General features: G+C 58.7%; 50 protein-coding genes and 1 pseudogene (2 of these 51 only partly in view). 25 read left to right on the top strand and 26 right to left on the bottom strand.

All coding sequences use genetic code 11. The features are described from left to right. From lnt to ACP7AJ_RS00610, 3 genes are all read right to left on the bottom strand, one after another. Positions 1-1,559: the 5' portion of an apolipoprotein N-acyltransferase gene (lnt, locus tag ACP7AJ_RS00620; RefSeq protein ID WP_426058247.1), read on the bottom strand. The gene continues 196 nt to the left of window position 1, outside the view; only the first 1,559 of its 1,755 coding nucleotides appear in the window; it begins with the start codon at positions 1,557-1,559; the stop codon falls past the left edge of the window. Then, positions 1,480-2,235, bottom strand: a complete 756-nt coding sequence (rsmI, locus tag ACP7AJ_RS00615; RefSeq protein ID WP_426058246.1) for a 16S rRNA (cytidine(1402)-2'-O)-methyltransferase — start codon at positions 2,233-2,235, stop codon at positions 1,480-1,482. The genes lnt and rsmI overlap by 80 nt, the downstream gene beginning before the upstream one ends. 105 nt (positions 2,236-2,340) lie before the next feature. Beyond that, positions 2,341-2,592, bottom strand: coding sequence for a 4a-hydroxytetrahydrobiopterin dehydratase (locus ACP7AJ_RS00610; protein WP_426058891.1), 252 nt, complete (start codon positions 2,590-2,592; stop codon positions 2,341-2,343). A gap of 119 nt (positions 2,593-2,711) precedes the next feature. Here ACP7AJ_RS00610 and ACP7AJ_RS00605 point away from each other — a divergent pair, with 119 nt between their 5' ends. From ACP7AJ_RS00605 to ACP7AJ_RS00590, 4 genes are all read left to right on the top strand, one after another. Beyond that, entirely contained in the window at positions 2,712-3,209 is a 498-nt protein-coding gene (locus tag ACP7AJ_RS00605; protein WP_426058245.1) for a hypothetical protein, read from the top strand. 72 nt (positions 3,210-3,281) lie between these two features. After that, complete coding sequence (locus ACP7AJ_RS00600) at positions 3,282-3,506, top strand: hypothetical protein (RefSeq protein WP_426058244.1); 225 nt, start codon at positions 3,282-3,284, stop codon at positions 3,504-3,506. Between the two features lie 84 nt (positions 3,507-3,590). After that, on the top strand, positions 3,591-4,289 hold the full coding sequence (locus tag ACP7AJ_RS00595) for a metallophosphoesterase family protein (RefSeq protein WP_426058243.1): 699 nt from the start codon (positions 3,591-3,593) through the stop codon (positions 4,287-4,289). 546 nt (positions 4,290-4,835) lie between these two features. Next, positions 4,836-7,370: a hypothetical protein gene (locus tag ACP7AJ_RS00590; protein ID WP_426058242.1), complete on the top strand. Its 2,535-nt coding sequence runs from the start codon at positions 4,836-4,838 to the stop codon at positions 7,368-7,370. 135 nt (positions 7,371-7,505) lie between these two features. Here ACP7AJ_RS00590 and ACP7AJ_RS00585 read toward each other — a convergent pair whose 3' ends face one another. Beyond that, complete coding sequence (locus ACP7AJ_RS00585) at positions 7,506-8,321, bottom strand: hypothetical protein (RefSeq protein ID WP_426058241.1); 816 nt, start codon at positions 8,319-8,321, stop codon at positions 7,506-7,508. Continuing rightward, entirely contained in the window at positions 8,318-8,806 is a 489-nt protein-coding gene (locus tag ACP7AJ_RS00580; RefSeq protein ID WP_426058240.1) for an RNA polymerase sigma factor, read from the bottom strand. The genes ACP7AJ_RS00585 and ACP7AJ_RS00580 overlap by 4 nt, the downstream gene beginning before the upstream one ends. A gap of 171 nt (positions 8,807-8,977) precedes the next feature. Between ACP7AJ_RS00580 and glyA the strand changes: the two genes are divergently transcribed. From glyA to ACP7AJ_RS00560, 4 genes are all read left to right on the top strand, one after another. Then, positions 8,978-10,270 (top strand): serine hydroxymethyltransferase, encoded by a 1,293-nt coding sequence (glyA, locus tag ACP7AJ_RS00575; RefSeq protein ID WP_426058239.1) that lies wholly within the window; start codon positions 8,978-8,980, stop codon positions 10,268-10,270. A gap of 144 nt (positions 10,271-10,414) precedes the next feature. Then, complete coding sequence (gene tatC, locus ACP7AJ_RS00570; protein ID WP_426058238.1) at positions 10,415-11,266, top strand: twin-arginine translocase subunit TatC; 852 nt, start codon at positions 10,415-10,417, stop codon at positions 11,264-11,266. 125 nt (positions 11,267-11,391) lie between these two features. Next, positions 11,392-11,820, top strand: a complete 429-nt coding sequence (gene rpiB / locus ACP7AJ_RS00565) for a ribose 5-phosphate isomerase B (RefSeq protein ID WP_426058237.1) — start codon at positions 11,392-11,394, stop codon at positions 11,818-11,820. Between the two features lie 118 nt (positions 11,821-11,938). Continuing rightward, positions 11,939-13,951: an ATP-binding protein gene (locus ACP7AJ_RS00560; protein WP_426058236.1), complete on the top strand. Its 2,013-nt coding sequence runs from the start codon at positions 11,939-11,941 to the stop codon at positions 13,949-13,951. Between the two features lie 118 nt (positions 13,952-14,069). On the opposite strand, the gene ACP7AJ_RS00555 is transcribed toward ACP7AJ_RS00560, so the two are convergent. Beyond that, positions 14,070-15,704, bottom strand: a complete 1,635-nt coding sequence (locus tag ACP7AJ_RS00555) for an NADP-dependent glyceraldehyde-3-phosphate dehydrogenase (protein ID WP_426058235.1) — start codon at positions 15,702-15,704, stop codon at positions 14,070-14,072. Positions 15,705-15,862: 158 nt separating this feature from the next. Between ACP7AJ_RS00555 and ACP7AJ_RS00550 the strand changes: the two genes are divergently transcribed. The 3 genes from ACP7AJ_RS00550 (at position 15,863) to ACP7AJ_RS00540 (ending at position 17,807) form a co-directional block, all read left to right on the top strand. Next, positions 15,863-16,294: a hypothetical protein gene (locus ACP7AJ_RS00550; protein WP_426058234.1), complete on the top strand. Its 432-nt coding sequence runs from the start codon at positions 15,863-15,865 to the stop codon at positions 16,292-16,294. 52 nt (positions 16,295-16,346) lie between these two features. Next, the gene (locus ACP7AJ_RS00545; RefSeq protein ID WP_426058233.1) at positions 16,347-16,742 is read left to right on the top strand and encodes a hypothetical protein; all 396 of its coding nucleotides are present in this window, start codon (positions 16,347-16,349) and stop codon (positions 16,740-16,742) included. An 84-nt stretch (positions 16,743-16,826) separates the two neighbouring features. Next, positions 16,827-17,807, top strand: a complete 981-nt coding sequence (locus ACP7AJ_RS00540) for a hypothetical protein (RefSeq protein ID WP_426058232.1) — start codon at positions 16,827-16,829, stop codon at positions 17,805-17,807. Positions 17,808-17,880: 73 nt separating this feature from the next. Here ACP7AJ_RS00540 and ACP7AJ_RS00535 read toward each other — a convergent pair whose 3' ends face one another. Together ACP7AJ_RS00535 and ACP7AJ_RS00530 are read right to left on the bottom strand one after the other, a co-directional pair. Beyond that, positions 17,881-18,468: an HdeD family acid-resistance protein gene (locus ACP7AJ_RS00535; RefSeq protein WP_426058231.1), complete on the bottom strand. Its 588-nt coding sequence runs from the start codon at positions 18,466-18,468 to the stop codon at positions 17,881-17,883. A gap of 259 nt (positions 18,469-18,727) precedes the next feature. Beyond that, positions 18,728-20,446 carry a M28 family metallopeptidase gene (locus tag ACP7AJ_RS00530; protein WP_426058230.1) on the bottom strand — a complete coding sequence of 573 codons (1,719 nt, stop codon included), beginning with the start codon at positions 20,444-20,446 and terminating at the stop codon, positions 18,728-18,730. Positions 20,447-20,931: 485 nt separating this feature from the next. Between ACP7AJ_RS00530 and ACP7AJ_RS00525 the strand changes: the two genes are divergently transcribed. After that, on the top strand, positions 20,932-21,183 hold the full coding sequence (locus ACP7AJ_RS00525) for a hypothetical protein (RefSeq protein WP_426058229.1): 252 nt from the start codon (positions 20,932-20,934) through the stop codon (positions 21,181-21,183). Between the two features lie 105 nt (positions 21,184-21,288). Here the strand turns inward: ACP7AJ_RS00525 and ACP7AJ_RS00520 are convergent, their stop codons facing one another. From ACP7AJ_RS00520 to ACP7AJ_RS00495, 6 genes are all read right to left on the bottom strand, one after another. Then, the gene (locus ACP7AJ_RS00520; RefSeq protein WP_426058228.1) at positions 21,289-21,786 is read right to left on the bottom strand and encodes a ferritin-like domain-containing protein; all 498 of its coding nucleotides are present in this window, start codon (positions 21,784-21,786) and stop codon (positions 21,289-21,291) included. A 470-nt stretch (positions 21,787-22,256) separates the two neighbouring features. Further along, the gene (locus tag ACP7AJ_RS00515) at positions 22,257-22,871 is read right to left on the bottom strand and encodes a TetR/AcrR family transcriptional regulator (protein WP_426058227.1); all 615 of its coding nucleotides are present in this window, start codon (positions 22,869-22,871) and stop codon (positions 22,257-22,259) included. A 90-nt stretch (positions 22,872-22,961) separates the two neighbouring features. Next, entirely contained in the window at positions 22,962-23,624 is a 663-nt protein-coding gene (locus ACP7AJ_RS00510) for a carotenoid biosynthesis protein (protein WP_426058226.1), read from the bottom strand. Positions 23,625-23,691: 67 nt separating this feature from the next. Beyond that, positions 23,692-25,200, bottom strand: a complete 1,509-nt coding sequence (crtD, locus tag ACP7AJ_RS00505) for a 1-hydroxycarotenoid 3,4-desaturase CrtD (RefSeq protein WP_426058225.1) — start codon at positions 25,198-25,200, stop codon at positions 23,692-23,694. Between the two features lie 37 nt (positions 25,201-25,237). Further along, a complete protein-coding gene (locus ACP7AJ_RS00500) occupies positions 25,238-25,690 on the bottom strand; it encodes a hypothetical protein (RefSeq protein WP_426058224.1) in 453 nt (150 codons plus the stop codon). Positions 25,691-25,706: 16 nt separating this feature from the next. Then, positions 25,707-26,903: a class I SAM-dependent rRNA methyltransferase gene (locus tag ACP7AJ_RS00495; protein WP_426058890.1), complete on the bottom strand. Its 1,197-nt coding sequence runs from the start codon at positions 26,901-26,903 to the stop codon at positions 25,707-25,709. Positions 26,904-26,971: 68 nt separating this feature from the next. Between ACP7AJ_RS00495 and ACP7AJ_RS00490 the strand changes: the two genes are divergently transcribed. Beyond that, positions 26,972-27,436 (top strand): GNAT family N-acetyltransferase, encoded by a 465-nt coding sequence (locus ACP7AJ_RS00490; protein WP_426058223.1) that lies wholly within the window; start codon positions 26,972-26,974, stop codon positions 27,434-27,436. Positions 27,437-27,441: 5 nt separating this feature from the next. Here the strand turns inward: ACP7AJ_RS00490 and ACP7AJ_RS00485 are convergent, their stop codons facing one another. From ACP7AJ_RS00485 to ACP7AJ_RS00460, 6 genes are all read right to left on the bottom strand, one after another. Then, on the bottom strand, positions 27,442-27,882 hold the full coding sequence (locus tag ACP7AJ_RS00485; RefSeq protein ID WP_426058222.1) for an SRPBCC family protein: 441 nt from the start codon (positions 27,880-27,882) through the stop codon (positions 27,442-27,444). A 60-nt stretch (positions 27,883-27,942) separates the two neighbouring features. Continuing rightward, the gene (locus ACP7AJ_RS00480) at positions 27,943-29,919 is read right to left on the bottom strand and encodes an OmpA family protein (protein WP_426058889.1); all 1,977 of its coding nucleotides are present in this window, start codon (positions 29,917-29,919) and stop codon (positions 27,943-27,945) included. 171 nt (positions 29,920-30,090) lie between these two features. Continuing rightward, positions 30,091-33,069, bottom strand: coding sequence for a DEAD/DEAH box helicase (locus ACP7AJ_RS00475; protein WP_426058221.1), 2,979 nt, complete (start codon positions 33,067-33,069; stop codon positions 30,091-30,093). Positions 33,070-33,189: 120 nt separating this feature from the next. Then, positions 33,190-34,422 carry an ABC transporter permease gene (locus ACP7AJ_RS00470; RefSeq protein WP_426058220.1) on the bottom strand — a complete coding sequence of 411 codons (1,233 nt, stop codon included), beginning with the start codon at positions 34,420-34,422 and terminating at the stop codon, positions 33,190-33,192. A gap of 101 nt (positions 34,423-34,523) precedes the next feature. Then, on the bottom strand, positions 34,524-35,333 hold the full coding sequence (locus tag ACP7AJ_RS00465) for a class I SAM-dependent methyltransferase (RefSeq protein WP_426058219.1): 810 nt from the start codon (positions 35,331-35,333) through the stop codon (positions 34,524-34,526). 89 nt (positions 35,334-35,422) lie between these two features. Then, positions 35,423-35,845 carry a ribosome-binding factor A gene (locus tag ACP7AJ_RS00460; RefSeq protein ID WP_426058218.1) on the bottom strand — a complete coding sequence of 141 codons (423 nt, stop codon included), beginning with the start codon at positions 35,843-35,845 and terminating at the stop codon, positions 35,423-35,425. Positions 35,846-36,012: 167 nt separating this feature from the next. Here ACP7AJ_RS00460 and ACP7AJ_RS00455 point away from each other — a divergent pair, with 167 nt between their 5' ends. Beyond that, on the top strand, positions 36,013-37,431 hold the full coding sequence (locus ACP7AJ_RS00455) for a hypothetical protein (protein ID WP_426058217.1): 1,419 nt from the start codon (positions 36,013-36,015) through the stop codon (positions 37,429-37,431). A 19-nt stretch (positions 37,432-37,450) separates the two neighbouring features. Here ACP7AJ_RS00455 and ACP7AJ_RS00450 read toward each other — a convergent pair whose 3' ends face one another. The 3 genes from ACP7AJ_RS00450 to ACP7AJ_RS00440 all read right to left on the bottom strand — a co-directional run bounded on the left by ACP7AJ_RS00450 (position 37,451) and on the right by ACP7AJ_RS00440 (position 39,839). Continuing rightward, the gene (locus tag ACP7AJ_RS00450) at positions 37,451-38,044 is read right to left on the bottom strand and encodes a hypothetical protein (protein ID WP_426058216.1); all 594 of its coding nucleotides are present in this window, start codon (positions 38,042-38,044) and stop codon (positions 37,451-37,453) included. Positions 38,045-38,064: 20 nt separating this feature from the next. Further along, entirely contained in the window at positions 38,065-39,114 is a 1,050-nt protein-coding gene (gene selD, locus ACP7AJ_RS00445; RefSeq protein ID WP_426058215.1) for a selenide, water dikinase SelD, read from the bottom strand. 197 nt (positions 39,115-39,311) lie between these two features. Then, entirely contained in the window at positions 39,312-39,839 is a 528-nt protein-coding gene (locus ACP7AJ_RS00440) for a DUF2911 domain-containing protein (RefSeq protein ID WP_426058214.1), read from the bottom strand. A 287-nt stretch (positions 39,840-40,126) separates the two neighbouring features. Between ACP7AJ_RS00440 and rimP the strand changes: the two genes are divergently transcribed. The 3 genes and pseudogenes from rimP to infB all read left to right on the top strand — a co-directional run bounded on the left by rimP (position 40,127) and on the right by infB (position 45,393). Next, complete coding sequence (gene rimP / locus ACP7AJ_RS00435; RefSeq protein ID WP_426058213.1) at positions 40,127-40,597, top strand: ribosome maturation factor RimP; 471 nt, start codon at positions 40,127-40,129, stop codon at positions 40,595-40,597. Positions 40,598-40,690: 93 nt separating this feature from the next. After that, positions 40,691-41,923 (top strand): annotated as a pseudogene (gene nusA, locus ACP7AJ_RS00430) (transcription termination factor NusA); the annotation flags it as partial. 359 nt (positions 41,924-42,282) lie between these two features. Next, positions 42,283-45,393, top strand: coding sequence for a translation initiation factor IF-2 (gene infB, locus ACP7AJ_RS00425; protein ID WP_426058212.1), 3,111 nt, complete (start codon positions 42,283-42,285; stop codon positions 45,391-45,393). An 86-nt stretch (positions 45,394-45,479) separates the two neighbouring features. Here infB and ACP7AJ_RS00420 read toward each other — a convergent pair whose 3' ends face one another. Both ACP7AJ_RS00420 and mscL read right to left on the bottom strand, forming a co-directional pair. Then, the gene (locus ACP7AJ_RS00420) at positions 45,480-45,929 is read right to left on the bottom strand and encodes a hypothetical protein (protein WP_426058211.1); all 450 of its coding nucleotides are present in this window, start codon (positions 45,927-45,929) and stop codon (positions 45,480-45,482) included. 236 nt (positions 45,930-46,165) lie between these two features. Next, positions 46,166-46,594 carry a large conductance mechanosensitive channel protein MscL gene (mscL, locus tag ACP7AJ_RS00415; RefSeq protein WP_426058210.1) on the bottom strand — a complete coding sequence of 143 codons (429 nt, stop codon included), beginning with the start codon at positions 46,592-46,594 and terminating at the stop codon, positions 46,166-46,168. A 232-nt stretch (positions 46,595-46,826) separates the two neighbouring features. Between mscL and ACP7AJ_RS00410 the strand changes: the two genes are divergently transcribed. The 7 genes from ACP7AJ_RS00410 (at position 46,827) to ACP7AJ_RS00380 (ending at position 55,125) form a co-directional block, all read left to right on the top strand. Beyond that, complete coding sequence (locus ACP7AJ_RS00410) at positions 46,827-47,618, top strand: enoyl-CoA hydratase/isomerase family protein (RefSeq protein ID WP_426058209.1); 792 nt, start codon at positions 46,827-46,829, stop codon at positions 47,616-47,618. A gap of 100 nt (positions 47,619-47,718) precedes the next feature. Further along, entirely contained in the window at positions 47,719-49,227 is a 1,509-nt protein-coding gene (locus tag ACP7AJ_RS00405) for a polysaccharide biosynthesis C-terminal domain-containing protein (protein ID WP_426058208.1), read from the top strand. 62 nt (positions 49,228-49,289) lie between these two features. Next, positions 49,290-49,724 (top strand): dUTP diphosphatase, encoded by a 435-nt coding sequence (gene dut / locus ACP7AJ_RS00400; RefSeq protein WP_426058207.1) that lies wholly within the window; start codon positions 49,290-49,292, stop codon positions 49,722-49,724. A gap of 98 nt (positions 49,725-49,822) precedes the next feature. Continuing rightward, positions 49,823-50,833 carry a sugar phosphate nucleotidyltransferase gene (locus tag ACP7AJ_RS00395; protein WP_426058206.1) on the top strand — a complete coding sequence of 337 codons (1,011 nt, stop codon included), beginning with the start codon at positions 49,823-49,825 and terminating at the stop codon, positions 50,831-50,833. Positions 50,834-50,945: 112 nt separating this feature from the next. Beyond that, positions 50,946-52,766 (top strand): tetratricopeptide repeat protein, encoded by a 1,821-nt coding sequence (locus ACP7AJ_RS00390; protein WP_426058205.1) that lies wholly within the window; start codon positions 50,946-50,948, stop codon positions 52,764-52,766. Continuing rightward, on the top strand, positions 52,759-53,556 hold the full coding sequence (locus ACP7AJ_RS00385; RefSeq protein WP_426058204.1) for a DUF4292 domain-containing protein: 798 nt from the start codon (positions 52,759-52,761) through the stop codon (positions 53,554-53,556). Before ACP7AJ_RS00390 ends, ACP7AJ_RS00385 begins: the two co-directional genes overlap by 8 nt. Before the next feature lie 24 nt (positions 53,557-53,580). Continuing rightward, positions 53,581-55,125, top strand: coding sequence for a murein hydrolase activator EnvC family protein (locus ACP7AJ_RS00380; protein WP_426058203.1), 1,545 nt, complete (start codon positions 53,581-53,583; stop codon positions 55,123-55,125). Between the two features lie 239 nt (positions 55,126-55,364). Here the strand turns inward: ACP7AJ_RS00380 and ACP7AJ_RS00375 are convergent, their stop codons facing one another. Next, entirely contained in the window at positions 55,365-56,309 is a 945-nt protein-coding gene (locus ACP7AJ_RS00375; protein ID WP_426058202.1) for a LytTR family transcriptional regulator DNA-binding domain-containing protein, read from the bottom strand. A gap of 274 nt (positions 56,310-56,583) precedes the next feature. Between ACP7AJ_RS00375 and ACP7AJ_RS00370 the strand changes: the two genes are divergently transcribed. Continuing rightward, on the top strand, positions 56,584-56,812 hold the 5' portion of the coding sequence (locus tag ACP7AJ_RS00370; protein WP_426058201.1) for a Sec-independent protein translocase subunit TatA/TatB. It continues 32 nt past the right edge of the window; the window shows 229 of its 261 coding nt (coding positions 1-229); the start codon lies at positions 56,584-56,586; its stop codon lies off the right edge, out of view.

Below are 56,812 nucleotides of genomic sequence, written 5' to 3'. Positions count from 1 at the left end.
TTGATGAAACCGGTGAAGCCGGTATTGGCTGAGCGAGCCAGGTCGCGGCGGGTTTCGATGCAGCGCAGGGTGCCATAGCTAAAGAGCTGACGGTAGCCGGGTGAGTCGTGCCACCAGGCATCGTTGGTAATGACGCCGAGCAGCGTGGCGCCATTTTTAACGTATTCGGCCACAAAGTCGCCGTAGATAGATTCGTAGCAAATGATGGGGGCCACACGCAGGTCTGGGGCGTTGTCGGGCGCGGGGTACACGGTGCGGTCGGGCTGGCTGCCCACGCTGCCCACCGTGCCGCCAAGGTCGATGTGGGAAATAACGGAGGCAAGCACGGGCGGAATCTTCTCTACGCCAGGCACGAGGCGCGACTTGTGGTAGAAGGAAATGGGAGCCGTGGCGTTGGCGAAGTAAGCGCCAGTGTTAAAGATGTCGTAATAGCCAAGGTCGTCGCGGAAACGGGCCGTTTCGCTGGCTGCTTCCTTATTGGGGTAAGAGTCGATGGTGGTGATGCCCGTGAGCAGGGCCACGCCGGGGTGCCGCGCCAGCCACTCCCGAATGCGGCGAATCTTGGGGTTGCTCTCAATCGTGTTCTGCCAGTACGATTCTTCCAGCGCGGTTTCGGGCCACAGCACGAGGCGGGTTTGAGGTGTGAGCTTTTGCTCGGATAGGGCAAGCAGGCGGGTCAGCTGCTCCTCGTAGGGAACGAACTTGGCTCCGCCTTCGAACTTCTCCACGTAGGGGTCGAGGTTGGGCTGCACCACTACCACTTCTGCTGGGGGACCTTTCTCCTGGTAATTGGCACCAATCACATAAGAAAGAAGGACCGGCAGGAGGAGGGCCAGAAATGGAAGTGCCAAAGCAAGGCGCCCCGGTTTTGCCGGCTTGGCAATAATCGGATCAGCTGCTGAAGCGTATTCCATCGCTGACACGCTCAGCGATGGAATACGCTTCAGCAGCTCATTAAAAAACAACAAATTCACCACCCACACCCACACCGAGCCGCCCAGAAAACCCGTGTACTCGTACCACTGCACCCACTGGGGCGCGGCGGCAAAGCCATTGCCCAGCGTGAGCCAAGGCCAGGTAAGGTCCCAGCTTAGGTGCAGCTGCTCGAAGGCAATCCAGAATATGGGCAGCGACAGGTAGCCGACGCGGTTGCCCAGCCGCTTCTTGGTTTGGCGAAAGGCCATCAGCGGCAGACACATCAGCAGGGCATTGAGCACCACGGCAGCAATGCCAGCGCCGAGCTCCGCATAGCTTACCCACCAAGTAGTGAAGGCATTCCAGAGCACCAGAAACAGGTAGGTGTAAGCAAACACGCGCCGCTTGCGGGCACCTTGCAGCGTGAGCTGCCGCTCCAGCACCAAATACGGCACCCAGCCCACAAACAGCAGCAGCGACAGCGGCGCCGATGGGTGCGGCGCCCAGCCACCCCAAAGCAGCAGGGCGCCCAGCACCGCCTGCACTGCGGGCTGCTGTAGCAGGCTAGTCCTGGCCGTCGACGTCGTCGTCGTGGCGGTATCGGTCTTCGCGGCCGGGGCGGGGCTCGCGAGGGGGCGGGGCAAGGTTTCCTTCGACGACAACGACAATTTCTCCTTTGATAGTGGAACGAGCGGCAAAGTCAGCCTCCAGGCTGGCCAGCGTCCCGGTTACGGTTTCTTCAAACAATTTGGTCAATTCGCGGCTAACTGACGCCGGCCGCTCGGGGCCCAGCACCTCGGCCAACTGGCCCAGCGTCTTCACGATGCGGTGCGGGGACTCGTAAAAAATCATGGTCCGGGTTTCCGAGGCTAGCTCTTTCAAGCGGGTCTGCCGGCCTTTCTTCACTGGCAAAAACCCTTCAAATGTGAACCGCTCGGCTCCGAAACCGGACTTGAGCAGCGCCGGCACAAAGGCTGTGGGCCCAGGCAGGCACTCCACGCCCAGGCCCTGCGCCAGGCACTCCCGCACCAACAGAAACCCCGGGTCGGAAATTCCGGGCGTGCCAGCATCCGAAATCAGGGCCATGGTTTCGCCCTTGGCCAGCCGCTCGAGCAGGCGCGGCACTTGCTGGTGCTCGTTGTGCAGATGGTAGGAAAGGAGGGACTTTTTTAAGCCTAGGTGCTGCATGAGGCGGCCGCTGGTGCGGGTGTCCTCGCAGAGCACTGTGCCTACTTCGCCCAGAATGCGGATGGCCCGCAGGGTAATATCTTCCAGATTGCCAATGGGCGTGGGCACGAGGTAAAGGACCGTGTTGGGCATGGGGCAAAGGTAGACGCTGCGCTTGTTGAAGACGGGCGAGAAGGAACGCAATGCTAAACACAGCGTCATGCTTCGACTGCGCTCTGCATGACGCTCTGGTTCTCCTTACACTGCTGTCTCAAAGCGCGCTGCCACAGCATCTATTGCTTCGGCTAGTCGGTGGTCGCGTTTGGTTACGGTGTTGCCGGCGTCGTGGGTGCGCAGGCGAAATTCAACCACGTTGTACTCATTGCTGAACCACGGGTGGTGGTCGAGCCGTTCGGCTTCGGCGGCTACTGCGGTGAGGAAGGCGAAAGCGGTTTTGAAATCCGCAAAGCGAAAGCTGCGGCAGAGGCTGTTATCGGTTTCTATCCACATGGTTGTCATAAAGTTAGTGTAGTTAGGTGATTCGCAGGAAAGCCTTTGGGTACAACCTAAACGGCTAAACTAAAGTACACCTTACTCCCAATCGCATTACTAACTCTCTCGCTAAACTAATGGCCATCGACCCCAATAATCGCCCCATTCGCGTCATCAACGACGATACCACTAATGAAGAAATGGAGGACGGCCACCGCATCCCCAACGCCGACCCGCCCAAGAACGAGGCGGCCCGCGGTGGCTTTGGCAATCGCGACGGCAAAGAAGGCTATGGCACCGACAGCGAAGACGGCATCACGGCCGTGAGCGTGAACGCCGATGCCGACCAGGTAGGCCACCCCAAAGACAACATGCGCAATTCGGAAGAAGGCCGTCCTGACCGCCCCAACCAGGACCTGCCGGAAGAAGACTACGACGCTACCATACGCCCAGTGGGCCCCGTCGATGAAGTCGACGCGCATGACCGCCGCCCCGGCCTCGACGAAATGCGCAACCCCAACTCCCGCGTGGGCATGGGCCAAATGGAGCCCCGCCCCATTCAGCCCATCACCGGCACTGATACCAATGCCGAACTGAATGACCCCAACGCTACCGACTCTGCCATTGACCAGTAGCACACGGTAGTTGCCGGATTAAGACAAAAGAAAACAGTCCTTCCACATTTCCACCTCTTAATTTCTTTTATTATGCCTTACAAGAGCAATAACACCAACCAGCAGTCTGGCGAAAACAAAGGCGCACCCGCTGGCGACGGCCTACCCAAAGGCACTGGCGATTTGCCGGCAATTGAGCACGATGCCGAAACCCAGGCCCGCCTCGAGCAGGCGGCCCTCGACGCGCCCAAGTCGAACCCCAACCGCAACCTCGACAAGCCCGAACTCGACAAGCCGGCTTACGGCGGGGGCCACTAGCCCGTCCTTACCTTATTTAAGAACGTCATGCTGAGTGTTGCTCGGCATGACGTTCTTTTGTTTAAACCAATGGTCTGATTCACCGTGCGACGCTACGCCACCACCGACCTGCACGGCTGCCTGCAAACCTTCCGCCACTTGGTAGAGGAGAAACTGCGCCTAACTCTTGCCGACGAGCTTTACCTGCTGGGCGATTATGTGAACAAGGGCCCTGACAGCCGCGGGGTGCTCGATTACCTCATGCAATTGCAGGCCACCGGCTACCAGGTGCACTGCCTGCGCGGCAACCACGACCAAGCCCTGCTCGATGCCTCCCGCCATCGGTGGCGCTGGGACTGGCTGGGCCCGCGTGGTCGCCTGCCCACCCTTCGCAGCTTTGGCGTGCAGCGCATGGCCGATATCCCCCCGCGCTACTTAAACTGGCTGGCCGCGTTGCCCTATGAAATCGAGTTGCCCGATTTTCTGCTGGTGCACGCCGGTTATGATTTCGCCCTTCCCCCGGCCGAGATGCGGCGCGACTACACCACCATGCTCAATATCAAAAAGTTTGTTTTTGACCCTTCGCGGCTCGGAGGCAGGCGCCTGTTGCATGGCCACGTGCCCACCCCCACGGCCCAGGTGCGCAGCTGGGCTACTGCCCGCCCCGGTGCCCTGGGCCTGGACACCGGCTGCGTGTATCGCCACAACCCCGAGCTGGCCCACCTAGCAGCTCTCAACCTCGACACCTGGGAATTGACGCTGGTTGCTAACCGTGAGCCCGCCTACACCATTGGCAAGCGCTAAAGCACTGCGTCTACGCCCATCATCTTGAGCCCGTCTTCGCCTTTACGGCAGAGACGGGTTTTGTATTATATGACTATTTCAATTCATGCTCTCGCACTGCTTTTTGTAAATAAAGTACGATGTTGAGAGAAGTGCTTTGGTTGATTAATGCAAATTGCGGTTGGCTGGTTGGGAAGTTTGAGTGGTTTGTTTTTGTATCAATCAATTCGAAAATGAAGAATAAAAAAATTGCAGTATTAAAAAGAAATTGGTGGATTAAAGCTTATATAATTGAACTTTGTTAATATTCGTTCGAAATAATTGTATTTTATTACTCTCCAATTAGCTTGCCTGTTGTGTGTCGGTTTAGTGGAATATAAGTTTGATAAATACTATTATTCAATAAGCTAACCGCAGCGATGAGATTGGAGAAAGGTTCTCGTTTGCATGTCTATTAAATATAATTATACGCTATTATTTCAGCCCAGGCTTAGCGTTGAATACGCTGTTGGCGAGCCCGACTCTTATCGTTTAACCGGTTCTGTTTTAATCAATTTTTTCTACCATATGAAACACGCATTACCTTTTTCAACCAACACTTATGGAGCCCCGACAACTACTTTGGGGTGGAAGCGCTTGCGCTGGCCACAGATGGCTGGTGTTCTCACGCTGCTCCTATTACTAGGCAGCCGCGCGCAGGCCACGGTCATCATCAGGGTGGGGCCAGGTACTGGCAACCCAACCATTGCAAATGCGCTTAAAGAGGTTCCGGCTACTCTGAACGAGCCCTACGAGTTGCGTCTGGTGGGTACTTCGTTTTCGGAGAATGTGGTGCTTAACAAAAGGGGCTCGGCCGCCAACCGCCTCACCATTCGGCCAGACGCCGGGGTAACTACGGTCATCTCGGGCACCGTCACTTTTGGGTCCGGCAGCGCCTATACCTTTTTGAGTGGAAACAACGGTACTGCATCCCGCGCCCTTACGCTGCGGCAGAACGACGCCAGCGCCGCTACCCTCGTGTTTAGTGGCGATGCTTTGCACGATGTCGTGAGTGAAGTGGTTGTGCTGGGTTCTGCCAGCTCCGCCACTAGTGGAGTAGTGGTGATAGGCAACGGCGTGACAACCGGCAACGACCACAACTCCATCACGCAAAGCTTCGTGGCCAATGCCAGCCCTTTGGCACTGCCCGTGAACCTGGTGTACGCGGCCAATACAGGCGGTGGTACCAACGATGCGTTCCAGCTAACCCAGAACGAGCTTTTTAACTTCACCGGGACCGGCGTGCTGGTCGCTGCCGGCAATGGTGACCAGTGGAACATCAGCGGCAACAGTATTTTCTACAACCTGACCAGCATCCCCACCACTGCCCAAACCGGCATCGACTTTCGCCCCGGTGCCAATGCCAACGATGCAACCATCGCCAATAACTTCATCGGGGGGCAGTCTGCCGGTGCCACGGGTGGCTTTTGGGAAAATGCCGGTTCGCAAAGCTTCCGCGGCATTGTGATGAACACCGGCAACAGCCCCACCCTTACGAACGAAGTGTTGGGCAACACCGTGAGCAACGTGAGCCTAACGGGCGGGGGCTCGGCCGCCCTCACTGCCCTGACCATCGAGACGGGCCGCAGCGAGGTGAATGGCAATGCATTGGCAAACGTCACCAATGCCGGTACGGGCGGTGTCAATACCCTGGTAAGCCGGGCAACCACCGTGCTCGGCGATTTCAGCGTGAGCACCGGCCAGCTAATGGTGGTGGAAAACGGACTGACCGTAATAGAAGGCAGCCTAACCAACGCGGGCATTCTTAATCACACGGGCGGCGACATCCTCATCAGTGGTGATTTTATAAACAGCGGCTTTTTTGCACAAACCCAGGGCGATACCGAAATCAAGGGCGACATGCTGAACAGCGGCCTCTTCAACTGCTCTACCGGCAAAGTAATTCTGACCGGCAACGGTCCGCAGCTGGTGAGCGGCGGTAATTACTTCAACCTGGAGGTGAATGGTTCCGGCACCAAAACCTTTACGGATGACGCCGAGATTTTCAACGGCGTGCAGATGCTGAACGGGGTGTTAACCACGGATGCCTACCGTATGCGACTGGGCGCGCTGGCCAACCTCAACGAAACCGAAACCAGCTATGTGCTGGGCCGGGTGGAAGTGCGCCGCTCTATGATGGCCGGGGTTGCGCAAGTATTTGGCGGGGCAGGTCTGGTGCTGCACTCCGCCGCCGGGTCCACATCGCCGGGCACCACTACCGTGATACGCACGACTGGCACCGCGCCAGTGGGCGTAGCCGGCCGCCAGGGCATCCTGCGCTACTTCGATATTTCGGCTCCGACCAGTTCGGGCCTGAACCTGACGATGACCATCAACTACTTCCAGCACGAGCTAAACGGCATTGCTCCCTCCAATCTCCGCTTCTTCCGGTCGGCCAACGGCGGCGCCTCTTGGCAGAACAAAAGCATTGGCACCTCCGGCGCTGGTTTTGCCGTGCAAAGCAACGGAGTCAACGACCTTGGCCGCTGGACCCTGGGCGACGTTACCAATCCGTTGCCCGTGGGCCTCACCGCCTTCCGGGCCGAGCGCCAGGGCCGCAATGCCGTGCTCACCTGGGCCACTGCCACCGAGCAGAACAACCGCGGCTTTGGCGTAGAAGTGTCGCTGGATGGCAAAACCTTCCGTGAAATTGGCTTCGTTGCCCCCGAGGGCAACAGCACCAGCGCCTCGGCCCGTACCTACCGGTTTGTGGACGCTGCCGAGGGCAAAACCGGCCTGCGCTACTACCGCCTCCGCCAGGAGGACCACGACGGGAAAGCCACTTACTACAGCCCTCAACTGCTGAACTTCGACGCGGCACTCGCCACTTTCGTCGCCTACCCCACGCAGTTCGGTCCCGACCTGACGGTGGAGCTCACCAGCCCCACGGCCACTCTTGCCACCCTGAGCTTGGTTGATGCAATGGGCCGCGTGGTATGGCAGCAGGACGTGGCCCCTGGCGCGGCTCCGCTGCGCGTGCAGCCCGCCTGCGCCACTGGCAGCTATGTCCTCACGGCTACCGTGGCCGGGCAGGTGCTGCGCCAGCGCGTGGTGAAAGAATAATCCACCTACACCGGGCTATTGGCCTGCTCAGCCTATGCGCTGCATTATTGAAAAAGCCCCAGCTGTTCGCAGCTGGGGCTTTTTCGTGGAAATGCTTTGGGCAAGGAGTTCCTTTAACCGCGGCAACTTCTTGTATTACTGGGCTTCCAGAACGCCTGCCGCTATGACCCGTTGGGCCGAGGCCCGGTACGGATTGAGCGAGTCGGCCGCAACCGTGTTCAGTGTAGCGCGTGCTTGCGTTAGCTCCCGGGCCTGCCAGTAGGCCATGCCCAGGTGGTAGCGGGCACGGCGCGCCAACTCAGTCAGGCTGTCCTGCTCACCGATGCGGCGGAGGTACAATTGGGCGGCATTGCCCTGGCCCTGACGCAGCAGGATAAGGCCGCGCAGGTACAGCAAGGTATCGGCCCCCACGCTGGTAGGCGACACCCGGCCCAGCGAGTGCAGGGCCGCCGGGTAGTGCCCGGCCTGGTACTGGTCGAGGGCTTCGCTGAGCAGGGGGCGGGTGTGCAGCAGGCCTGTGGTCACGGCGGGTCCCGGGTCGGGCTGGTAGTAGGCTTCCCAGTTGCGGGCAGGCCGGGCGGGGCTGGGGCGGCTGAAATACCAGGCCGCTGCGGCCGCAATTACCAGCACTACCGCTCCCAGGGTACTTAGAAGGGCTACGCGGCGCTGGCGGCCTTTGGCTAGGCTTTGGGCCCGGGCCAAGGCATCGCCGCGCTCGTTCATGCGCTCGTCCAGGGACTGCAGGCGCTGGCGTAGGGTGTTGTGGCCAGCAGCCCAGCGCAGGTCGGCGGTGAACTGCTCGTAGGTAGCATAGGCTTCGGCCAGGGCATCTTCCTTTTCGAGGCGCAATTCAAACGCTTCCTGTTCGTCCGGGGTCATCTGACCGTCGGCGAAGCGTTCCAGCTCATCGAAATAGGGGCGGAGGTCGGGCGACGGAGTCAACGGACTCATTTCAGCAGCTCGTAAAGTTTGCGCAGGCAGTTGCCTTTCTGGCGACGGGCCACGGTCGCGTTGGGAAAGCCCATTTTGCCGCCCATCTTCTCGAAGTTGTAGCCGCGGAAGTAAAAGTAGGTCAGCACCTGCTGGCAATCGTGGCCAAGCTGGTTAAACTGGGCCAGCAAACGCTGGCGCCGGCTGGCCTCGGCGGCCGGCAGGGGCATGTCTGTGGGCACTTGCGCCGCCAGCCGCTGCTGGGCCATGCCGTAGACGTGGGCTCGCAAGTCGTTGGGCAGTAGGGTAAGGCGGCCGTCGGCTACTTGGTCGTAAAAATCAAGTAGCGTGTCTTGCAGCAGTTCGTGGGCCTGAGGAGCGGTCAGCCGGTGCTTGCGCTGGGCCCAACGGGCAAACAGGTGCCGGCTGCGCTGGTAAAAGTCAATCAGAAACTTCTGATTGCCGACGCGCAGCTGGGTAAGGGTTTCGGCGAGAGGCGCAGACATGGTGGTGGGGCAATGGCACTGGCAAGTAACAACGGAAATGCTTGGGAAAGGACGAGGTAATGGGCAAATGCACAACAAACCGCCCTGCTTATTTTGAGGAAGGGAGTTTGTTGGTCGGCATTCATTCCATTCCCCTGCTATCTCATCGTCTCACCTGTTACCTTTGGCGTTATGCAAACAGTCGCCCCAGCCCGCCTCCTCGATACCGCCGTTTTCGACCTCATTGCGCAGGAGAAAACCCGCCAAACCCACGGCCTCGAACTCATTGCCTCGGAGAACTACGTTTCCGAACAAGTAATGGCCGCCCAAGGCTCCGTGCTCACCAATAAGTACGCCGAGGGCCTGCCCGGCAAGCGCTACTACGGCGGCTGCGAAATTGTTGACCAGGTAGAGCAGCTCGCCATCGACCGCGTGAAAGAGCTGTTTGGCGTGGCCTGGGCCAACGTGCAGCCTCACTCCGGTGCCCAGGCCAACGCGGCCGTGATGCTGGCCTGCCTGCAGCCCGGCGACAAAATCCTGGGTTTTGACCTGAGCCACGGTGGCCACCTTACCCACGGCTCGCCGGTTAACTTCTCCGGCAAGCTCTACCAGCCCAGCTTCTACGGCGTCGAGAAGGAAACCGGTCTCATCGACTGGTCGAAAATCAAGGACATTGCCCGCCGCGAGCAGCCCAAGATGATAATCTGTGGCGCTTCGGCGTATTCCCGCGATTGGGACTACGCCGCCTTGCGCGAAGCTGCCGACGAGGTAGGCGCCCTGCTGCTGGCCGACATTTCGCACCCCTCGGCTCTTATCGCCACGGGCCTGCTGAACTCGCCGTTCCAGCACTGCCACATTGTGACCACCACCACCCACAAAACCCTGCGCGGCCCCCGCGGCGGCCTCATCATGCTGGGCCAAGATTTTGAAAACCCTTTCGGCCTGAAAACCCCAAAAGGCGAAATTCGCCAGATGTCGGCCGTGCTCGACGGCGCCGTGTTCCCCGGCACGCAGGGCGGGCCGCTGGAGCACGTCATTGCGGCCAAGGCCGTGGCTTTTGGCGAAGCTCTGAATGCCGACTTCAAGGCTTATACCCAGCAGGTAGCGCGCAACGCTCAGGCGTTGGCTGCCGGCTTTGTGGGCCTGGGCTACGACATTATCTCAGGCGGCACCGACAACCACCTCATGCTGATTGACCTGCGCTCGAAAGGTATCAGCGGAAAGTTGGCCGAAAACACGCTGGTAAAGGCCGATATCACCATCAACAAGAACATGGTGCCCTTCGACGATAAGTCCCCGTTTGTTACCAGTGGCATCCGCATTGGCTCGGCTGCCGTAACTACCCGCGGGCTGGGCGAATCCGACATGGGCCGAATCGTGGAGCTAATCGACGAAACCCTGACTCACCACGACAACGACACCCGCATCGGGCAAGTGCGGCAGCAGGTGAACACCTGGCTGCAGGGCTACCCGCTTTTTGCTTAAGGGGCGAAATGGGCGTCAGTAAAATGGTGAACAGGGCACGCCTGGGCTTCTGTTGCGGTTTTGCCGCTTAGGAAAGCTGGGTTGGTTCACGCCACTCTGCCAGCTCACCATTTCCCTTACTCACCATTTCACTTATAGCTTTCCGTGCAATCTAAATCGCAACAACAACTTCCGCTGGGCGAACAGCACGAAATGTCCTTCATCGACCACTTGGAGGCGTTGCGCTGGCACGTTATTCGAGCGGCTATTTCGGTGGTGGTGTTTGCCACCGGGGCTTTCTTTGCCAAAGAATTTCTGTTTCACGACCTGATTCTGGGGCCTTCGCGCAACGATTTCTGGACTTACCGCGCCTTCTGCCAACTAGGTAAGTGGATGGGGTCGACGGAGCCGTGCAGCAACAGCGTCAATTTTGTGATTCAGAACCGCGAGATGAGCGGCCAGCTGGCCATGCACATCAGCACCTCGTTCATCGTGGGCATTGTGCTGGCTTTTCCCTACTTGTTCTGGGAACTGTGGCGCTTTGTGAAGCCGGGCCTGTACCCGCACGAACGCAAGAACTCGCAGGGCGCGGTGTTCTTTGTCTCGGTGCTTTTCATATTGGGGCTGCTGTTTGGCTACTACGTGGCGGCACCGCTCAGCATCAACTTTCTGGCTTCTTACACGGTGGACCCCACCATCGAAAACCAGATTGACATGCAGAGCTACATCTCCACGCTCACAACCATGACCCTCTCGTGCGCCTTCGTGTTCGAGTTGCCCATGGTCGTGTTCTTCCTGGCCAAAGCCGGGCTCATCACCCCCGAAATCATGCAGATGTACCGCAAGCACGCCATTGTGGTTATTCTGATTCTGTCGGCCATCATCACGCCACCCGACATTTCGTCTCAAATTATCGTCACCATTCCCATTCTGCTGCTTTACGAGCTAAGCATCAACATAGCCCGGGCCGTGCGGCGCAACGATACAGCCCGCCTCAACAGCGAGATTAACAAGTAGCGAGGCGGGGATGTGCTGAGCTATTAAGCTCAGGGCTATGGCCGAGCTTCTGTCCTGCTTTTCCATTCATCATACGCATAGTGGCACTGGCGCTTTAATTCTTCCGTCTTCTCCATTCAATACACATGAAACTTGCTCTCGGCTCCGACCATGCTGGCTTTGTTCAAAAGGAAATGCTTCGCACCTGGCTAAGCGACCAAGGCCACGAAGTGCACGATTTTGGCACCTTCTCAGCCGATTCGATGGACTATCCCGACGTTGCCCATCCCTTGTCGGCGGCAGTAGCCGCTGGCGAATACGAAGAAGGCATCCTGTTGTGCGGCTCGGCCAATGGCGTGTGCATCACGGCCAACAAACACGCCGGAGTGCGTGCGGCCATTGCCTGGCTGCCTGAGCTTGCCAGCTTGGCCCGGCAGCACAACAACGCCAACGTGCTCTGCGTGCCGGCCCGCTACGTGAGCGAAGAGCAAGCGCAGGAAATTGTATCGACCTTCCTCAAAACAGATTTTGAAGGGGGGAGGCACCAAAATAGAGTATCCAAAATAAACTACTGAGAAACAGTTAGGTGTCTTTTGGGGGTAGGGCCCGAGCGAAAGAAGGGTGAGACGGATTGTTTGGAATAGTATTAAAGCGTGAAGCATTGCTGCACAGTGCTTATCTTTGACTAGCACTATGCACCCACCTATGGCCCGGCTCGGATTTTTGCTGATGTGGTTGATGGCCATTGGCTTGCTGCCCGCCTTTTCGGCACCAGCAGCAGCACTGGCAGCAGCCGAACAGCCCCTCCCGGCCGCAGTGGAGGAAATACGCCAGAAGCTGGAAACGCAGCTGCCCGACACCATCCGACTGCGATTGCTGACCGCCATGTGTGCGGCGCTGCACACCGAGCAGCCTGCGCAGGCGCTGCCTTATGGTGAGTCGGCCGTATCTCTGGCCCGGTCCCTGCCCATCACGGAGCAGAGTGCCGCCTTATTGCGCAGCCTGCTATGCCTGGCCAGCTGCTATGCCAACCTGTCGAACGGACCCGAGGCCTTGACCCTGCTTTCTGAAGCCCAGTCCCTTGCCCGTCGCCTGCAGGACAACGATGCCCTGGCCCGTTCCTACACTTCGCAAGGCAGCATTTACCACGAGCGGCGGGATTCCACCACGGCCTGGCGGTACTACCGCCGCGCCCTAGAACTGACCTCGCAGGCCGGCGTGTCGTCCCGCACCCGCATGCGGCTGCTGGGCAACGTGGGCGGCCTGTTCTTTTATCGCCAGCAATACCAGCGGGCCATGCACTACGACTCGCTGGCCCTGGCCCTGGCCCGGCGCGCCGGCGACTCGACGGCCCAGTCGAACTACCTCTCCAGCTTGGCCACCTATCAGATGCAGGTCGGAAACATGGGCCGGGTGAAGCGTCTGCTCACGCAAGCGCTGGCCATCAGTCGCCGCCAACATGCGGCACGCAATCAAGCCAACCAGCTGATAATGTTTTCGATGTATTACGTCGAAACCGAGCAGCCCGAACGGGCCGAAGCTTCGGCCCGGGAGGCCCTGAAGGTGGCCCGCCAGAGTGACTACCTGGAGCGGGTGCTCGATGCTTACAGCATTCTTTCCTCAGAGGCGGCCGAGCAGGGCCGCTACCGGCAGGCATATGAGTGGAATCAGCGGTATTTGGCGCTCAACGACACCCTAAATAGCCGTCAAACGATGCAAACCCTGGCTACTGCCCAGGTAAACTACGAAACCCAGGAGCGCGCCCGTCGCCTCCGCTTTCTTACGGAGCAGAATCGGCAGCAGGTCTGGAACAGCCGAATACTGGCAGTAGCGGTTGCCGTGCTCGCCATTGGCCTCCTAGTAACAGTGTACCTCTACCGCAACCTGCGCCGCAATCGCGCGGCCCTTGCAGCCAACAACCAGGCCCTGGAAAAAGCATCGGAAGAATTGCGCCGCGTGGCTGTTTTTAAAGACAAGCTCTACGCCATTGTGGCCCACGACCTGCGCGGCCCGGTCACGGCGTTTGCCGGTGTCACCAGCCTCATAGACTCCTACATTGCCCAAAACGACCAGGCGGGCCTGGCCCGCTTGCCCGCGCTGGTTCGCCAGGCAGCCGACAGCCTCAACCATTTGCTCGATAACGTGCTGAACTGGGCCGTGAGCCAAACGGGGGAGCTAGAGTGTCGCCCCGCACCCCTGCTGGTGTCGGAGCTATTTGCCGAATGCCAAACCCTGTACCAGACCACGGCGGCAGCCAGTTGGCAAACCATCACCATGTCGGCCCCCGCCGGCCTGCGCTTAATGGTCGACCACAACATGGTGCGCACCATTTTGCGCAACTTGGTGGGCAACGCCCTAAAGTTTATGCCTGCGGGCGGGCACGTGCATTTGGAGGCGGCCCTCGACCCCGACGACCCGCAAATGATACTGCTCAGCTGCACCGACACGGGCCCGGGCATGAGCGCGGGCAATGTGGCAGCACTCATGAGCAGCCCGGCACTGCCCGAGCCTGCCTCCACACCCCACGCCACGGGTTTGGGCCTGGGCTTGGCGCTGTGCCGCGCTTTCGTGCACCGGCACGGCGGCACCCTCGTCATTCAGAGCCGCCCCGGCGCTGGCACCAACGTGACGGTGAGCCTGCCCGCAGCCCCGGCAACGCCGGCCGCGCATAAGGTGGTAAAGACCGAAAAAAGCCCGTCCTTGTAAGGCACGGGCTTTTTTCGGTGCTGTTAAAGCCGCTATGCGGCATCCGTTAACGTCAGGCTTATTGCCAGAATTAAGCGTCTTATTACAAGAAGTTGGGGCTTAGCCTGTCCTCAGAATTCTAGAGAATAAACCGTGTGCTCAGGAAGCTGCTTTCCTGACCATCCACAATCTCATTCAGAATCTGCTTGTTGGCATCGGTCTGCTTGGTGGCTACCACCGTGCGGATGCTGAACGAGCGTAGGGCATCGTTCACCGACAGCGTGCCCTCGGCCGAGTCCTTGCGGCCGGTGAAGGGGAAGGTGTCGGGCCCGCGCTGGCACTGGGCGTTGATGTTTACGCGGCTCACCTGGTTCACGAGCTGGTCGACCAGGTTTGCTACTTCCTGCGACTCGCTGCCGAAGATGCTCACCTGCTGGCCGTGGTCGGAGTCGATGATGTACTGAATGGCCTCGTCGACGTGGGAGAACGAGGCCACGGGCACGATGGGGCCGAATTGTTCTTCACGCCACATCTTCATGCCTTCCTGCACGGGGTACACCAAGGCCGGGTACACCAGTGGACCCGCCGCGGTGCCGCCGCCTTCGTTCATGATGCGGGCGCCCTTGGCCTGTGCATCGGCGAGGCACTCGGCCAGGTAGCTAGGCTTTTGAGGCTCGGGCAGGGGCGTGATGTTCACTTTCTCGTCCCAGGGCATGCCGGGCTTGAGCTTGTTAATTTCATCGCCGAGGCGCTGCACAAACTCTTCGGCAATGGTTTCATGCACGAAGAACAGCTTGAGCGCGGTGCAGCGCTGCCCGTTGAAGCTGAGCGCGCCCAGCACCGACTCTTTCACGGCCACGTCCAGGTCGGCATCGGGCATCACGATGGCCACATTCTTGGCATCGAGCCCCAGAATGGCCCGTAGGCGGTTGGATTTGGGGTGCAGCTTCTTGAGCGAGTCGGCCACGCGGCTGCTCCCGATAAGGCCCAGCACATCAATTTTACCCGACGACATCAGCGCCGGCACAATGGTGTTGCCGCGCCCGTAGACTGTGTTCACCACGCCTTTAGGAAAGGCTTCGGTGAAGGCTTGCAGCAACGGGAAGTGCAGCAGCGCGCCGTGTTTCGGAGGCTTGAACAGCACGGTATTGCCCATAATCAGGGCCGGAATGAGCATGCAGAACGTTTCGTTCAGGGGATAGTTGAAGGGCCCCATGCACAGCACCACACCCAGCGGCGAGCGCCGAATCTGACCGATGATGCCTTCTTCAATGGTGAAGCGCGACGAATCGCGGTCCAGGTCCTTAAGGGCGTCAATCGTGTTGCGGATGTAGTCAACGGTGCGGTCAAACTCCTTCTCCGAATCAGCCGCCGACTTCCCGATTTCCCACAACAGCAGTTGCACGATTTCCTTCTTTTGGGCGATGATGAGGCGAGTGAATTTCTCTACCGCCGCAATGCGCTCGGCCACGCTCATGGTGGGCCATTCGCCACGGCCGTGGTCGTAGGCGCGCACAGCCGCATCGAGGGCCTTGAGGCTTTCCGCCTCGTCGAGCAGAGGGTAGGAGCCGATAACGACGGGTTGCAGGGTGCCATCGGGCTGACGCAGCTGAATGGGGGAGAGCACCTCCTGCGTAGGGCCGCTCCACTCGCGCAGCTCGCCGTCGAGCAGGTACTGGCGCTGGTGCAGCGGCGTGGGCCGGCGCCAGGCTTCGGGTATAGCCGCCTCGTCGGGCGGGAAAAGTAGGGTCAGGCTTTCGGTGGTTACGGACATGGTCAAAAGAACATTGTGCGGTGCGAACCTACGCACTAGTACCTGCTGAGGGAAGTGTCGGCCCTTGGGATGCCGTCAGACCATAATTTACGGGAACGTTTGCGTACCGCGCACGTGCTGGAAAGCCGTATGTTCAGGCCAAAATTATTTTTCCCGCTATGCCGCTACATCTCCTGGTTTTACTCAATTTCGCCGCCGCTGCCTACCTCACCGGCCTTATCTGGACGGTGCAGGTGGTGCATTATCCCAGCTTCGGGCAGGTGCCCAAGGCAGCGTGGGCGGCCTTCCATGCGGCGCACACCCGCCGCATGAGCTACGTGGTGCTGGTGCCTATGGTGCTGGAATTGGGGCTGGCCATTTGGCTGGCGTGGGCGGGGCGGGCAGCACTGCCCAGCGGCAGCGGCTGGTGGAGCCTGGCGCTGGTGGTGCTGGTGTGGGCGGCCACCTTTTTCATATCGGTGCCATTTCACAACCGCCTGGCCGCAGGCTACGACTACATTGCCATTGATGGCCTTATCCGCACCAACTGGTTTCGTACCGTGCTCTGGACGGCTCGGGCCGGGCTGCTGGGCTGGCTGCTGGCGCGGTAGAAAGGGCAATCTCGCCGTTGCGAAACAGAGCACTGCCGTTACTTTTAACGGCATGAAGCAGCTTATCTACCTGTGCATCTTGTTGATAAGCGCGCCCACGCAGGCCCAAACCGCAAGCCCTGCCCCAGGGCCAGCCGTTACCGTTGAAGTCAACCGAACCCACTGCCTGGTGCAGTTTGTGGAAACCCTGGCCGGCGGCAGGAGCGGGCACCGCGGCTCACGGCGGGTGTTCGAAACGAGCCGCTTCAACACGCCAGCCGCTCAACGCTGGCTGCGCCGCTATCAAAGCCTGGACCACGAGCCCGAATTCGGCCGCGACGGCTACCCAGCCGGCCGGCTTGGCAGCATGGGGTCCATCACTCCGAGTTACCTGGCCGCCAGCGCCGACGCCCGCGACCTGGCTGACTTGCAGCGCCGCACTGTGGGCTTGTTGCCTAACGAGGTATAAGTCAGCCTCGACAGCGTATAGCGCTACTTTGAGCCCGCTTTCGATGCGCTGGCCTGGCAGCCCCACGCCACCGAGCTAACTCGCTTGCGGGACCCCTACGCACAGTTCTTGGCCCAAAGCCGCGTAATGCTCCAGTTTGGGCAGCTGCGCACCTTCTACGGCAGCGTGTGGCCCGATGCCGTGCCCTACCGCATATTGCTCAACCCGCAACTTGATAACGGCACGGACTTCACGAACAAAGCCTCGGCGAGCGGGAATCTGGTGCTGCTCAACTGTCATCCGTCCACGCGCGATTTTGTGGCGGGCACAGCCGTGGTAGTGCATGAAATGTGTCATTCGCTCTCGGTTCAGCAGCGCTTGGTCTTGCAGCGGCAGTTGGAAGGCTGGTACCTGCACCATGCGTCGCCCAACCGCCGCTTCGCCTACAACTTCATGGAAGAAGCCTTGGCCACTGTGGCCGGGCAGTGGGTGTTTGCCCAGCAAACCGGCCAGCTTGAAGCCGGAGAGTGGTATAATGATGAATACATCGACCGCTACGCAAAGGCCCTCTACCCCGTGATGGCGGGCTACGTCGAACGCAGTCAAGCCATCGACAGCCTCTTCGTTAGCCAAGCCATCAGCATCTTCGATCAAACCTTCCCGCGAGCTGCTGCCAACTACGTCAACTTGTTTCGCAACGTACTGTACTGGTCCAATGCCGATGATTTTCAAGCAACAGTACGGCCCTTTATTGACCGGTTCGGCAGCACGTTTACCCAGTCGGCCACGTCCATTCTGCAATCGGCCGCAGCCCTGCGCATCGCTCAAAACGGCGAGTTCCTGCCGATGATACTCGTTACGCGGGAGCACAAGGCTACCCTGCGTTACTTAAGCCAAAACCTGCCGGCGCTACGCGGGCAGCGCCTACGACCGGAGAAGAGCTTTCTGCTGAGCGCGACTGGCCCGAATAGCCCAATAATCTTAGTGAATGTGCACGACCCGGCGCAGCTCACGGCTGCCGCAGTGCTGCTGGCAAAACAAGGCCACCTCGACCCCGCGCACCCAGTGAAGTGGCTTAATGAGTAGCAGTGGATTTAAGCGCGGCACCCGCCCCGGCGCGCTCAGCCCGCCAGGCAGGGTAGTTCTGAGAACCAGATGGCTAACCAGCCGCTTCTGCCATAGAAGAGGAGGACTCGTCTTCGGCGCCGGTCGAATGCCGCCGCAGCCGAAACGCGAGTATTCCCATCACTATCCCCATCACAAAAATGTAGGAGCCAACCCACCACGAAATGGCCAGGGCTCCGGCATCGGGCCACAAAAGCACCACGCTTCCGAACAGAACGGAAAGGAGGCCGCCCAGCATCATAAGCCACTCCCCGTCGATTTCTTTGCGCAAACGGATGGCCGTTGCGATTTGAAGCCCACCTGTGATGATGGACCAAATGCCCACTGCCAACAGCAGCCCCATCAGGGTAATGCCGGGCCAAACCAGGGTCAGCACCCCCACCAGCACGTTGAATGAGCCCTCCAGCACCAGCGACCACCAGCGAGGCCTCTCCCGGCCCCGCCGAAAGGCCGATATTAGGGTCAAGGCGCCGTTGATAAGGCAATAGACCCCGAACAACACCACCAGCATCAGGAGCGTGAGGCCCGGTTTCAGGAAGGTGAGCAGACCCACGATGGCAGCTGCCAGCCCGCGCAGCGCCATTATCCACCAGTTAGCGTGTAGAATCGATGGAATTATCATAGCAAAAAAGAATAGCAGCAGCCCGAAGAAAACCGCTTCGGGTGCGTATTAGATTCTGATTCGCTTATAACACCCTAGTCACCGGCAGCGTTGCCAGTAAACGACTTCTAAGCCCTTATTTGGGTGTTTTCCAGCCCAAATCCCGTAGTTTTCCCTATTCCGTTGCGGTAGCTACGGATGGTTCCGTCAGGCAGACACTGATTCCAGAGCCCAAGGCCGCTAACTGCCTGCCCCATCCCGACCAGCAAGAAAAGGCACCTTATAGCTTTGGGCGGCTCTTCTCGCGGGTTGCTTTAAACTCTGAGCCTTCCTTCCACTTGGGGAAGGTGGTTTCGCCTGCCAGGCGCTGGCCAATGCGGAAAAGCAGGCGCGCGTCTTGCTCGGCCCCGCGGAGGTCGGCCTGGGGGATGTACTCGTCGGAAGGCTGGTGGTAGTGTTTGGCTTCAAAAATCTCGGCCTGCTCCCGCGCGAAGGCCTTGCCGTGAAGGCGGCTGTCAAACTCCCCTTTGGCATAGAGTGCCGGCACGCCCACTTTGGCGAAGTTGAAGTGGTCGGAGCGGTAGAAGCTGCCGGTTTCGGGGTGCTGGGTGGGCATTACATAGCGGCTCTGTTCCTTAGCCGCCACCCGGGCGTAGTCGTCTAGCTCCGATTGTCCATAACCCGTGATGGTAAAGTCGCGCATGGGCCCGAAGCCCAGCAGGCCGTCCATGTTAATGTTGGCCACCGTGGTAGCTACCTGAAACAGTGGGTGCTCGGCGTAGTAAGCCGAGCCCAGCAGGCCTTGCTCCTCGCCAGTTACGGCCAGAAACACGATGCTGCGGGCCGGCTTCTCCTTGGTTTGGGCAAAGCCGTTGGCAATGGCCAGCAGGCCGGCGCAGCCGCTGGCATTGTCCAAGGCTCCGTTGTAAATTGAGTCGCCGGCAATGGCTGGCCCGATGCCCAGGTGGTCCCAGTGCGCGGTGTAGATGATGTACTCGTTGGGGCGGGTGGTGCCAGGCAGCACGGCCACTACGTTTTTCGAAGCCTTGCGCGTGATTTTATTGCGGAGCGAGGTGCTGAAGTTCAGGCCCATGGGCCGAGGCCGGAAGCCTTGCTTGTTGGCGGCGGCGTAGGCCTCGTCGTAGTTCTGGCCGGCGGCGGCAAACAGGCGCTTAGCAGCATCGAGCGTTATCCAGCCTTCCATGGCCACTTTGCTGGCGCCCTCGTCAGGCGTTTGGGGGTGCAGCTTCGAGCCGCCGTTGCTGCTCTGCACCACCGTCCAGGGGTAGGAGGCCGGCTTGGTATCATGGATGATGAGGATGCCAGTGGCACCATGGCGAGCGGCTTCTTCGTATTTGTAGCCCCAGCGGCCATAGTAGGTCATTTCCTTGCCCTTGAAGAGGGCGGTGTCGTTGCCGGCATTGCCGGGGTCATTTATTAACACTACCACGGTTTTGCCCTTCACATCCAGGCCGGCGTAGTCGTCCCAGTTATATTCGGGTGCTACCACGCCATGGCCGGCAAATACCAGGGGCGAGTTGGTGACGGCAACCGAGGGCTGCTCCCGCTCGGTGAGCACCATGTAGTCGGTGCGGTAGTTCAGCGTCAGGGTTTTGCCGTTGCCAGCTACCGTGGCGGTGGGAGCAGGAGTGCCAGTTATCTCCACCAGCGGCACGGGCTGAAAGTAGGTGCCGTTGGGGCCGGGCTGCAGGCCAATCTTTTTAAATTCGGAAGCCAGGTAGCTAGTGGTTTTTTCCTCGCCCACCGTAAACGGCCGCCGGCCCTGAAATTCGTCGGAAGCCAAGATTTTGATGTGCTGCCCAATAAGGGCGGCTGTGATGCCGTCGGGCGGTGTGGCCACACTGGCCGTGTCGGTGGAGGCAGCAACTGAGTCTTTTTCAGTGTCGGCGGTGTTCGACGACGATTGGCCCTGGCAGCCTGCCAGCAGCACGACTGCCGTGGCAGGAGCCAGCCAGTTGCGTAGTTGAAATAAGCGCATCAATAAAGAAGAGGATAGCCGGTCGGGGACCGGAAGGGCCTGCCGCGGGGCAAAATGCTTCACGGCAACCTGCCGCCGATACCGAAGACAGATGCCACGAAAATAGTACAGGAACAAGTTGTATTCCAGTGGGCCCTAATTGCTTCCTTGACGGAGCGTTGCTGCTCCCGGTAGCTCGCAGCAACGCCGCTACTTTATGCTGCGCAGGCCCTTGCAGGCTCGCGAAAACAGCCTTTTGGCGCGGTTTTAGCATATGGTTAATGTCGCTATCGTAGCGACTCAAACACATTAGCCTGACGGCTAGTACTTGGGCAAGTGCCAAGGACCTTTCCAAACGCCGATTTGATTGCTCCGAAAAACTTCCTTTAGTAGCCTTTTTGCCAGTAGACAAACTAAACTACTGAAAGAAACGGCCCTGACTTAGCCGGTCTTTCTACCTCACCCGCACCCTTCTTCACTGTTCTATACAACTTTTCACCTGCGCTATGTCTTCTTCCTTTTTGCCCCAGCCCCTTAATCTTAGCCCCGAGCAGCACGGGGCCTGGAATCGTCGTAAGTACGTAGCGGAATGTGCCGTTACGTTTCTGGCCAATAAAGCCCAGCCGCTCGATGACGCCATTATTGCGCATTTGCAGAACTACGTTGCCGGGGACGCTACTCTGGGCCAGGCCATTGGCCGCATGGTCGACCATTTTGCACTGCAGCCTCAAGAGTTTGGGGTGCTTCAACACCAATAAGCCCTGCCTGCAGCGCTTTTCATAACGCAAAGCGCCCCCACCGCCAGTTGTGTCCTTGTAAGTGGACGCACAGGCCGTGGGGGCGCTTTGTGTTAATGCTCAGTATTACATCGCCTTGGCGTTCAGGTAGTTTTTTGCAAGCTCATTGAGCTTAGTATCAGTTAGTTGTTCTTCTTCCAGGGTCTGGCGCAGAAGGTCGGCGGCTTCGTTGTGGCCCAGGCGCTCGGCGAAGTGAGCAGCCGTGCCGTAACCCGAAATTTCGTAGTGCTCGATGCGCTGCGAGGCGGCAATCAGGGCGGCATCCATTACTTCATCGGTGGCACGCTCCGACATTGTTTCCTGGCCCTCCGCAATCAGGCCGGCCATGGCTTTGCAAGTATGGCCGTCGAGGTCCACGTTCAGGTTTTTACCAATGCGCTCCAGGCGCTCTACCTGCTTCTCTGTTTCGCGCAAATGCCGCTCGAAACCGGCGCGAAGACGACCATCTTTGGCTTTTTCAGCCATCATGGGCAGGGCCTTCACCAACTGAGTCTCGGCGCTGTACAAGTCTTTGAGTTGCATCTCAAACAAGTCGTCGAGGGTTTCCATTTTGTCGAAGAACATAACAGGAGTAATTAGGTGGGAAAAAATGAGAGGGTACTAATAACCAGCCCAAGAGCGGGTTAGATTATGCTAGCTTTCTCTACGTTAAGGCTGCCACTGGGGTAGCAGCTGGCCGTTATAGCCATGCTTCCTGAGAGGGGTACCATTTTCTATGACTTATCTATATTGTGTTATTAGGCAGAATGTTAAAGGTTTGAAACAATATTCAGCCTCAGCGACAGCGCGAAAAATACGTAATTGAAAATCCGTACTTTCCGAAGCAGATTTTTAGGCGCACGCCGGTCCGGAGCCACTTTTCTGGGAGACACGAAGAATGGCAAATGGCGTTGCTCAGCTATAAGCTCAAGCGTAAAAGCCTGGGGCCAGTATGCTTACTTGCATACCGGCCCCAGGCTTGATAGGCAGCGTTGCCCTGATTTGAAATTGCGGCCGCTATCACCTCCTAGGTAGCTGTTGTGAACGGCCCTTGGCTAGAGGCGAGTGAAATGCTCAGCCGCGATACGAGCCCCCTCGTCGGTGCAAATGCCGCGAATGTAATAGAGGAAAATGCTGCGAAAAACCTCCGCCATGTTGTAGCGCTCGGGAGAAAACACGTTGGGGTTGAGCATCATGTTGAGCTGCTCCATCAATATCTTGGTCACCAGATTGATATTGATGTCGGAACGGAACACCTTGTTGCGGATGCCGTCGTTGAGCAGCTGCTGCAGCTGTGGGGCCGAATAGGTATTCAGGTGCTCGAGCATAGCCTCCCAAGCCTGCGGGAAGTCAGATTGGAGGTCGCTGTAAAAGCCACCCGGAATCGTGTTCAAATCGCGCAGACCTAATTGCAGCAGGCCGTATAGGCGCTCTACAGCCGACGGATACTGCGCATAGAGAGCAGTGTGCTCGCGCTTTTGGCGTTCCATATCGGCTAGCACGGTGCTGTGCACCAGCTTGGCTCGGTCAGGATAGTATACCTTAAGGTCGTCGACTGAAATGGAAAGAGCTTGGGCTAGTAGGCTCTCGGGAGCCTTAAGAAGCCCGTATTTGTAAAAAACAGGCATGGCCGGTTCCAGAGAAACGGTCACGGGAGTAGCATTGGGCATAGACGAAAAGGACTAAGAAACGGTCTAACTAAATAATGACTTAGTTAGTTCGCTACGCCTCAAAAACTAGATAGGTTGTTGAAAAATAGCTTATTGTAAAGCGCCCAACAGGAAGAAAAACAGCAATTGTGTTAGATAGACCAGTGGCACCAGGGGGTTGGCTTTGGTAAAATTAGCTCGGTTGAACAGCATTTGCAGTATGCAGGCCAAAATGAACCAGTCGCGGAAGTTCTGAAAAGGAATCACGTTGGCGGTCCAGTGCCAGAAGTCGTAGGTGCTGGCCACTGGTTCCATGCACATATCAAGGCCCAGCATGAGTAAGGCCGCCAGAATGGTGCGCGGGAGCTCGGGTAGGGGAATGTAGCGCGCCAGAATGCCGCAGCTATAAGTCAGCACCAGCCAGTTGAGGCCAATGGCCAACGGCACATCGAACACTTTGTAGCCCAGTGTGTCGCCGTAGCGGTAGTGACCAAAAAACCAGCTCAAGTGCACCCCAATCACCTCGGCAGTAAAGCCTAGCAAGGCCGCCACGATGCAGAAGCTCCAGAAGGCGGCACCGCGGCCCGGCTGAAACGAGAACAGCAGACCCGCCGTGAGCAACAGCGTGAGGGGCGTAAAACGCAGGTAGAAACTGGGGTCGTCGGCAAAGGCCAGCCCCACAAAGCCCGTGATGTGGAACAGCAGCACCAGGCCTTGGGCCACGCGCAGCCGGCGGGTATTCACGGCCGGTAGCGGCTCGGTGTAATCAACCATATGGAAGAATGAGGAACGAAGCGCGAGGAACAAAGAATCGTGATTGATTTACTTCTTAGCTCCTTCTTTATTCTTCATTGATAAGAGACGAAACAATTTTGGCTGACAGCAAGCATAACGGAATGCCGCCACCTGGGTGCACCGAGCCACCGCAAAAGTACAATCCTTCCAGCCGACCCGAAAAGTTGGGGTGCCGTAGAAATGCCGCTAGCGCGTTGTTTGAAGAGCTGCCGTAAAGCGCGCCGCCAAACGATGAAGTGTCGGCGGCAATGCCTGGGGGCGTCCATACTCTCTCGGCAGCTATCAGGGGCTCAAGGTCGGTGCCCAGGGCTTGGCTCAGCTTACGGAGGACCACGCCCCGGGTTTTGGCAGTCAGCGCTTCCCAGTCCTGGCCTTGGTCGTGGGGCACGTTCACCATCACAAACCAGTTTTCGTGACCGGCTGGGGCGTCGGCAGGCGTTTTTTTGGCGGTGATGTTGACGTAAACGGTCACGTCGTCGGCCACGGTTCTGTCTTGAAAAATGGCCTGAAATTCAATTTGGTAGTCGGCCGAGAAGAAGATGTTGTGCAGGTCCAGCTCCGGAAACTCGTGGCTGATGCCCCAGTAGAAAATAAGGGCCGAGGAAGAGCGAGGCTGACTGAGCGTGCGCTCCGGCGCGGGCTCGCGGGGCAGCAGGCGGCGGTAGGTGGGCACCACGTCCATGTTGCTCACCACCCGGCCATAGTCGTAGACATCCTGCGCGGTGCGCACGCAAGTCACGCGGCCTTCGGCAGTCACAATCTCCTCCACGGGTTCGTTGTACCGGAATTTTACGCCGAACTCGGCGGCCAGCTTCGCCAGGCTTTCGGCAATGGCGTAGATGCCGCCCTCGGGATAAAAAGCGCCAATGCCGTGCTCCAGGTGCGGAATCATGCTCAGCGTAGCCGGCGCCTGGTAGGGGTCCGAGCCGTTGTAGGTCGCGTATCGGTCGAAGAGCTGCACCAAGCGCGGGTCGGAAAATGCTTTTTCGTGACGCTGGTGCATGGTGCCCAGCAGGCCCAGAGCGGGAAGGGCCGCCAGGGCCTTTAATGTTTCGGTGCTGAGGTAGGTTTTGGCCTTGTGCAGCGACTTGTGCAAGAAGGTGCCGGCCGTGGCGTCGTAAGCCTTGCCGCCGCGGGCCAGAAACTGCGTCACGTCCGCGGCGGGCGTGCCCAGCTTTTCCTCGACTTCGGCCGCGAATTTCTGGGAGTCGGCCCAGGCCGTGAGCCGCGTGCCATCGGCAAAGAAGTAGTTGGTGATAGGGTCAAGCCGCTCGTAGCGGAAGTATTCGCTCGGCTCGCGGAGAGCCAGCCGGAAAATATCATCCACCAGCTGAGGCAGCGTGAAAAGCGACGGCCCGGCATCGAAACGATAGCCACCCGGCATGCTGAACTGGTGCATCTTGCCCCCAAACGTGCTGCTGGCCTCGAACACCGTAACGGCGTGGCCAGCCACCGCCAAGCGCACTGCCGTAGCCAGCCCGGCTATGCCCGCGCCGATAATGGCGACGGGTTGTTTGGAAGTACTCTTCTGCCTGGACGCACTACTTTTTTTCATCTTACCGTAAACAAGTTAATGCGGCAAAGTGTGAGCACTATAGTTGAATTATGCGCTCTATTGTAGCGACGGATGTGTCAAACTGTAGCGCTTCAGGCAAATAAATTGGGCTGTCAACACCAGTTATCAGGCACCCATCGAACTGCTTTAAATGCAGTGCCTTAAATGATTTTTTAAATAAAATCAATTGTTTGCTCGCTGGTTCCAAAACGCCTATTTGGGTGGTCCAGCTAGTAAGCCAAGAAAATTTCCAAATAGAAATGGCCACGTAATTCCCCTGCTGCTGCCAAACCGGAGGCCCGCCGCAATTGGCATGTATCTGCACTTCTTTGCCGTCAGGCATTACCCATAAGCAAGGCCCACGCAGAGGCCCGCCCATACCTATTTCGTTTAAGCAATCAAATTGATAACGAAGGGACTGGCTGTGGTCATGCGCGACAAATTGCTGAGTTCCAACATTGAAGTCCCAAGGAGTATGCAATGTGTCCATCCTTGTGGGCTCTATACTACTCCACCGCTAGCACCAGCCCTTTCAAATAAGCTCCCTCCGGGTGAAATAAGCTCACTGGATGGTCGGCCGGCTGCGTGAGGCGGTGCAGGATGCGCGCCGGGCGGCCTGCCTCGATGGCCGCAGCCAATACGGCTCCTTCGAACAGCTCCGGGCTCACTACCTGCGAGCAGCTGAACGTGAACAGCAGCCCGCCGGGAGCCAGGTGCGCAATGCCGGCCGCGTTTAGGCGCTTGTAGCCCATAAGGGCGGCGTGGCGGGCGCCCATGTGCTTGGCAAAAGCGGGCGGGTCGAGCACTAGCAGGTCGTATTGGGCCGAGTGGTTTTTAAGGAAGCCCAGCACGTCGTCGGGATAGGCGGCGTGGCGCTCGGCGTGGTTCGAGAGCTCGGCGTTGCGCTCGGTGAGGGCAATGGCTTTCTTGCTCGAATCGACGGAGTGCACCAGCTCGGCACCGGCCTCCAGGGCATATACCGAGAAGCCACCGGTGTAGCAGAAGGTGTTGAGCACCTTGCGGCCGGGTGAGTAGCGGGCCAGCAGGGCACGGTTGTCGCGCTGGTCGATGAAAAAGCCGGTTTTCTGGCCGGTTTCCCAGTCCACGGCGAACTGGTGGCCGTTTTCGCTCACCAGGTGCTCGGCGCCGGTGCTCTCGCCCATGAGGTAGCCGTTTTGGGCGTCGGGCACGGCGTTGCCGGGCACGGTTTCGGCGCTCTTGTCGTAAATGGCGCGCAGCTTATCACCGAACACGGCTTGCAGGGCCGCCGCAATCTCGGGGCGGGCGCGGTACATGCCCACGCTGTGAGCCTGCACCACGGCCACGTCGCCGTACACGTCGATAATCAGGCCGGGCAGGCCGTCGCCTTCGGCGTGCACGAGGCGGAACACGTTGGTATCGGCCGTGCCGGTGAGACCCAGACGCTGGCGCAGCTGGTAGGCTTCGCGCAGCTTCTTCTCCCAGAATTCGGGTGATGGCAGGTTGGCGTTCACGCCGAAATCGAGCATGCGCACGGCAATGGAGCCGCCACCCGAAAAGTGGCCCACGCCCAGCAGCTCGCCGTCAATGGCTTCTACACGCACGGGGTCGCCCTCGTGGGTGTCGCCCTTCACGCGGGCAATGGCGCCCGAGAATACCCAGGGGTGGCGGCGGCGCAGGGAGTGGTCTTTTCCGTTTTTGAGGACGATGGTGGCGGGGTTCAGCATAGGTCTGCAAAGGTACGGTGCCCGTTGTACGAACTTTGCGTTCGACTTTTAGCACCTGCTGCGCTATGACCAACGACCTCACCATTCTCGACTACGAACCGGCTCACCAGCCCACTTTTCGCGCCCTCAACCACGAGTGGATTTCACACTACTTCAGCATCGAGCCCATCGACAATGAAATGCTGGACAACCCCGAAGGCTACATTCTGGCGCCCGGCGGCCACATCTTCATGGCCCGGCACGGCGGAGAAATTATGGGTACCTGCGCTCTCATCAAGGAGCACGACGGCGTGTATGAATTGGCTAAAATGGCTGTGTCGCCCCGGGCACAGGGCCTGGGCATTGGCTGGGCTTTGGGCCAAGCCATTATTGAGAAAGCCCGCCAACTGGGTGCCCACCGCGTCGAGCTTCTATCCAACTCGCGGCTCGGTCCGGCCCTCAGACTGTACGAGAAGCTAGGGTTCCGGCACGTGCCGGTGCCGCCCACGTCGTACCAGCGCACCGATGTGAAGATGGCACTCGACCTATAGCCGGCCTAGCTGAACCAACGCCGGTAGATGGGCTTGCGCCAGGCAAACTGCGCCCACATGGCCGGGTACAGCACCGCATCGAGCAGAGGCGAGGCCGTGCGGTATTCCAGCGCATCCACAATCACGCTGCCGCCGTGGGGGCCGGGCTCAATGAGGTGGCGGTGGCGCCAGTAGCGCAGGGGCGGGGGCATCACCTGGCCTTCGTCGATGAAAAAGTGCGTGCCATCGGGCAGTTGGCCGTGGTCAACAATCAAGGAGGTCCATTTCAAGCGCTTCACCAAGGTGTTGAGCTCGATTTCGACCTGGTCGCCGGTTGCGCAGCCATCAAACCGTAGCACCCGAAGCTTGGGAAACGGGGGCGCCAAGGCTACAAAAAGTGCGCGGGTAAAGCCGGCCATCACCTTAGCGGGCGGCTGAGCTACGGCGGTTCGGAGGGTGACGTGCATAAGTAGTCATCACAACGGTACCAGCCAGGCTTTGTTTGCAGCGGCTTGCAGGGCAGCTGCCTACTGCACGCCGGTTATGCGGAATTCTACCCGCCGGTTGAGCCTGCGGGTGTTTTCCTGGTTGTTGCTGGCCATGGGCTCGGCCCCGCCAAAACCAATGCCGGTGATGCGCGCCTCGGCAATGCCCCGCTCCACGAGGTAGGCCTTTACGGTGCCCACGCGCTGCTCGCTGAGCACTACATTTTTCTCGGGCGGGCCCACGTTGTCAGTGTGGCCGCGCAGCTCAATGGTCATGCCGGGGTTGTCGGTGAGCAGGCTCACGAGTTTGTTAAGCGCCGGAAACGAGGTGGGCAGCAGCACCGCCTGGCCCTGCTCAAACTTCACGTTGTCGAGCGCCACGGTGGTGCCCACACTCAGGGGCTGCAGCAGAATATCGCGCACGTAGGGCCCTGGGCCGGCCGTCCAGGTGCTGTCGGTGGCAATGTAGCCCGTGAGCTGGGCATGGTAGGTATAAGTGGTGCCGGGCTTGCCCTGGTAAGAAAAAGTGCCATTGGGGTTAAGCCGCACCACGTTGCCGAAGCCGCCCAGCCCTAGACGCAATTGTGCTTCGGACAAGGGCTGGTAGGTGGCGGCATTCAGCACGCGTCCCCGCCAAGTGGCGGCGGCGGGCGGCGGTGGGGCCGGCGCCATGCGGGGCGGCACCTGAAACAGGTTGCAGCCCGCCAAGTCGGTATAGGTGCCTTTGCGTACTAGGGTAGCCCGGCGGCGGGCCATGTCGACCTGATACACGGCTTTGGGGCCGGCCAGGTAGAGCCGGCGGCGACCGCCGGCATCGTTTTGCATCAGCAGGTCGCTGTAGCCGCCGCGCTTGGGCAGGCCCTCTAACTTCATGCGCTCGGGGTGGGCTCGGGCGGTTTTTAGGTTGACTTTGAGCAAGGAGCCGTCGGTGCTGTACACCCGGTACATGGTGTTGGCATCATCGAGACAGAAGTTGCCGTGCGTGCCCGCGCCGGGAAAGGTTATTTCGTAATAAAATGGCGCTTTCTGCATGGGGTCGTTGAACCAGACCACCGTCACCTTGCCGGTGGAAGGCGTCACCTTCACGAGCAGGTTGCCGTCGGAGCTGTTGAAGTAGAGGTCGCCCCGGTCGTCGGTTGCAGCCGAAATCCATACGTTCTCCGAGCCTTGGGCTGGGAGTTGCCAGGTGGTATAGGCGCCCTTGCGGGTCACGGGGTCGTAGCGGTACACGTATTCGGGCGCATCGGTGGGCGCTTTCGTTACGGAGTACAGGCAGTTGTCGAAGCCCTTAGCCAGCGCGTACGACTGGAAGGGCAGCACCCGGCGGTGAACTTTGGGCGCCGCCGTCAAGTCGTTGGCCGGAAACTCGTGGATGGTGCGGCAGTCGTCTTCCCACCGGCCGTTGTAGAAGCCCGTGGCGGCAATGCCATAAAACTTATTGTCGCACACCTGGGCAGCGTAGCGGAGGCTGGGCCAGGCTTTTTCAGTGAAAGCAAAAGAATCTACTAGCTCCTTGCCCTCGGCCAGGTACTGGGCATCTTGACTGACCTCCCCGCGGTATTCAATTTGAAATTGGTAGCCCCCTCGCCACACCCGGCGCCCCACCACGTGCAGGCGCGTTGGTACAGCCGACGAATGAGTGTACAGATACTCGTAGCGTATCTCCTCGTAGCTGCCTAAATCCTGCTGGTCGAGGCCCAGCACCTGGGAACGGGGCAGCCGCTGAATGATGCGCCATACGGAGTCTTGGCCCCCGCGTAACGTGAGCTTCAGGTCTTTCTGCTGGATGGGGAGCAGTTGGGTGGTAAGGGTTACGTAGGCGGGAGCAGGGCGGGCAGCGGTGGCGTAGAACGTCGCTTCAGCACCGTCGATGCCTTTGCGCACTTGCCAAGAGGTGGGGTAAGCAATTTGGTAACGGCCTTTGGCATCGGTGAATACCGTGGGGGGCGGCGCTGCCTCCTGCTGCGCATAAAGCGCCGCCGGGCTTAAGAGCAGCACCAGCAACAGAAAAACCTTCATCAAAAATAGCTCGGACGTTAACAATACTGTTTGAGATAGATAAAATCACATCACAAGTAAAGAAACGCCGTTTCCCGCGAAAAACATACTGCCCGTTTACTCCCAGTCTCAAAGCCTGGGCTAAGAGTGGCCTGCCAACGACCCTAATGCCACTGGTAAGCCATTCAAAATTTACCCCAGCAGTTCCTCGATGTCGGCCCGTGTCAAGTGCTTGATAACGGCCTCGTCGGTGGCAATCAGCTCGCTCACTAGCGCCAGCTTGCGGCGTTGCAGGGCCAGGATTTTCTCTTCCACCGTGCCTTGGGTGATGAACTTGTAGGTAAACACCGGCCGCTGCTGGCCAATGCGGTGGGCGCGGTCCACGGCCTGGGCCTCCACGGCAGGGTTCCACCAGGGGTCAAGAATGAAGACGTAGTCAGCTGCGGTGAGGTTGAGGCCCACGCCGCCGGCTTTCAGGCTGATGAGGAAGATTTTTAAGTCCTCGTTTTCCTGGAAGCGCGCCACTTCTTTTGGCCGGTCGCGGGTGGCACCGTCAAGGTAGGCGTAGTCGAGCTGACGCTCATCCAGCGCTGCCCGCACCAAAGCCAGGTGCTGTACAAACTGACTAAACACCAATACCTTGTGCCCCTCAGCCACCACGTTGCGAATCATTCGCAGCACCTCGCGCAGTTTGCCCGATTCGTGGGTGTAGTTTTCATCGGCCAGGCGCGGATGGTTGGCAATCTGGCGCAGGCGCGTCAGGCCTTGCAGCAGCAGAAACTGCGTATTTGCCGGCCCGTTCTCGTCGAGGTTGCGCAGGATTTTATTGCGGTAGAAGCTCTTGGTTTCTTCGTAGGCGTGGGCCTGCTCCTCCGTCATGGGGCAGTAGCTGAGCTGTTCAGTTTTCTCAGGCAACTCCTTAGCCACTTGGGCTTTGTGCCGCCGCAGAATAAACGGCTTAATGAGGGCGTGCAGGCGCCGGGTGCGGCCTTCGTCCTGGTGCTTCTCAATGGGTTTCAGGAACTCCTTGCGGAAAAATGCCTGCGTGCCCAGCAAGCCCGGGTTGATGAACGACATCTGCGACCACAAATCCATGGTGCTGTTTTCTACAGGCGTACCCGTCAGAATCAGCCGGTGTTTGGAGCGCAGTTGCCGCACGGCCTGCGAGGTAGTCGACGACGGATTTTTGATGGCCTGCGACTCATCCAGAATAACGTAGTCGAACTTGTAGCCGGCCAGCAGTTCCGTGTCCAGACGCACGATGCCGTAGCTGGTCAGCACCACGTCGTAGTCGGCAAAGCGGTCGGGGTTTTTGTCGCGGTAAGTGCCGGTGTAAGCCAGAATGCGCAGGTCGGGCGTAAACTTCTCCGCCTCAGCCAGCCAATTAAATACCAAAGAAGTAGGTAATACCAGTAGCGACGCCGCGCCCTGGGCCTCCCCACTTTCGCGGCGGTGCTGCAGCATGGCCAGCGTTTGGACGGTTTTACCCAGGCCCATGTCGTCGGCCAGGCAGCCGCCAAAATGGTAGTCCTGCACAAAACGCAGCCAATTGTAGCCAGCCTTTTGGTAGGGCCGCAGCTCGCCCAGGAAGCCCGTGGGCAGGGGGTGGTCTTCTACTTCGGCGAAATCGCGCAGCTTGGCCAGCTTGCGGCCCATGCGCACGGTGGCCAGCTCATTGCTCTGCAAATCGGCTACCAACGCCAGGTGGTGGCGGCGTAGGTTGAGGCCTTCCGGGGTTTCTTCGCCGAAGGCAAACAGCTCGAGGTAGTCCGTAAACCACTCCTCGGGGATGATGGCAATCTGACCGTTGGGCAGCTTGAACTCCCGGCGTCGCTGCAAAATGTGCCCGCGCAGCCGGATAAACGGTATTTCAATATCACCGAAGTGCACCGTGCCGCGCACGTCAAACCAGTCGCCAGACTCCTGAATCCCGACGTGCACGCTGGTGGGCCCTATGAAGTAGCTCTTGGTAGCAGTCGAAGCCGCTTCCACCGTGTAGCCCAGCTCGGCCAAGACCATGGTATTCTCGTGCAGCCACTTGAAGGCTTCGCTCTTCGGTAACACGGCCTGGCCGTTTTCTACCGTGAGCTGGCGCTCGCGCAGTTCGGCCACTGTTGCTTGCTCTTGCTCCGGGTTGCGCAGCAGGCGGTGGAACACGTAGCTGTCGGCGGTTTTTTCTAACCGCACGCTCACCGGCTTATCGGTACCCAGCGGCATGAGGTGCGGCCCGTAGCGGAAGCTCAATTCGAAGTGAATCTGCTCGGTTTCGGGGCCCGTGAGCACGGGCGCTACGGGCTTGGGCAGCGGAATGCGACCGCGGCGCGGTGGTCCGGGCGGGCGAACTGGCGCTTCAGGCGCGGGCGCTGCCGGAATGGCATCGCTGAACGTAAGCCGGGGCCGCGCCACATAGCGCTCCGACCGGATATCGAAGCCGCGGGCGTGCACCTCAAACGATTCCATGAGCGGCGCCACAAATTTCTGAAAGTAGCTTTCCTCCACGTTGCGGGGCACTACAATAAACTTCTTCTTCAGAAACGGCAGCAATTTGCGCCCGTCCACTTCCGTGCGGAAGGAATAAAGCAAGTCGCCCAGCAACAGCCAGGCCGGCTGCAGGCACACCAATAGCGCGTCCTTGTACTGAAAGTCGAGGCGCTGATTCTGGTACTGAATGGTGGGGAAATAGTGCGTACCGTCCTCGTTGCGGCGGAAGTGGAACAGGATGGACGCTTTGGAAGGCGCCAGCCCAATTTCTTTCCACGTCGGCTCACCATCGCGGCCCATGATAAATACGCGCTTCCCCGCCAGCTTGGCCAGAATGGCCGCCATGCGTGTTTGCACATGCCGCGAAATGGCATCCTGCAGAGGCTTGTCGCCCTTTTCGGCGTTGTAGGTTTTAAGGAAAAATTCGGCCGTCGCGATTTTGCGGGGCCAGAACTCTTTCACCACTGCTTCCTGCTGAATCTGGTCGCAGAGCTCCACCAGCTCGAAGTCGGTGGCATCGAGGCCCGCCTCAAACTCGTGCGCATTTTTGCCCGAAACCGTCTGATGCAGAAGCGTTAATTGGTCACGGGGACCCAACTGCACTACGAAAGCCGCAAACAAATGGCCGAGGAACTCGTGCTCGAAGAGCGAGTAAACAATCTGAAACGGTTCTGAGGTAGATACTTTCATAGCCGGACACGCGTGGAGCGCAAGGTAGGGCTGAAAGCGGAAACGAGCATTGTAGAGCTTTACAGCGGTAGAGGGTAGTTACGCGCTTACGGCCCTCAGCACTCAAGGATGCATGCCGCGTTATAAATTCTCCCGCAAATCCAACTTGCTCGCATTCAGGGCAGGGCGTATGCTTACTGCTAAGGTGATGAAGATGATGGAGGCACAGGTAAAAATCAAATCAGAAAGCTGCATCTTCACCGGGTAAGCATCCACTACGCTCGTGGCCATGCCCATGCTCACAAAGCCAAACTGCTGCTGCGCCCAGCACAAGGCCACGCCCAGCACCAAGCCAGTTGCTGCCCCCACCAGCGCCACAATGGCGCCCACCAGCAGGAAGGTGCGCCGCACGGTTTGTTCGGTGGCGCCCATGGCAAGCAGTACCGAAATATCTTTCTTCTTGTCAATTACCAGCATCGACAACGAGAAAAAGATATTGAGCGAGGCAATGAGCAGAATGAGCGTGAACGTGATGAACACAAACAGCTTCTCCACCTTGATGGCCTTGAACAAGCTCACGTGCTGCTCGTCCGAGTCCTGTACCTTAAAATTGGGGCCGAGCTGCTTGCGGAGCTGCTCCTTCACCTGCTCAATCTCGAAGCTGCCGCCCACCTTCACGTAGAGCGCGGTGCGGCGGGTAGTGTAGCCCAGCAGCCGCTGCGCAAAGCTGATGGGCACGAAAATGTAGCTGTCGTCGATGTGCTGCTCAATAAGGAACACGCCGCCGGCAATCAGATTTTCCTCGTTGAAGGCCTTCTCCGGGTTCATGCTTAGCGTTTTGCTGCCCGGCGTGTTGCGTGGGTACAGCAGGCGCATGGGCGACAGGCGGTTGTTCAGGGTGATGCTGAGCTCGTGCTGCACGCCGGCGCCCACCAGGGCAAGCTCTAAGCTGTCGCGGCGGAGGCGGTGGTCGCCCTCGCGGATGTTGGCATCTATCTGGCTTTGGCCAAAGTAGTTGTCGGAAAGGCCCCGCATCTTCACCACCATCTGGCGGTCGTGGTACTGCAGCAGGGCATTGTCTTCGATAACCTCCGTGACCAGGGCCACGCCCGGCATTCTTTCCAAGCTCATCAGGAAGGTGCGGTCCACATCGAAAGCCTTGCCCTTGGTGGCGGAAATGACCAGATTGGGGTCCGATTTGCCGTAGAGCGTGCGCACCAGGTCTTCCAGCCCGTTGAAAACCGACAGCACAATAATCAACGCCATAGTACCCACCGCCACGCCAATCATCGAGATGTTCGAGATGATGGTGATGATGTTGCGCTTATTCTTGGAACGGAAATAGCGCCGCGCTATGAGGAGAGGAACGTTCACCTAAAAGAAGGGGGAGGGTAGAAGGTGGGCAGGTTAGAGTCAATCAATTCCAGGTAAAGCTACCCAACTCTCACCATTGGCTTTGCTCAACTCGTCAACTGCTACTTCCAGGCCTTCACAATCAGGCCAGTGCCCGAATCGTGAACGGTGCGGGCATCGAGCCAGTTCAACAGCAAGCAGAACGGGAACGTGACAGCGTAGTAGAATGGCAGCAGAATAAAGAACAGCCGCGACTTGCCCAGCATCAGAATGGGGTATTTCATGCTGAGGCGCCACGAAATCTGGCCGGGCTCGCCGTAGGCGTAGCGGGCCTCGATGCGCTCAAAACCAGCCGTGCTGAGCTTCTGCTGAATCTCGCGGATGTTATAGCCGTCGCGCACGTGCTCTTCAATGAAGCTGGTTTCGCCGTCGTCGTGCACATCGGAGCCGCCCTGGTCGCTGGGCGTGGAGATGAGCAGCATGCCCCCGTCCTTGAGCGAGGCGTGGATGTTGCGGAACACTTCCACGTCTTCCAGAATGTGCTCCATCACATCTACTGACAGGGCCAAATCGAAGGAGTTAGGCTCTTGGTAGAGCACCAAATCTTGCACGGCAAACTGCACGTTGCGCCGCCCAATCTGCCGGAAGAACTTATTGGAGTCGGCCACTTGGTCGTCTTTCACGTCCACGGCCAGAATATTCCATTTAGAACTAAGCCCACTCAGCCAGTACGTGTACTGCCCATAGCCGGAACCCGCATCGAGAATGTTGAGCGGCTCCTGGGTGCGGCCTTTGGCCCACTGGCGCAGCTCCCGGTGCACGTGCCAGGTGCGCAGCAGCAGCAGGTCAAGCAAATGATAAAACAGTCGGCGCAACCACGGCGTGCGGTTAAATACCTGGCCGAGCGTCTTCTTAATCGGGTCGTAATACAAGGGAATGACTGAGTAGCGGAATAACGTAGGGAGAGAGAAGGCCGGGCGACGGAGTGACTGAAGGCTCACTTCGTCACACCGCCGTTCCGTTACTCTCCTTTGAAGAGGCGCGGCCGGGAGGGCTTTTCGTCTTCGTCGGGGGCGTCGTCTTTGGGCGCTGGCGGAATCTCCAGGGTGCCGAGCACCTGGTCCATGTGGGCGGCGTAGGCGGCGCTATCGTCGTGGAAGAAGATGAGCTCCGGCACTACCCGGGCCGTTTGGCGGATGCGCTTAGCCAAGGCCTGACGGATAGCCTTGCTGTTTTCGCGAATGATTTCGAGGCGGTCGTTGGCATCGGAGCCCAGAAGCAGGCTCAGGTACACGCGGGCCTGGCCCAGGTCGGGTGTCACGCGCACCAGGCTAATGCCGGGCGCTAGGCCGCCACCGAAGAGGTGCGGCAGGTCGCGCTGTAGCACTTGGGCGAGCTCCTGTTGGAGCAGGCTCGCCATTTTTTGTTGTCGTTTGCTTTCCATAATAAGCTGCAAAGGTACGGGTTGCGAGAGTAGGGCAGAAGAGGTACGAGGGCGAGCACAAAAAGGAAAATGCCGGAAGCAGCTTTTTGGGACAGGCCGCGCCCGCTGGTGAACAATACCTTTGCCCTCAATCCCGGCTCTGTCGGCTTACTCTCGTCCCCAAACTGGTGCTTCGCTTTTTTAAAAGCTCCCTTCCTGCGCAGCTCCTGGCCTTACTTATCCTGGTGCTGGCCCTGCGCCTGCCTCTGCTCTGGCTGGGCCTGCCCGTGACGGCCGCCGAGCTGCGGGCGTTGCTGGTGGGCGAGCGGCTGCACGATGGAGCCATGCCCTATCGGGACTTGTTCGACGGCACCGCACCGCTGGCCGCGGCCACGTTTGCCGTGCTCGATGCCCTGCTTTCGCGGCCTGTGTGGCTCTACCGGGTGTTTGCCCTGGTACTACTGCTGGCGCAGGCCTTTCGGTTGAACATGGTTCTGAACCGCTACGATGTGCACCCCGAGCGCGGCTACGTAGTGACCCTGACCTACCTGCTGGTAGGCAGCGTCAGTACCGACCTCGACACGCTGTCGCCGCTGCTGCTGGGCCACACGTTTGTGGTATTTTCCTTGAGCGCGCTGCTGCCCACTTCGCGCGAAGGCTACGACAACCGCCGGCTGTTCCGAGCGGGCTTCCTGATTGGCCTTGGCGCGCTTTGCTACCTGCCACTTAGCTTGTTTGTGATAGTGGGCCTGTTTGCAGTGGTCATTTTTGCGGCCAATTCCTTTCGAAGCTCCTTGCTGCTCCTGTGCGGATTCTTCTTTCCGTATGCGCTGGTCGCTACATTCTTTTTCTACATCGGGGCCATGCCCGGGTTTGTACAGTTTCATCTACAGCCTGGCCTCACTGACCTGATTGCCAGCGGCCTGCCCGCCGGCCTGCAGCTACGGCTCCTGATAGTGCCTGGCTTGGTGCTGGTGCTGGGCTTGCTGCGGTCGCTGGGTACTTCCCTGGGCTTGGTTTTCCAGGTGAAATTTCGGCAGATGATGTTAGTATGGCTGGTGGTAGCCATGGCCACGGCCGCTGTGGAGCAGGGCGCTGCCCCAGGCGTGTTGGTGCTGCTTTTGCCACCCTTGGCGTATTTCAGCTTGTTTTTGTGGCAGCGCTACCAGCATATGTGGCTGCTGGAACTGGGGCTTTTGCTCATCCTCAACGCGGCAGTTGTGCTCCGCTACCGGGCCCACGTGCCGGGGCTTGAGGCCGTACTGCAAATGCCGGCCGAAAGCCGCTTCGGCCTCCACCCCGACCCGCGTTATGCTTCCATACGCAACCAGACCTTGCTTATTCTGGGGCAGGACGACCGCGCCTATTTCCATAACCGGCCTGCTACCCCTTACCTCGACTGGGCCCTTTCCCAGGTTGATTTTGGGCACCTGACCGAATACGCCGCCGTAGTGCGAATAGCACAACGCATCGGCACTACTCCCCCCGACTACCTCCTCGACCAAGCCGCTATAGTGCCCCGCTTAAAACAGCTGCTGCCCGGCCTGTTTGCTCCGTACGAGCCTACCGGCATGCCCGGCCTCTACCGGCGCCAGGTAAAGCAGTAAGCACAAACCAAGGCAGGCACTATACCCAGCACCAATACCGGCTGCGTCGCTCCAAGGGCAAGTTCCGCAGAAATAGCGCCAAGGGCTCGAGGTCAGTCAGGAGCGAGGTGAGCACAACGATGCGTCCGTCGGCCAGGTGCAGGCGCAGGTAGTCGTACTTGGCCCAAAAGGTGCGGCGGGCACTGCATGTCACGCGCTCCACGTGGGTGAGGTCGCGCCGCTCAAATGCAACGCGCTGGCCTGCTTCGTACACCTCGAACTCATTTTCAGTGGGCTGAAACAGCAACACGGTCTCTTGGTTTACTGCCCAATAGCGCAGAAATAACACCAGTGCCGGCCCACTCAATACCAGCGTAAACAGCAAAAAACCAACGGCCAGCAGCCATTCAAATAAGGTGGTTCTTTGGCCGCTTAGCGCCACCGCTGGCAGCACGCTTAGCCCGGCCCCCAGCGCCAGCAGTGGCCAAAATAGCAGGCGCATCTGCCGCGCCGCCGTAATGCGGTAAACCGCAGTTCGCTTAGAAAACAGGCCCGTTACCCAGCGCACCGCGCCCAGAACCACGAGCAATACCATCGCCACTTCCAGCAGCGGCCGAAGAATAGAAGATTTCATGGGTTGAAGCCAGCCCCGCGCTACGCGCCGACCTGCACCCAGGCTTCGTTTTCCCGGTGCGCCCGCAGGTGCCCAAAGCTTTCCAGGGCCAATCCATGCTTGGCAAATACTTCCAGCACCGCCTCGCGGCCCTGGGGAGCCACGCATACTAGCAAGCCCCCGGAGGTTTGTGGGTCGCAAAGCCAGGTTCGCTGCTCGTCGCTGATGGGGCCTACTTTATGACCGTAGCTGGCCCAGTTGCGGCCCGTGCCCCCTGGCACGCTCCCTTGCTTCAAATAAGATTCCGCAGCCAAAAGGCGGGGTACTTTCGAAAACTCGATTTCAGCCGTCAGACCACTGCCCTCGCACACTTCAGAAAGGTGGCCGAGCAGGCCGAAACCCGTCACATCGGTCAAGGCCGTTACCGCACCCAGCTTGCTCAGCTCTGCGCCAATTTTGTTGAGCTGCATCATTTGGGCTGGCGCAATCGCCGCGTCCTCATCCCGCAAAATGCCCTTTTTCTGGGCCGTAGTAAGGATGCCCACGCCCAATGGCTTAGTCAAATACAGTTCCGAGCCCGCCGTAGCGGTGTCGTTCTGCTTCAGGTCGATGATGTTGACCAGGCCCGTCACGGCCAATCCGAAAATCGGCTCGGGCGAGTCGATGCTGTGCCCACCCGCCAGCGGAATTCCCGCTTCGGCGCAGATGCTGCGGGCTCCTTCCAGCACGCGGCGCGCCACCTCAGGCGGCAGCTTATCGACGGGCCAGCCCAGCACCGCAATGGCCATGATGGGCCGCCCGCCCATGGCGTACACATCCGAGATAGCGTTGGCCGAGGCAATGCGGCCAAAATCATACGCATCGTCCACGATGGGCATGAAAAAATCGGTGGTCGAAATCACCGCCTGTCCGCCGCCGATGTCATACACCGCTGCGTCGTCGCGGCTGGCATTGCCCACCAGCAGCCGCTCGTCGTAGGGCTGGGCAATGCTGGTGTGCAGCATTTGGTCGAGCACGGCTGGCGCAATCTTGCAGCCGCAACCCGCGCCGTGGCTGTACTGAGTCAGTTTATAGTCTGTGGTGGGAGTCATATCAATCAGAAAAAAGCCGGTCCGGCCCGCCAGGTATGGACCACAAAAGTCTGCAAAGGGTTTTGAAGTCGCAGTGATAGCTCAAACGAGAGTTCCGAGAGGGTTGAACGTAAAAAGAGGAACGCAAGCCGGGCGAGTTGGCCTCAGGCATGCATTCCTCTTCAACAAAAACCGCTAATGATGGCTGCGGCGGCCGTTTATTTCACTGCAACGGGTACTTCCATGTACTCCCAGCGCAGCACCAGGCCTTTTGGTGTTACTTCATAGGCTAGGCGTTCGGTCAGGGTGTTGATTTTGCGGGGCTTTACCGAAACTCGCAGGGCATCCTGCTTTTCGTCGTATTTGTAAGCTCCCCACTGCTCGGCCGTTTTGTTAAAAATGACAGTCCAGTCTTTTTCAGTTGGAATCATGAAGAGGCTGTACTTGCCTGCGGGGAGGGCTTTGCCTTCCACCTTCACCGGCTTGCTGAATTCTACAGTAGTGGCCTCGTTGGCACCTGCGCGCCACACTTTGCCATAAGGCTCGAGCCCGCCCCAGATGGTGCGGCCTTTCACAGCAGGGCTACTGTACTTAACAGTTACATCAGCTGCGCCAATTTTGCCGCTGGCCGTAGCAGCGGGACTGGGTTTCTCCTTTGGCGCTTCGGTTTGCGCGTAGGCCGTGCTGGCAGTTAGCAACGTGGCTAGGCCGAAAGCGAAGCGGCGAAGGAGTTGGATGGTTTTCATGTGTGAAGAGCTTAAAATTAAATGGAGTGATGGTTTGGGTCCGTTGCCCGCGCCGTGAAACCCTAAGAGCGCAGTTAGGGTTTTAAAGTCAGTAATTTATCGCCGTAGTGCTCATCGATGCGCCGTTGCCAAGGGCCCGTCAATGCGCTGCACGCCGGTGCACCGGAAATGGGCCATCCTTGCATTCCGCCGCCCATTGTCCTATCTTTGCACCCGAAGTTGGTATTCGCTTTAGCAAAGAGGGGACGCGCAGTCCCCTCTTTTTTTGCCCGCTTTTTTCTTGAGTTATGCATTTTGACCGTACCCTACTGCTGGAGATGCTCCAGGACGCCATCGGCGACGAGGAGCTGTTCATCGTGGGCCTCACCGTGTCCGATTCGGTGATGCCGAAAGTGACCGTGACCCTCGATGGCCCCACCGGCCTAGCCATCCAGGCGTGCGCTACCATCAGCCGCCGCCTGGCGCGCCGCATCGATGAGCACTACGGCGAGGATTCCGCCTATTCTCTGGAAGTCACCAGTCCCGGTGCCGACCAGCCCCTCACCGACCCGCGCCAGTACACCCGCCACATCGGCCGCTCCCTAGCCCTTAAGCTCGCCGACGGCACCGAGAAAACCGGTGTGCTCACCACTGCCACTCCGGAAGGGATAGAAATTGAAGAAGTAATCAAACAGAAAACCAAGAAAACGACACTGCCCGCCGCCTTTTATCCCTTCACGGATATTCAGGAAGCCAAAGTGGTTATCTCCTTTAAGTAAGCTTTTCAGTTGTCAATTGCTCGTTGGCAGTTGTCAGTGCAAAACTGATGATTGAACAACCTGACAACTGACAACCAACAACTGACAACTACAATGAACAGCCACGAATTAATCGAGTCCTTCAGCGAATTTGCCCGGAGCAAGAACATTGACCGGCCCACGATGATGAGCATCTTGGACGACGTGTTCCGCACGATGATTCGCAAAAAGTACGACCAGGACGAAAACTTCGACGTTATCATCAACCCTGATAACGGGGACTTGGAAATTTGGCGCAACCGCGAAATCGTGGACGACAACTCCGAGGATATCTGGGACCACGATAAAATTCCGCTCGCCGACGCCCAGAAAATCGAGCCTGACTTTGAAGTTGGCGAATCGGTGGCCGAAGCCGTGAAGCTGGAGGACTTCGGTCGTCGCGCTGTGCTGATGGCTCGCCAAACGCTGATTCAGCGCGTGAAAGACTTGGAGCGCGACAACCTCTACCAGAAGTATAAAGACCAGGTAGGTGAAATCGTAACCGGCGAAGTCTATCAGGTGTGGAGCCGTGAGGCCCTCATCATGGATAAGGACGACAACGAACTGGTGATGCCCAAAGCCGAGCAAATCCCCAAGGACCGTTTCCGCAAGGGCGACACCGTGCGGGCCGTCGTGCACCGCGTTGAAGTAATTAACGGTACCCCGAAAATCATTCTCTCCCGCGCCGCGCCGGCTTTTCTGGAGCGTTTGTTTGAGCTGGAAGTGCCGGAGATTTACGACGGCCTCATTGTTATCAAAAACGTGGTGCGTGAGCCCGGCGAGCGCGCCAAAGTAGCCGTTGAAAGCTACGACGAGCGGATTGACCCAGTGGGCGCCTGCGTCGGCATGAAGGGCAGCCGTATTCATCCGGTGGTGCGTGAACTCGAAAACGAGAACATCGACATCATCAACTACACCGACAACCTTGAACTCTATATTGCCCGGGCACTATCGCCGGCCAAAGTGGGTTCTATGAAAATAAATCAGGAAAGCGGGCGGGTTTCTGTTTTCATGAAGCCCGACCAGGTTAGCTTGGCCATCGGCCGCGGTGGTGCCAATATCAAGTTGGCCAGCCGGTTGGTGGGTATGGAAATCGACGTATTCCGCGAAGCCATCGACTACGAGGAGGATATTTCACTAGACGAGTTCCAAGACGAAATCGAGCCTTGGGTACTGGCCGAGCTGAGGAAAATAGGCTTGGACACAGGACGTGCCGTCTTGGCCGTCAAGAAGGACGACATTGTGCGCCGCACGGAGTTGGAAGAAGAAATGGTGGACGATGTATACCGCATTATTCGCCAGGAATTTGCTGACGACGAAGACCTCGACGAAAACTCTCTGGACGCCGCTAAAAAGCGCGCAACCGTGAGTGCTGCCCCCGAGGCAAAAGCTGATAGCCAGGGAGAGGAAGTGGCTGTAAATCATGCCTCTGAATCTGAAATAACAATTGAACACACCCCTTTGGTGACCGAAATGACCGAAGACCCCAAAGCAACTGCTGAGGATGCGGGCGCAAGCTCTCCCGCCGAATCAGCCCAATGACGGCCGCGCGGCCGGTACGGCAAGGGTAACAAATCGTGCCAGTTGGCGCGGTTTGCGCCCTGCTGGCAAGATTTAATGTAATACCTTTGCACTTAGAAGCGTATCGTACGCGAGAAAAGATTAGAATGGCGGAAGCAACCCCGAAACGGCTACAACAGGCGGCCAAAGACCTGAATATTGGAATGGACAGGGTGGTTGAAGCCCTGGCCAAGAAAGGTATACAAGTAGAAAACAAGCCGACCACGAAGCTCACCGGTGAGCAAGTGGCCTCGCTTGAGAAGGAATTCGCGGCCTATGCCCAAGACCGGCAAGAGGCTCAGAGAGTCATTCAGGACAAGCGCCAGAGCGACCTCGACGCGGCTCCCAAGCCCGCTGCTCCGGCCCCGCGCCCAGTGCAGGCTGCTACTCCCGCACCTAAGCCGGCTGCGCCAGCTGCTCCCGTAGCTGCTGCTCCAGCCCCTGTGCCCGCTCCGGTGGCACCTGCTGCTCCTGTGGCGGCAGCACCGGCGCCGGCGCCCACACCTACTCCCGCTACGCCATCCGTGCCGGGCCTGAAGGTGTTGGGTAAAATTGAACTCGACAGCCGCGGCCGTGTGGTAGCCCCCAAGCCCAAGCCAGCGGAAGCGCCGGCTGCTGCGGTGCCCGCACCAGCTCCTGCTGCACCGGCACCTGTTGCCGCAGCACCAGCGCCTGTCCCCGTTGCGCCAGCTCCTAAAGTAGAAGCGCCTGCTGCGCCGGCACCAGTCGCTCCCGTAGCGCAGCCCATCGCCAAGCCAGAAGCTGCTGCTGCTCCTCCAGTTGCTGCACCGGCTCCGGCTCCGGCTGCGCCAGCTCCGGTGGCTCAGGCCCCTGTAGTGCCAGCACCAGCCGTTCCAGCACCAGCCGCTCCGGCTGCTCCTGCGGTGCCTGCTGAAGGCAGTGCTACCCCTGAAGACACTAGCACCATTGTGGCCAAGTCGGACACACTGAAGGGCCTCACGGTTCTTGGCAAAATTGATTTGTCGTCCATCAACAACGACCGTCGTGGTCCTGGTGGCCGTGGTCCCCGCCCCATTGCTTCGTCGGATGTGAGCAAGCGCGGTTTGCCTGCTGGCCCTGGTCAGAAGAAGCGCACGCGCCTGCCCGGCCCTCCCGGCAGCACTACCTCACCGCCTAGCCCCGGTTACCAGGGCAACCGCCCGACTGGTGCTCCCGGCCAAGGCGGTGGCGGCTACCAAGGCAACCGTCCAGCTGGCGGCGGTCAGGGTGGTCAGCGCCCCGGTGGGCCTGGTCAGCGTCCCGGCCAGTCGGCTCCTAAGCCTGCCGCACCCGCGCTTACTCCCGAGCAGGCTGAAAAGCAGATTCAGGAGCAGATTAAGGCCACACTGGCTAAGCTCGGCGGCAACAAAGCCACTGGTCAGGCCAACCGCGCCAAGTATCGCCGCGACAAGCGGAGCATGTTGGCGGAGGACCGCGAGGCCCTGCGCGCACAGAACGAGCTCGATGCCAAGACCCTCAAGCTCACCGAATTCATCTCGGCCCATGACCTGGCCTCGCTGATGGACGTGAATGTAAACGAGGTAATCAAGGTATGTTTGGGCATGGGCATGTTCGTGTCCATCAACCAACGCCTCGACGCCGAAGCCATTACGGTAATTGCCGATGAATTCGGCTTCGATGTTGAGTTCCTGTCGAAAGAAGAGGAAGAAATTAGCATCGACGCCGGCGACGCCGACGAAGATTTGAAGCCTCGGGCTCCCATCGTGACCATCATGGGCCACGTCGACCACGGCAAAACTTCGCTGCTTGACTACATCCGCGACGCAAGTGTAGCCAAGGGCGAGGCCGGCGGCATCACACAGCACATTGGTGCCTACGAGGTGCGGACCAAATCCGGTCAGCCCATCACCTTCCTTGACACGCCTGGTCACGAAGCCTTTACGGCCATGCGTGCCCGTGGTGCCAAGGTGACGGACATCGCCATCATTGTGGTAGCTGCCGACGACTCGGTGATGCCGCAGACCAAGGAAGCCATTAACCACGCGCAAGCGGCTGGGGTACCTATTATCATCGCCCTCAACAAGATTGACAAGCCTGCTGCTAACCCCGAGAAAATCCGCGAGGAGCTTTCCCAGATTAACATTCTGGTGGAAGAGTGGGGTGGCAAATACCAGAGCCAGGAGGTTTCGGCCAAGTCGGGCATTGGTATTGAGGACTTGCTGGAAAAGGTGTTGCTCGAGGCTGAACTGCTCGACCTGAAGGCGAACCCCGACCGTGGTGCCATCGGTACTGTTATCGAAGCCTCGCTGGACAAAGGCCGTGGCTACGTAACCACCGTGCTGGTGCAAACCGGTACCCTGAACGTGGGCGACGTGATTCTGGCCGGCCCGCACTTCGGCCGCGTGAAGGCCATGACCGACCACCGCGGCAAGAAGATGAAGTCGGCGCCGCCCGCTACGCCGGTGCAGGTACTCGGCCTTACCGGGGCCCCGCAGGCCGGTGACCGTATTCAAGTAATGGAAACCGAGCGCGAAGCCCGCGAAATAGCCACGCAGCGCCTGCAACTGGCCCGCGAGCAGACCATCCGGACCAAGAAGCACATCACCCTCGACGAAATCGGTCGCCGTCTGGCTATCGGTTCGTTTAAGGAACTCAACATCCTGGTGAAAGGCGACGTGGACGGTTCGGTAGAAGCACTCTCCGACTCCTTGCTGAAGCTGTCGACGCCAGAAGTGAAGGTGAACATCCTCTCGAAAGGGGTGGGCGCCATCTCTGAAAGCGACGTGCTGCTGGCTTCGGCCTCCGACGCCATCATCATCGGTTTCCAGGTGCGGCCCTCGCAGAGTGCCCGCAAGCTGGCCGAGCAGGAGCAGATTGACGTGCGCCTCTACAGCATTATCTATAATGCCATCAACGAGGTGAAGGATGCCATGGAAGGCATGCTGGCCCCCACGGTGCAGGAAGTGGTGACCGCCAACGCCGAAGTACGGATGGTGTTCAACATTACCAAGGTCGGCTCCATTGCCGGTTGCATGGTGACGGAAGGCACGTTCCAGCGCAAGACCCGCGTGCGGGTGGTACGCAATGGCATCGTGCTGCACACCGGCGAGATTCAGGACCTCAAGCGCTTCAAGGACGACGTGAACGAAGTTCGCCAAGGCTACGAGTGCGGTATCTCCATCAAGAACTTCAACGAGTTGCAAGAAGGCGACAACATTGAAGGCTTCGAAGAGAAGGAAATCAAGCGTACCCTGTAAGCATAAGCTTGCAGGTGAAAGCAAAAAGCCCCGGCTGCATCGCAGCCGGGGCTTTTTCGTGTCTAATAGTTAGGAAGAACTCTTATTTAGAAGAAGAGAAATTTCTTCCTCATCTTGCTCTTGTGCACCAGCGGCTTGCCCTTGGGGTTGGAGCCGCCAACGGAATGGCTCATGCCACGCTTGAGTTCAGAAAAGCCTTTTTTGGCTTTGTACTTGCGCACAATGAAGCCACCACCGCTGCGGTTGGTATCAAAATGGCGGTCGGGGGCGCCATTGCGGCCAAAGCTGGTATTGCCAGAGCGGGCTTGCAGGAGTTCCAGCTGTTGGTCTTGCTTAATCTGGTCAGGCGTCATGGCTGCCCGACGTTGGTTGCGAGCCAGTTCTTCGGCGTTATTGCCATTGTTGCGGCGTGCACCGGCTTCGCTGGCGCCTTGGCCGGGGGTAGGGAAGGCAGGGCCAGCAACTTGGGCACTAGCATTCGAAGAGGCAATTAGGCCCAATCCGCAAAGGAGCGTGGCAGCAAATAGGGTTCTCATTTACGCGGTAAGTGAAGAGGAGAAGAAGATAGCATCCTAACGAAGGAGGGCTATCGGTGGTTCAACGCCAGCACCCGGAAGACGGAATCTAGCACAACCTAGCTCTAAGGTCGCAACTTATTTCGATTCGGCAATTTATCTATCCCTGCTAAATTAATACTTGAGCTTGAAACCACGTAACTGACGCTCATAACTCGGTGGACAGTGGCTTTTTCACGTCGAATAAAATGACTTTTTTAGGTGCGATTGGCGCGCAACGAGTCGCGGATATCCATGAGTAACTGCTGCTCGGTGGTGGGAGGGGCGGGCACGGTCACTACTTCCACGGGTGCTTTCTTCATGCGGTTGGCCAGTTTTACCACCCAGAAAATAACGAAGGCAATGATGAGAAAGTAAATCACGGCGTTGATAAAGTTGCCGTAGGCAATGGCGGCCGAGCCGGCTTTTTTTGCTTCGTCCAGCGTGCTGTAGGCCTTGCCGTCGAGGGTAACGAACATGTTCTTGAAGTCAATGCCTCGGGTGAAAACGCTGAGCAATGGCATAAGTATGTCATCGGTCATGGACGTAACGATTTTGCCAAAAGAAGCGCCTATAATGACGCCGATGGCCAAATCAAGGACGTTGCCTTTGGAAATAAATTCTTTGAACTCGGAAACGAAGCCCATGGGAACCGGTTGAGAAATGAAATTTGAAAAGAGAAAGGGTGGAAGCTAGGAAAAGAAATTCATATATCTTACACGGTGGCGTGCAAAGCCGAAGCATCGGCCTTGCTTAATGGCATTATTTCAGGCTTCGCCTAACTCTCGGACAACAAGCCAGGTATTTGGCCCGCCCATCCCCGCCGTGCTCGGGTGCTATCTTTGGCCAGACTAATTCATTCAGGCCTCTCTTCTTGCCATGTCTGCTTCTTACGAAAACCTGCTCTACGACCTGGACGCCGCCAGCGGCATCCTCACTCTCACCATCAACCGCCCCAGCAAGCTCAATGCGCTGAATGCAGCTACTATTGAAGACATTGCCAACGCCATGCAGCAGGCACTGGACGAGCCCCGGGTGAGGGGTGTCATCGTGACCGGCAGTGGCGAAAAGGCTTTTGTGGCCGGGGCCGACATTGCCGAGCTGGCTGCCCTCACTCCTGCCCAAGCTGCTCGCGCTTCCGAGCGCGGCCAGGAAGCCTTCTGCCGGATTGAGGAAAGCACCAAGCCCGTAATTGCGGCCGTGAACGGCTTTGCGCTGGGCGGCGGCTGCGAACTGGCCATGGCCTGCCACATGCGCGTGGCTTCGGAGAACGCCCGCTTTGGCCAGCCGGAAGTGAACCTGGGCCTGCTGCCGGGTTACGGCGGCACGCAACGTTTGCCCCAGCTCATCGGCAAGGGTAAGGCCATTGAGCTGCTTCTGACGGCTGACCTCCTGAAGGCCGACGAAGCGCTGCGGCTCGGCTTAGTGAACCACGTGGTGCCGCAGGCAGAGCTGCTCGCGTTTTGCCAGCAGCTGTTGGGTAAGATTCTCGGCAAGGCTCCGCTGGCCGTGGGCATGGTGCTGGAGTGCGTGAATGCGCATTACGCCAAAGAGGCCGATGGTTACGAAGCGGAAGTAAAGGCCTTTGGTCGGGCCTTCGAAACTCATGACTTCAAGGAGGGCACCCAGGCGTTTGTGGAGAAGCGAGCGGCGGTGTTCACGGGCAAATAACCCTTTCAGTAAATAGGGAATGAGAATAGAGGAATGAAGCATTGCCGGTTTTGGTGATGTTTCATTCCTCATCCTTTGTCCTCCTTCCTCAGAGAAGAGAATGAGTGTAGTTAAAAAATTAGCGTCGCAAACTGCCGTGTATGGCATCAGCAGCATTGTGGGCCGGGTGCTCACCTATCTGCTAGTGCCTGTGTACACGGGCTATTTTGCGGCGGCGGAGTACGGCATTGTTACGGCGCTGTATGCTTATGTGTCGTTTCTTAATGTCGTATTTACCTACGGAATGGAGACGACGTTTTTCCGTTTCGCCAACCAGGCAGGCGTTGACCGGCAAGAGCTGTACGGCCGCGTGATGAGCCTGCTGCTAGTGAGCAGCGTTGGGCTAACCGCCGTGCTGGTATTGCTGGCCGAGCCCTTGCTGGGCTTGCTGGATATTCCGGCCGGTCACGAGCGGTATGCCGTGTGGGTGGCGCTGATTCTGGGCCTTGATGCGCTTGCCGCCATTCCCTTTGCGCGCCTCCGGCTGGAGAACAAAGCCCGCAGGTTTGCTACCATCAAGCTAGCTAACATTGTGCTGAACGTGGCCCTGAACTTGTTCTTTATTGTGTTCTGCGCCGATGTGATGAAGGGCGAGTATCTGCCCGCTCTGCAGCCGCTGGTAGGGCGGATGTATGACCCGACTATCGGCGTGGGCTATGTTTTCCTCTCCAATCTCGTGGCCAGCGGCTTCACGGTGCTGCTGCTGTGGCGCGAGCTGTTTAACTTCCGCTTCCGCCTGAGCCTGGAGCCGCTCCGGTCCTTGTTGAAGTATGCTTACCCGCTTATGCTCATGGGTCTGGCTGGCATGGTAAACGAAACCCTAGACCGGATTCTGCTACCCAAGTGGTTGCCCGATAACTTCTACCCCGGCCAAAGCAGCCTCACGGCGGTGGGCATTTACGGGGCTTGCTACAAACTGAGCATCTTCATGTCGCTCGTGATTCAGGCATTTCGTTACGCGGCCGAACCGTTCTTTTTTGCCCAAATCACCGAAAAAAATTCACCTGCCACATTTGCCATGATTTTGAAATGGTTTACACTGTGCTGCGCGGTGATTTTCGTAGGCATCAGCCTGAACGTGGAAGACATTGGACCGCTGTTTCTGCGGCGGCCAGAATACTTGCAGGGCTTGGTGGTGGTGCCGGTGTTGCTGCTAGCCAACCTCTTTCTGGGTGTCTACTACAACTTATCGGTGTGGTTTAAGCTCACCGATAAAACCTACTATGGCACCTACATTGGAGCAGGCGGCGCCGTGCTAACTATTGCCCTCAACTTTCTGCTCATACCTGTGCTGGGCTACATGGGCTGCGCCATTGCCACCTTGGTTTGCTATTTTATGATGGCAGTAATCTGCTGGCGTTTGGGCGAGCGCCACTTTCCAGTGCCATACCCGGCCCTGCGCCTGGGGTTGTGGCTGCTGCTGGCGTCGGGACTGGTGGCGCTGGGCTGGTGGATACAGCCGGAGGATTGGTGGGTCCGCCGCGCTTGGCACGCGGGCCTGACGGCTGCTTTTCTACTCGCACTTTACTTTATTGAGCGGCCCCAGCCAGCGAAGCCAGTAGTGGCTTAGCCGATTTTGCCAAGATAGCCTGGCTACTATCTTTGCCCACCCGACCCGCCTCCTTCCTTTCCATGCACATTCCCGTAATTAACCGCTCGCACCACCCGCTGCCGGAATACCAGACCCCGCACGCAGCTGGCCTCGATTTGCGGGCTAGTCTGGAAGCCCCCGTCACGCTGGGACCCCTGGAGCGAGCCCTGATTCCGACGGGACTGAGCCTGGAAATTCCGGTGGGCTATGAAGCACAAATCCGCCCGCGCAGTGGCTTGGCCTACAAGCATGGCATCGGGCTGGTGAACAGTCCCGGAACGATTGACGCTGATTACCGTGGCGAAGTCAAAGTGCTGCTGGTGAATTTATCCAATGAGCCTTTCGTCGTGAACGATGGCGAACGCATTGCCCAGCTGATAGTTGCGAAGCACGAAGTCATTGCCTGGCAGCCCGCCGAAGCGTTAAGCGAAACCCAACGAGGCGCGGGCGGGTATGGAAGCACAGGAAAGAGTTGATTTTCTAATAATAGCGCAGCCTATCATGCTGCGCCCAGCACAACAGGCTGGCGCTCGACCTGACTTAATAACAACAAACACCTGATAACCTTCACAGAATGAAAATCATCGTACCGATGGCCGGCATGGGCAAGCGCATGCGCCCCCACACTCTCACCGTTCCCAAGCCTTTGATTCCGATTGCGGGCAAACCCATCGTGCAGCGCCTCGTGGAGGACATTGCCAAAGTTTGCGGCGAGCCCGTGGACGAAGTGGCCTTCATCATTGGCCGCTTTGGCGATACAGTGGAGAAAAGCCTGGTGAAAATTGCTGAGTCGGTGGGCGCCAAGGGCACCATTGTGTATCAAGACGAGCCGCTGGGCACGGCCCATGCCATTCTGTGCGCCAAAGAGTCGTTGACTGGACCCCTGGTGGTGGCTTTTGCCGACACACTGTTTAAGGCAGACTTTACCCTGGATTCCTCGGTGCCCGGCACCATCTGGGTGCAGCAGGTGGAAGACCCCCGTCCTTTTGGGGTAGTGAAGCTGAACGAGCAGGGCCAGATTACGGAGTTTGTCGAGAAGCCCCAGGACTTCGTATCCGACCTGGCCATCATCGGCATCTATTATTTCCAGGATGGCGAGTACCTGCGCGATGAGTTGCAGTACCTGCTCGACAACGACATCAAAGACAAAGGCGAGTATCAACTCACCAACGCTCTGGAAAACATGAAAAACAAGGGCACGGTCTTCGTGCCGGGCCGTGTAACCGAGTGGCTGGACTGCGGCAACAAAGACGCCACGGTGTTCACCAACCAGCGCTACCTGGAGTACCTAAAGGAGCGTGGCGAGTCACTGGTGGCAGCCTCGGCCACCATCACCAACTCGGTGATACTGGAGCCGGTGTACATCGGCGAAAACGCCATCATTACCGATTCGGTGGTGGGGCCGCACGTGTCGCTGGGCGAGAACGCCAACGTACGCGACTCGCGCCTTTCTAACTCCATCGTGCAGCAGTCGGCTTCGGTGCTCAACGCCGTCATCACCAATTCAATGATTGGCAACTTCGCTACCGTGACCGGCACGCCCGACGACCTGAGCCTCGGCGATTATAACCAGCTTCGGGTGTGACATTTTAGCGAGTAAATGCGTTACAACGACGCGGCCTTCTGCGGAGGGTCGCGTCGTTGGGCATTATTACCCGTAAATTCGTGAGCCGGGCCCCAGGCCCGGTTTTTTGTATATGCGTCAAGTTGTTCTTAGTCTGTTGTTTTGGTTGGGGCTGACGGCCTTTGGCTATGCGCAGCCCACCAATGGCGCCGATATCCCTCCCGCCAAAATGACCCGCAAAGAGCGGCGGGCGCTGGAAAAAGAACAGCGTGAGCTGGATAAGAAGGTAGCCGATGCCCGTGCCAAGCGGGCGGCGGCCCCGCCATTGTCGGAACGGGAGCGGGAGCATACCGAAGCTTTGTTTGTGGAAGGCGTGAAGCACGTGCTGCTGGAGGATTACACCAAAGCCTTGGAGCAACTGCAAAGGGCATATGCACTAAACCCCGACAACGCGGCCGTTAACTACAAGATAGCCGAGGCCAACCTGCTGAGCGGCAACCTGCGCGACGCCACGAACTACGCGAATGCGGCCATCCGGCTTGATGCTAAAAACGCGTACTACTACTTGTTGCTGGCCGATATTCAGGTGCGGCAGAAGCAGTATGATGGAGCGGCAAAAACATATGCGTCGCTTATAAAGCAGGTGCCGAACTCCGGCAGCTACCTGTTCAATCTTGCCGACCTGTACCTAGCCCAGAACAAACTGCCCGAAGCGCTGAGTACGCTTGAGCTCGCTGAAAAGGAGTTTGGGCAGGTGGATGAGGTTTCCTTCAAGAAGCAGCAGATTTACCTCAAGCAAAACAAGCTAGACTTGGCCCTGGCCGAAGGCGAAAAGCTTATTCGGGCCAACCCCAACGAAAGCCGCTACGTGCTGGCCCAGGCCGAGATGTACGCCAGCAACAACCGCCTGGCCGATGCAGCCCGGGTAGCGGAACAGGCGTTGCGGGCCGACCCCGAGAACCCCCAGGCCCACATGATTCTGGCGGAAGTGTACCGCCAGCAAAACCAGCCCGACCAAGCCGCTGAGCAGCTGAAGCTGGCTTTTGCCAGCCCGGCCCTGGACATCGACGAGCGGGTGCGCATCCTGGTGAGCTACATCAAGCAACTGCCCAACCCCAAAGAGTCGGTAAACCAGCTGGCCCGCGACTTGGCCGCTGCCACCATCAGAACCTACCCCAAAGAGGCGAAGTCCTATGCGGTGGCGGGCGATATCCAAACCCTGACCGACCGCAAGAAGGACGCCCGCGACACCTACCTTAAAGCTTTGCGCTACGATAACTCCCAGTTTAAAATCTGGCAGCAAGTGGTGTGGATTGACGCTGAGCTTAACCAAACTGATTCGCTGCTGGTGCACACCGACCGGGCGCTGGAGCTATTTCCCAACCAGGCATCGCTGTGGTTTTACAACGGCGTGGCCCATTTGCTGAAGAAGCAGCCCCAGAAAGGCGTAAAGGCTTTGGAACACGGCCGCAAGCTCGCTGTGACCAGCCCCGAGCTATTGGGGCAGTTCGATGCCCAGCTCGGCGACGCCTACCACGAGATGAAGGACTACATCAAATCGGACGCGGCCTACGAAGCTGCACTGGTGAGCGACCCCAATAATGTGCAGGTGCTGAACAATTACAGCTACTTTTTGTCGTTGCGCGGCGAGAAGCTGGAAAAGGCCAAACAGATGTCAGGCAAGGTGGTGAAGCAATTCCCTGACAACGATACCTACCTCGATACCTACGCCTGGGTGCTCTACAAAATGAAAGATTACGCAGGAGCCAAAGCCGCCTTGGAAAAAGCCCTGCAAACCACCAAAGATGCTGCCGTGATTGAACATTACGGCGATGTGCTCTACCAGCTCGGCGAAAAAGACAAAGCTGTGGCCGAGTGGCAGCGGGCCCGAAAAGCCGGTGTGGCTTCGAACCTGCTGGAGCGCAAATTGAAAGACCGAAAACTGTATGAATAAACTCACTTTGCTCTTGGCCTTGGGGCTGCTACTGGGCAGCTGCCACCGCAAGGGCGTACCTACTAAATCGGGCCGGGGCCCAGGAACATCGGCGCCCACGTCCAAAGCCATAGAGCCCGCGCTGCCCACGGTGCAGGCCACCAACACCACCTTCTTATTTTTGAACGCCAAAGGCAAGGCCCAAATCACAATGAACGGCAACAAGCAGGGCGCCAATTTGGCCCTGCGCATGCGCCGCGATAGCATCATCTGGGTGTCGGCCTCGCTGGCTGGGATTGAAGGCGTGCGTGCCGTGCTCACCCGCGATTCGGTGCGGGTGCTGAATCGGTTGGAGAAAACCTATTTCTCGGGCGGGTACGACTACTTAAGTAAACTATTGAACGTGCCCGTGAGCTTTGAGCAAATGCAGGCGCTGCTGCTGGGCGACTACATGCCCGCACCGGCGGGCACTACACCCACTGTGGCCAATGAGGAGGCCGGTCGCCAGCGTGTCACCTACCCTTTGGCCGAGGTGCTGATTGAGCGCCTGCTGCAAGGCGGCACCGGCCGGGTGCAGCAGTTGAAGGTGAGCGACGCAGCTACTAAGCGCAATCTCATTGTGGACTACACCGATTTCCGCACCTTGGACGAGCAGGCCAGTCTGCCATTTGCCCACGCCACGTTTATTCAGGCGCAGCAGCCCACTGCAGGAGCAGTGACAGCCGCCATCAACTACACTAAGGTGAACGCCGGGCGCGAGCGGCTGTCCTTCCCCTTCACCGTGCCCAAAGGCTTCAAGCGGCAGAAATAAGTAGCAGCTTTTGAACGGTACACTTTGAACAAACAGGCAACAACGGTTGATAGGAAAACGGCCCCCTGGGGCTACCACGTGGGTGCGCGAGCGCGCTGGCGGTGGTGGCTGCTGTGCCTGCTAAGCTTGTGGCTGGCAATGCCCGCCGCTGCGCAACAGCCCAGAAAAAAACAGCCCGCTAAAACCAAGGCTCCCGCCAAGCCGGCTCAGCGCAGCACTACCAAGCCTAAAGCGAAAAGCACACCCTCCCGCCGGGCCGCCCCCAAAAGCAAGGCGCAGCTGGAGCGCGAGCGGCTGGCCAACCTGCGCCAGATTCAGGAAACCAGCCAGGCCCTGAACCAAACCCAAGAGAAGAAAAAGGTGAGCCTCGGCCAGCTCAACGTCATCAAAGTGAAACTGACGGAGAAAAAGCAAGTGATTCAGGGGATTTCGACCCAGCTGCAGGGCATCGAAAGCAACGTGCACCAAACGGCCAAGCAAGTGCTGCAAACCCAGCAGACCCTGCGGGAGCTAAAAGCCGAATACGCGCGGCTGCTGTACACGGCTTCCAAAACGGCCAACGGCTTCAACCGGCTGATGTTCCTGTTTGCTTCCGACTCATTCAACGAGTTTGCGCTCCGGCTGCGCTACATCCGGCAGTACACCGAGGAACGGCAGCGGCAAGCCGCCCGCATCATGGGCGCGCAGCAGCAGCTCAGCCAGCAGCTCACGGGCCTTACGCAGCAGCAGCGCCGCAAAAGCAGCTTGCTGAATACCCAGCTCAATGAGAACAAAAACCTGCTGACGCTGAAAACCAAGGAAGACCAGATGGTGCAGCAGCTCAGCCAGCAGGAGCAGGGCCTGCGCCAGGAACTAGAAGAACGTCGGCGCGCCGTGGTGCAGCTCGATAATCTGATTGCCCAGCGTGTGCGCGAAGAAATTGCCCGCGCTGCCCGGGCCGCCCGCCTGGCTGCCCGCCGCCAGGCCGAACTGGCCGCTGCCGCTGCGGCCCGCCGTGCCGCCGCCGCCCGCAGTGCCGCTGGGGGCGGGCGCACGCGCTCAGACAACGACGATGCCAGCGCAGCCCCCGAGTCTGACGCTCCCGAGACGGCAGCCGAAACTGCCGCCGACCGCCGTGCCGTGCGCATTGCCCTCACCCCCGAATCAGCGCTGCTCTCGTCTTCATTCGCGGGCAACAAGGGCCGGCTGCCTTGGCCCGTGAGTAGGGGTTTCATCAGCCAGCGCTTTGGTCGGCACGCGCACCCGGTACTGAAAAACGTGACCGTGGAAAACCGCGGCGTCGACATTCAGACGGGCGCCGGCGAGTCGGTGCGCTCCTGCTTCGACGGCAAAGTGCTCACCATTGCCAACATCGCGGGCATGAACACCATTGTCATGATTCAGCACGGCGACTTTTTTACGGTGTATGCCAAGCTCCGGTCCGTGAGCGTGCGTGAGGGCCAGCGGGTGAGCGCCAAAGAAGTGATTGGGGTGGTAGCCACAGACTCCGAAGGCACGTCCGAAGTGCAGTTTCAGGTGTGGCACAACTCGCAAAACCTGAACCCGCAGACCTGGCTGGGACACCGGTAAGGCTGACCGGAGACCACGAAAAAAAACCCGCGCCAAGGGTGCGGGTCTTTCTGAGCTATGAAAACAAACTTAGTCGTCGGCCGCGGCGGCTACTAGCCTGCCGCAACCGATAACCAAAGCAAAGGTGGGGCATTGCCGACGCTGTCGCCTCTGTAATTCGGTGAGTAGTCAAATTCACCCGGTGAACGTCAGTTTTGCCCGGTTACAAAGTCCAACTTCGGAGCCGCCGCTGGTGGTGCTTACACCAGGTTCAGGCGCCCAAGCAACCCCGCTTTGTAGGAATTGCCAATGGGAACCCGCACCGGCGTGCGCGACAAGCTGGAGTCGCGTATGCCGTCGAGCAGGGCCGAATCGGCCTCGATGGTTATGATGCGGTCGAGGCGGACGATGTATTTGCGGTGCACGCGGGCAAAGTCCCGAACGGGCAGTTTCGTTTCCAAGTCCTTCATGGTGCTGTACACCGTGAACCGCTCGCGGGCAGTGTAAAGGTTTACGTAGTCGCCCAGGGCTTCCACGTACTGCAGGTCGGCCGTGGCAATGCGGACTAGTCGTTGGTCCTGTTTGACAAAAATCTCGGTGCGGTTGTTGGCGTACAGCGTGTCGCCAGCGTTGTTAGCCATGCGCAGCACGCCGTCGAGTTTCTGGCGTTCGTCTTCGAGCTGAATGCGGATGCGGCGGAGCTCGAGGTGGGCCATTACCTGCCGGGCCAGAATGCGCAGGGCCTCGCGCTGGTCGTTGGAGAGTTCGCGGGGCACGGTGTCGAGCGCACACAGGGTGCCTAGGGGCTGGCCTTCGGGCGAGAGCAGCGGCGCACCGGCATAAAAGCGGATGTTGGGGTCGCCGGTCACCAGCGGGTTTTCAGCGAAGCGCGCATCGGAGGTGGCATCGTATACTTCAAACACGTCCTGGGCGCGCATGGCGTACTGGCAGAACGCGTGTTCGCGGGGCGTTTCCTTCGTTTCCAGCCCAACCGTAGCTTTAAACCACTGCCGATGCCCGTCAATCAGCGAAACCAGCGACATGGGCGTGCCGCAAATGAACGCCGATAGCTGGGCAATATCGTTGAACACCTGCTCCGGGTCGGTATCGAGCACCTCATAACTATGGAGGGCCTCCAAGCGCTCCGGCTCGTTTACTTGTCGTAGCGTGGAGTCGGGCTGCGTGGTGCGCTTATGTGATTTCACAGCGTAGGAAGTAATAAGAATATGGCCCGTGCCCAATTGGGGCAAGAAAGCTCAAGGTGAAAAGCTTAGCAAAGCTAACCCGGTGTTAGAGGTGTTGAGGGAGGGTTTCCGGCCAACCGTTGTTCTAACGCGGCCAATAGATGCAAATTACCCCTTAAGGTAGGCGAGGCATCTGCCGAAACCTTCTCATCGGGTATCTTTGAGACTCCAAAAGGTGTTGGGCTTCGTATATCCTCCTTTATCACTCTAATCGGGCCCTGAGGCCCATCTCCTCATGCTTCACTCCTTGTTTCTAATCGGTAGCTTCGGGACAACCGAAATTCTGCTCATCGTATTTGTAATTATTCTGCTGTTTGGGGCCAAGCGTATTCCCGAGCTCTTCAAAGGCATGGGCCAGGGCGTGCGTGAGTTTAAAGACGCCACCAAAGAGGCCGACAAGCAGCAGCCGCAGTACCGCGACCAGCCCACTGCCCCACCCGTGCAGCCGGCCCCGCCCGTGTACA

The sequence above is a fragment of the Hymenobacter sp. B1770 genome, from assembly GCF_049896385.1.
In the GTDB taxonomy this organism is placed as follows: domain Bacteria; phylum Bacteroidota; class Bacteroidia; order Cytophagales; family Hymenobacteraceae; genus Hymenobacter.
The sequence above is the reverse complement of the archived record's forward strand: the minus strand, read 5'-3'. Positions and strand labels throughout refer to the sequence as shown.

What these genes read in the sequence shown, in the direction of transcription:
- ACP7AJ_RS00485 (WP_426058222.1), bottom strand. Translation starts at nt 27,882, where the DNA reads ATGCACGTCACCCTCCGAACCGCCGTAGCTCAGCCGCCCGCTAAGGTG.
- rsmI (WP_426058246.1), bottom strand. Translation starts at nt 2,235, where the DNA reads ATGCCCAACACGGTCCTTTACCTCGTGCCCACGCCCATTGGCAATCTG.
- ACP7AJ_RS00420 (WP_426058211.1), bottom strand. Translation starts at nt 45,929, where the DNA reads ATGAGAACCCTATTTGCTGCCACGCTCCTTTGCGGATTGGGCCTAATT.
- ACP7AJ_RS00450 (WP_426058216.1), bottom strand. Translation starts at nt 38,044, where the DNA reads ATGAAATCTTCTATTCTTCGGCCGCTGCTGGAAGTGGCGATGGTATTG.
- infB (WP_426058212.1), top strand. Translation starts at nt 42,283, where the DNA reads ATGGCGGAAGCAACCCCGAAACGGCTACAACAGGCGGCCAAAGACCTG.
- ACP7AJ_RS00580 (WP_426058240.1), bottom strand. Translation starts at nt 8,806, where the DNA reads ATGTCTGCGCCTCTCGCCGAAACCCTTACCCAGCTGCGCGTCGGCAAT.
- ACP7AJ_RS00500 (WP_426058224.1), bottom strand. Translation starts at nt 25,690, where the DNA reads ATGGACACATTGCATACTCCTTGGGACTTCAATGTTGGAACTCAGCAA.
- ACP7AJ_RS00480 (WP_426058889.1), bottom strand. Translation starts at nt 29,919, where the DNA reads ATGAAGGTTTTTCTGTTGCTGGTGCTGCTCTTAAGCCCGGCGGCGCTT.
- ACP7AJ_RS00555 (WP_426058235.1), bottom strand. Translation starts at nt 15,704, where the DNA reads ATGTCCGTAACCACCGAAAGCCTGACCCTACTTTTCCCGCCCGACGAG.
- ACP7AJ_RS00385 (WP_426058204.1), top strand. Translation starts at nt 52,759, where the DNA reads ATGAATAAACTCACTTTGCTCTTGGCCTTGGGGCTGCTACTGGGCAGC.
- ACP7AJ_RS00510 (WP_426058226.1), bottom strand. Translation starts at nt 23,624, where the DNA reads ATGGTTGATTACACCGAGCCGCTACCGGCCGTGAATACCCGCCGGCTG.
- ACP7AJ_RS00390 (WP_426058205.1), top strand. Translation starts at nt 50,946, where the DNA reads ATGCGTCAAGTTGTTCTTAGTCTGTTGTTTTGGTTGGGGCTGACGGCC.
- ACP7AJ_RS00525 (WP_426058229.1), top strand. Translation starts at nt 20,932, where the DNA reads ATGTCTTCTTCCTTTTTGCCCCAGCCCCTTAATCTTAGCCCCGAGCAG.
- ACP7AJ_RS00440 (WP_426058214.1), bottom strand. Translation starts at nt 39,839, where the DNA reads ATGAAAACCATCCAACTCCTTCGCCGCTTCGCTTTCGGCCTAGCCACG.
- ACP7AJ_RS00560 (WP_426058236.1), top strand. Translation starts at nt 11,939, where the DNA reads ATGCACCCACCTATGGCCCGGCTCGGATTTTTGCTGATGTGGTTGATG.
- dut (WP_426058207.1), top strand. Translation starts at nt 49,290, where the DNA reads ATGCACATTCCCGTAATTAACCGCTCGCACCACCCGCTGCCGGAATAC.
- ACP7AJ_RS00535 (WP_426058231.1), bottom strand. Translation starts at nt 18,468, where the DNA reads ATGATAATTCCATCGATTCTACACGCTAACTGGTGGATAATGGCGCTG.
- ACP7AJ_RS00395 (WP_426058206.1), top strand. Translation starts at nt 49,823, where the DNA reads ATGAAAATCATCGTACCGATGGCCGGCATGGGCAAGCGCATGCGCCCC.
- ACP7AJ_RS00545 (WP_426058233.1), top strand. Translation starts at nt 16,347, where the DNA reads ATGAAGCAGCTTATCTACCTGTGCATCTTGTTGATAAGCGCGCCCACG.
- ACP7AJ_RS00410 (WP_426058209.1), top strand. Translation starts at nt 46,827, where the DNA reads ATGTCTGCTTCTTACGAAAACCTGCTCTACGACCTGGACGCCGCCAGC.
- ACP7AJ_RS00520 (WP_426058228.1), bottom strand. Translation starts at nt 21,786, where the DNA reads ATGTTCTTCGACAAAATGGAAACCCTCGACGACTTGTTTGAGATGCAA.
- crtD (WP_426058225.1), bottom strand. Translation starts at nt 25,200, where the DNA reads ATGAAAAAAAGTAGTGCGTCCAGGCAGAAGAGTACTTCCAAACAACCC.
- rpiB (WP_426058237.1), top strand. Translation starts at nt 11,392, where the DNA reads ATGAAACTTGCTCTCGGCTCCGACCATGCTGGCTTTGTTCAAAAGGAA.
- ACP7AJ_RS00460 (WP_426058218.1), bottom strand. Translation starts at nt 35,845, where the DNA reads ATGGAAAGCAAACGACAACAAAAAATGGCGAGCCTGCTCCAACAGGAG.
- rimP (WP_426058213.1), top strand. Translation starts at nt 40,127, where the DNA reads ATGCATTTTGACCGTACCCTACTGCTGGAGATGCTCCAGGACGCCATC.
- selD (WP_426058215.1), bottom strand. Translation starts at nt 39,114, where the DNA reads ATGACTCCCACCACAGACTATAAACTGACTCAGTACAGCCACGGCGCG.
- glyA (WP_426058239.1), top strand. Translation starts at nt 8,978, where the DNA reads ATGCAAACAGTCGCCCCAGCCCGCCTCCTCGATACCGCCGTTTTCGAC.
- ACP7AJ_RS00605 (WP_426058245.1), top strand. Translation starts at nt 2,712, where the DNA reads ATGGCCATCGACCCCAATAATCGCCCCATTCGCGTCATCAACGACGAT.
- ACP7AJ_RS00490 (WP_426058223.1), top strand. Translation starts at nt 26,972, where the DNA reads ATGACCAACGACCTCACCATTCTCGACTACGAACCGGCTCACCAGCCC.
- ACP7AJ_RS00530 (WP_426058230.1), bottom strand. Translation starts at nt 20,446, where the DNA reads ATGCGCTTATTTCAACTACGCAACTGGCTGGCTCCTGCCACGGCAGTC.
- ACP7AJ_RS00590 (WP_426058242.1), top strand. Translation starts at nt 4,836, where the DNA reads ATGAAACACGCATTACCTTTTTCAACCAACACTTATGGAGCCCCGACA.
- ACP7AJ_RS00475 (WP_426058221.1), bottom strand. Translation starts at nt 33,069, where the DNA reads ATGAAAGTATCTACCTCAGAACCGTTTCAGATTGTTTACTCGCTCTTC.
- ACP7AJ_RS00600 (WP_426058244.1), top strand. Translation starts at nt 3,282, where the DNA reads ATGCCTTACAAGAGCAATAACACCAACCAGCAGTCTGGCGAAAACAAA.
- ACP7AJ_RS00515 (WP_426058227.1), bottom strand. Translation starts at nt 22,871, where the DNA reads ATGCCCAATGCTACTCCCGTGACCGTTTCTCTGGAACCGGCCATGCCT.
- ACP7AJ_RS00610 (WP_426058891.1), bottom strand. Translation starts at nt 2,592, where the DNA reads ATGTGGATAGAAACCGATAACAGCCTCTGCCGCAGCTTTCGCTTTGCG.
- mscL (WP_426058210.1), bottom strand. Translation starts at nt 46,594, where the DNA reads ATGGGCTTCGTTTCCGAGTTCAAAGAATTTATTTCCAAAGGCAACGTC.
- ACP7AJ_RS00585 (WP_426058241.1), bottom strand. Translation starts at nt 8,321, where the DNA reads ATGAGTCCGTTGACTCCGTCGCCCGACCTCCGCCCCTATTTCGATGAG.
- ACP7AJ_RS00550 (WP_426058234.1), top strand. Translation starts at nt 15,863, where the DNA reads ATGCCGCTACATCTCCTGGTTTTACTCAATTTCGCCGCCGCTGCCTAC.
- ACP7AJ_RS00405 (WP_426058208.1), top strand. Translation starts at nt 47,719, where the DNA reads ATGAGTGTAGTTAAAAAATTAGCGTCGCAAACTGCCGTGTATGGCATC.